The following is a 57,671-nucleotide window of genomic DNA, read 5'->3' as shown; positions in this document are numbered from 1 at the left end:
ACCAGGACGAGCTGGCCGTCGACGGGCTGGGCTACGTGCCCGCGGGCTCGGGCTGCTCGGCGCTGTGGTGCCCGCCGTCCGCCGCCACCGACGGCCACGGCAGGGTGGGCCGCAACTACGACTTCTTCACCACGACCACCAGCGAGATCATGGGCCAGGCCGCCCGGCCCGGCGAGCTGCCGATGTCGTCCAGGCCGTACGTCATCACCACGGTGCCCGACACCGGCCTGGCCTCCACCGTCATCACGATGTCCGAGCTCGACGGCTGCATGGACGGCGTCAACGAGGCCGGTCTGGTCGTCATGCTGCTCATCGCCGACTTCTCCACCGCCGAGCCGCCCGAGAACGTCTCGCCGCAGGTCGGGGTGGGCAGCACGCAGTTGCCCCGGTTCCTCGTCGACACCTGCGAGAACGTGGAGCAGGCCAAGCAGGCGCTCCTCGGCGCCAAGCAGTACGACCACGGCGTGCCGCTGCACTACCTCGTCGCCGACGCGCAGGGCCGGGCGTTCGTGTGGGAGCGCGGCGCGGACGGCGCGGAGCACATCATCGAGTTCGGCGACGCGCCGCTCTGCGTCACCAACCACCTCCTGCACCGCAATCCCGACCCGATGAACCTGCCCGAGGACACCGCGTCCAGCTTCCAGACGTACGGGCGGCTGCGTTCGCTGTACGAGCGGAGCAAGGGCGCGCTGATGTCGCCCGAGGACCTGCGCGCGAGCCTGCTGGCGGTGCGGCCGGACCCGGCGCTGCCGTTCCGCACGGTCTGGAGCACGGTCTTCGATCCGACCGACCGCACCCTGTCGACCCGGTTCTACCTGGGCGACGAGAAGGGGTACTCCGACGAGCTGGTCTTCACCGCGAGTCGAGGTACTCCCGCCTGACCTTGGACCGCGACAGCTTCCCCGTCGGCGTGCGGGGCAGCGCGTCCCGGTATTGGATCACCTTCGGGTGCTTGAACCGGGCGATGCGCGGCTCGCAGTGCCGCAGCAGCTCGGCGCTGAGCTCAGGATCGCCCGTGACGCCCGCCACTGGCTGGACGAGGGCGACCACGCTGTGCCCCCACTCCTCGTCGGGCACCCCGATGACGGCCACGTCCGCCACGAGGGGGTGCTCCAGCAGCGCGGCCTCGATCTCGGCCGGGTAGATGTTGACCCCGCCGGAGACGATCAGGTCGGTGCGCCGGTCGCACAGGAACAGGAAGCCGTCCTTGTCGAGGTAGCCGATGTCGCCGGGGGTGTACCACTCGCCGCGCATGCTGGCGGCCGTCTTCGCCGGGTCCTTGCGGTATTCGAAGGTGCCCAGGCTGGACTTGACGTAGATCATGCCGGGCTCGCCGGGCGGCAGCTCCTGACCGGCCTCGTCGAGGATCCTGACCTCGAACGTGGGCGCCGGCTTGCCCACGGTGCCGGGCCGGGCCAGCCAGTCGTGCGGCTTGACCGAGAAGGCGATCGTCGACTCGGTCGAGCCGTAGTACTCGTAGAGCACCGGCCCCCACCAGTCCATGATCCCCTGCTTGACCGCGACCGGGCAGGCCGCGCCGGTGTGGATGACCTGCCGCAGGCTCGACACGTCGTAGCGCGCTTTGACCTCCTCCGGCAGCCGCAGCATCCGGTGGAACATGGTCGGGACCATCATCGCGTTCGTCACCTGGTGGCGCTCGACCAGCTCCAGGATGTTCTCCGGCTCGAAGCGCGGCGTGATCACCACGGTGTGGCCGAGGTGCAGCGCGAACTGCGTGTGGGCGCACGGCGCCGAGTGGTACATCGGCGAGGTGACCAGGTGCACGGCCTCGCCGGGCACCAGGTCCACGATCTCGCCGAGGAACCAGACATAGAGCGGGACGACCGCCTCGGGCTCGGCTCCGGACAGCGGCCGCTGCACGCCCTTGGGGAAGCCGGTGGTGCCGGAGGTGTACCACATGACGGCCCCGCCGGCCCGCCCGCCGGGCGCCTCTCCCGGCTGCCCCTCGGCCAGTCCGGCCGTGCCGATCTCGCTCCCGGGTACGTGGCCGTCGGCGGTGACCACGATCTTCGCGTCGCAGTCCTCCAGGATGTAGGCCACCTCCGCCTCGGTGAGATGCCAGTTGATCGGCACGTAGTAGAGGCCGATCTGCCCGGTCGCCATGATCATGATCACCGCGTCGAGGCCGTTCGGCAGCACGCCGGCCACCACGTCCCGGTCGGTCAGCCCACGGGCGCGCAGGCCGTGCGACACCTGGTTGACCCGGGTGAGCAGCTCGCCGTACGTGGTCCGGGACCCGTCCACGTCGATGACCGCGAGCCGGTCCGGGTCGGCGGCGGCGATCGCGTAGAAGCCGGGCAGTCCGCTGATGTCCATCACAGCTCCAGCAGCTCGGCGAGGCGGGCCCGGTGGATTCGTGGCGGGCCGAGCAGCACTTCGTCGGCCTTGGCCCGTTTGTAGAACAGGTGCGCGTCGTGCTCCCAGGTGTAGCCGATGCCGCCGTACAGCAGCAGGTGGTCACGGGCCACCTCGAAGCAGGCCCGCCCCACGTACGCCTGGGCGAGCGCGGCGGCGGCGGGCAGCTCCTCCGGCGACTCGTCGGCGGCCCAGGCGGCGAAGCGGACGATGGACTCGGCCTGCTCCAGCTTGCAGTGCATGTCGGCGAGCTTGTGCTTGACCCCCTGGTAGGAGCCGATGTAGCGGCCGAAGGCGACCCTGATCTTGGCGTAGGCGACGATGGCGGCCAGCGCGGCCCGCAGCACGCCGAGCTGCTCGGCCGCCAGCGCCACGGCGAGCAGGTCGTCGACGCCGTCCGGCAGCGGGCCGAGCTCACGGCGGGGCACGCCGTCCAGCTCCACGCGGGCCTGGCCGCGGGTCAGGTCGAGCGTCTCCAGGGCGGTCCTGGTGACGCCGGGCGCGGTGAGGTCGACGGCCGTCAGGACCCCGCCGTCGCGCAGCAGGAGGACGTCGGCCTCCATCCCGTTGAGCACCCGGTCGAGCTGGCCGATGGCGAGCGTGGCGGTGATCCGGCCCTCGGCGATGGCGGTCAGCAGCTCCTTGTCCGGCACCCGGGTCAGCGCGATCGTGGCGAACGCCGTGGTGAGGAAGGGTCCGGGCAGCAGCGCGGCGCCCGTCTCCTCCAGTGCCACGGCCAGCTCCGCGAAGCCCGCGCCCGCCCCGCCGTACTCCTCCGGGATGATCAGCCCGGACAGGCCGAGCTCGCCGTTGAGCCGCGTGTACACCTCCCGGTCGTAGCCCTCGCGGACCTTAGTCAGCGGTGAGGCCGCGGCCAGGAACGAGCGGACGGCGGCGCGGAGCTCCTGCTGCTCCTGGCTGAGTACGAGCTTCACCCCTGCGTCCCCACCTTCAGGTCCTTGAACGGCACGGTCTTGTCCACCCGGGGCTCGGGCGGCAGGTTCAGCACGCGGTCGCCGATGATGTTGCGCATGATCTCGTTGGTGCCGCCGCCCAGCGACATGCCGGGTGCCATGGAGATCGCCTGCGCCAGCGGGTGGCCGCCGACGACCGCCTCGGGCCCGACGAGCCGGGTCGCGAGGTCGGCCTGGTACAGGTACAGCTCGGCCAGCAGCAGCTTGGCGGCGCTGCCGCGGGCACCGGGGAAGATCCCCGCCTTGGTCTCCTGGGAGAGGCGCTGGTTGAACAGGGCGAGCGCCCGCGAGCGGATGTGCAGCTCGACCAGCTCGTCCCTGACCAGCGGGTCGGCGGTGTCGACCACCTGGCGCAGCGCCGCCAGCGAGGTGGGGTCGTCCTTGCCCTGGCCCATGCCGACGCCCGCCGAGATCGACAGCCGCTCGTGCAGGAGCGTCGTGACGGCCACGCTCCAGCCGTCGTTGACCTCGCCGACGCGGTGCGCGTCGGGGATGGGGACGTCGTCGAAGAAGATCTCGTTGAAGTTGGCCCGGCCGGTCATGTCCTTGAGCGGCCGGATCGTGACGCCCGGATGGTGCATGTCGACCACGAACATGGTCAGGCCCTTGTGCTTGGGCACCTCGACGTCGGTGCGGGCCAGCAGCAGTCCCCAGTCGGCGTGGTGGGCGACCGAGGTCCAGACCTTCTGGCCGTTGACGATCCAGTCGTCGCCGTCGCGTACGGCCCTGGTCTGCAGGCTGGCCACGTCGCTGCCCGCGCCCGGCTCCGAGAAGAGCTGGCACCAGATCTCCTCGCCGCGCAGCAGCGGCCGGACGAAGCGTTCGCGCTGCTCGTCGGTGCCCCGGTCGACCAGCGTCGGGCCCGTCATGCCCAGGCCGATCGAGAAGACGTAGGTGGGCAAGGTGAAGTCGCGGGCCGCGGCGGCGAACGCGCGCTCCTCCGCCTGCGTCAGCCCCTGACCGCCCCAGCGGGCCGGCCAGGTGATGCCGGAGTATCCGGCGTCGTAGAGCCGGGCCATGAAGTCCTTGGCCCTGGCGACCGGGTCGGTCTCCGGGGAGTCACCGGCCGGAGCGTTTTCGAGGAGCCAGGCCCTGGCGGCATGCCGATACTCATCAAGGTTCACATCGTCTCCCTGACATCAGTGCTCACTTACTCTAACCAGCCGAATGCGGCACGCATAGAGCGCCGTTCGGTTGGCGTTTTATCCGGATTTGTCGCCGAATCTCCGTTAATTAGGATGGGGGCTACTAGGTGTGATCGGCTGATCGCCGGGGGGAAAGGCGTGGTCACACGGTTCGGGCGGTCCGTGCGTGCGCGGTTGACGCTGTTCGCGAGCGTCGCCATGGCGCTGCTGTGCGTCGTGGTCAGCGCGTTCGCGCTGCACGCGGTGCACACCACGGCGGTCGGGCGCCGCACCAACGAGGTGCTCACCGCCGCCCTGCGCGTCGTGCACCTGGTCAAGCGACATGAGCTGCCTCCGGTCATCAGCGGCGAGGTGGACGGGATCCAGGTCGTCGACTCTGCCGGACGGGTGGTGTCCGCGACGGCGAACCTGACCGGCCGCCCGCGCATGAGCGAGTGGACACCCGACGCCGACAACGCCAACCGCACCCGGGTCGTGTGCGACCTGCCCGGCTTCCCCGGCCGGTGCGAGATCCTGACGGTCCTGCGCGTCTATGAGCGGGGCGGCGACTGGCTCGTCTACGCGGCCGCGGCCATGGTGCCGCGCTACGTCCACCCGGCCGTGCTGGGGTTCCTGGGCGGCGACTCGCTCGCGCTGGTGGCGCTGACCTGGTTCGGCGTGTCCCGGGTGGTGGCCAGGACGCTCCGGCGGGTCGACCGGCTGGAGCACGCGGCCGAGCGGCAGCGCAGGTTCGTCGCCGACGTCTCGCACGACCTGCGCAGTCCGATCACCGCCATGCGCGCGGAGGTCGAAGAGGCCATGCTGTACCCCGGCGACGCCGACTGGCAGCGGACCGGGGTGGCGCTGCTGGGCAGCCTGGACCGCCTCCAGGCCATCGTCGGCGACCTGCTGACGCTGGCCCAGCTCGACGCGGGCGCCCCCGCCGTCCGCGAGCCCGTCGACCTGGCCGAACTGGTGGGCGCCGAGACGGCCGGGCGGCGGTCCAAGCCGGTGATCACCACGCTGGAGCCGGGCGTGACCGTCATGGGCGACCCGGTCCGGCTGGCCCGCCTGCTCACCAACCTGCTGGACAACGCGGAGCGCCATGCCGAGTCCCAGGTCACGGTGACCGTACGGGAGCACGATGGAGTGGCCGTGATCGAGGTCGTGGACGACGGCGCGGGCATCGCGCCGGACCAGCGGGAGGTGGTGTTCCAGCGCTTCACCCGGCTGAGCGCCGCGCGCGAGCGCGACGCCTGCGGCACCGGGCTGGGGCTGGCCATCGCCCGCGAGATCGCGCTGGCTCACGGCGGCACCCTGACCCTGGAGGACTCCGACCGCGGCGCACGTTTCGTGGTGCGGCTCCCTCGGCTCCCCAGTGTGGAAGGCTGAGCGGTGTTCGCCAGGTGGTCGGTGCGGCGCCGGATGACGGTGGCCGCCCTGCTGTCGACGCTGGTCGGCTACTTCGTCACCGCGGTGCTCATCACACCGCTCGCGCACAGCGTGCTGACCGGGTACCAGATTGAGCACGCGGCCGGCGCGGCTCGCCGGGTCGCGGTCGGCGTCCAGCGGTCCGCGCCGGAGCGAATGAGGCCCGTGGCGAGCACCGAGGACGTCGATCTCCTCCAGGTGATCGACGACCACGGCACGGTACGGCAGGCCAGCCCGAGACTGCTGGGCTATCCGCCGCTCATCAGGGACGCCTCCACCGGCGACGACAACCGCCTGGACGCCACGGTCTGCACCAACCGGGTGCCGGGCGTGAAATGCCTGATCGTCGTGGGGTACCGGGTGCCGGTCGGGTCGGCGTTCTGGACGGTCTGCGCCTACGTCCCGGCAGTCCCCTGGTACATCAGCCCGCTCTATGTGGCGGGCGTGCTGCTCGCCGTGCTGCTGCTCTCCGCGATCTCCGCGTACGTGGCCAGGACGACGGTGGTCAAGGCGCTGCAGCCCGTCACGGACATCAAGACCGAGCTGGCCGAGATCACCGCCACGGACCTGGGCCGCCGGGTGCCGCCCCTGCCGCACCGCGACGAGCTCGACGACCTCGCCCGGACCGTGAACCAGACCCTGGACCGGCTGGAGCACGCGGTCCAGCAGGAGCGCAGGTTCGCCGCCGACGCCTCGCACGACCTGCGTACCCCGCTCACCGCGATGCGCGCCCAGATAGAGGAGGCCATGCTCCATCCGGACGAGGCCGACTGGCCACGCACCGCCGTGGCCCTGCTGTCGAGCCTCGACCGGCTGCAGGCCATCGTCACCGACCTGCTGACGCTGGCCAAGCTCGACGCGGGCGCGCCCGGCCTGGGCGCCGACGTGAACCTGGCCGAGCTGGTCGAGGAGGAGCTGGCCCGCCGGCCGCCCGGCAAGCGCGTGGAGCTGGAGCTGCGGCCGGAGGTGGTGGTGACCGGTGACCCGCTGCGCCTGACCCGCCTGCTGGCGAACCTGCTCGACAACGCCGAGCGGCACGCCGAGTCCACGATCACCGTGACCGTCGACGAGCGGGACGACTGGGGCGTACTGGAGGTCCTGGACGACGGCGCGGGGATCGCGCCGGACCAGCGCGAGAACGTCTTCCGCCGCTTCACCCGGCTGGACGCCTCACGCAACCGCGACGCGGGGGGCACGGGGCTCGGGCTGCCCATCGCCCGCGAGATCGCCACGGCGCACGGTGGTACTCTCACGGTCGAAGATTCCGACATCGGTGCCCGGTTTGTCCTACAAATCCCCCGGGCTAGTAGTTAAAGTGGCCCGCTGTGACACGGGGTTTCAGCCGATTACGGCGCGAAGATTTACTGAAGACAGCCTGCGAAGTGATCGCCGAGCAGGGGTTCGGGCACACCAGGACGATCGACATAGCCAGAGCCGCCGGCGTGAGCCAGGCGCTGCTGTTCTACCACTTCGAGACCAAGGACGAGCTGTTCGCGCAGGCGTTCGCCTATGCCGCCCGGATGCATCTCGACACTCTGGACGCCATCGAGCGCTCGCCGGGCACGCCGCCCGAGCGGCTGCGTGCGCTGTTGCGCCGCTCCTCCCCCGCGGGCTCCTCCGATGGCTGGCGCCTGTGGATCGACGCCTGGTCGGAGTCCATGCGCAACAAGGAGCTCGAGCAGACCTCGCGACGGCTCGACCTGCGAGGCAGGACGCTGCTGCGCGGGATCATCGAGGCCGGCGTGGCGTCGGGCGACTTCGTCTGCCCCGATCCCGAGGAGTCCACCTGGCGGATCTTCGCGTTGCTCGACGGGCTGGCCATCCAGATCCACGTGCACCCCAAGGTCGTGTCGCGCCGCTGGGCCACCCGGCTGCTCCGTGCGACGGCCGCCGCCGAGGTCGGCCTGAACCCGGACGACCTGTGACTGGCGTCACTCTTCCCCTCTTATTGGATGCTTCGTACAATTACCGGGCGAGGAGAGGAGCAGGCGATGACACGCGCACCGAGCTCTACCACCGCCAGGGAGACCGACGAGCGGGTCGCCGACCGGAGCGCCTACGAGGCGGTCATCCAGCGCCTGTCGAAGGCGTCGGTCGACAAGCACTGGGAACCGTACAAGGACATCCCCTGGGAGGATCCGGAGTTCCTCGTCGACCAGACCGACCCTCGCTGGCAACTACCGCAGGTGGACAAGCTCGGCGCCCACCCGTGGTACCAAAGCCGCTCCCCCGAGACGCGGGCCAGGATCGGGCTGTGGCGGCTGGCCACGGCGATGAAGATCGGACTGCAGTTCGAGAACCTCCTCAAGCGCGGCCTGCTCAACTACGCCTACCGGCTGCCGAACGGGTCACCCGAATTCCGCTACGTCTACCACGAGACCATCGAAGAGGGACATCACGGGATGATGTTCCAGGAGTTCGTCAACCGGACGAAGCTCCCGGTGCGCGGCATGCCGGGGCCGCTCAGCCTCCTCGCCCAGGTCGCTCCCTGGATCCCACTGATCTCGACCGAGCTGTTCTTCGTGTTCGTGCTCGGCGGCGAGGACCCGATCGACCACGTCCAGCGCAAGGTGCTCAAGGACGACCGGGTCCACCACCCGCTCGAAGAGACGATCATGCGCATCCATATCGCGGAGGAGGCCAGGCACATCTCCTTCGCCCGGCACTACCTGCGCAACCGGGTGCCGAGGATGCCGCGCTACCGGCGCCTCATGCTGGGTGTCGCCTCGCCGATCATCCTGGGGATCATGGCCAGGATCATGCTGGCGCCACCGGGGCCGATGATCAGGCGGTTCGCCATCCCGCGTGACGTGGTGACCGAGGTGTACCTGCGCAATCCGGCGGCCAAGCGGGAGATCCGCGACTCGGTGGGCAAGACCCGCGAGCTGTGCACCGAGATCGGCCTGGTGAACGCTCTCACCCGGCCGATCTGGCAGGTCATGGGCATCTGGGCCTGAGGGGTTTTTAGGAACGGCGGGCGACCAGCACTTCGGTGATCGCCCGCTCTTCCCACACGCCCGACGGGTTGGCGGCCAGGAGCACCCGCCGGACCGCGTCGGTGAACTCCGTCACCCTGTCGCCGAGCCTGTCGGGAGTGGTGTACGAGTACGACAGCTGCAGCCCGATCACGGCGTCGACGTCCCAGGTCAGCCGCTTTTCGAACAGGCTCGACTCCAGCCGGTCGAACGGCGAGTCCGCGAGCACGTCGTCATGATGCTCCCCGCTGGCCTGGAAGGAGTTGGCCGCCGTGAACTCGTTCATCGCGAACTCGGCGCGCACCTCCCGCACGACCGGCTCCCACGCGTGCTCGCCTGGGTCGCGGGAGGGTCCGATCAGGGCCACCGCCCCGTCCGGCGGCAGCAGCAGGTCCAGCTCGGCCAGTACGGCCCTGCGGTCCATCCAGTGGAACGACCTGCCCATGACGACGTCGTCGAAGGGCGGCAAGGCGGTCAATGTCGTGGAGTCGCCGGACAGCCAGCGGATGTTCGGCGTACCGGCGGCGACGCGTCTGCCCTCGGCCAGCATGCCCGCGTCCGGGTCCACGGCGATCACCTGGCGCACGGCCCCCGCCAGCGGGATCGCCACCGTACCGGGGCCGCAACCGAGGTCCAGCACCCGGCTGCCGGGGCCGAACGCCCGGGCCAGGCAGCCGATCGCCTCCTCCCCGTATCCGGGCCGGTACTTGGCGTAGAAGGGGGCGGCGCCGCCGAACAGGTTCGTCATGGTGAGACGATATTCGGGTTTCTGTTGGCGTCCACTCTTATGACGAGGGTGATGAGGAGGTCGCGTTGAGCGGCACGGTTCACCGGCTCACCCGGCGACAAGACTTTGCGAGTAGAGACTTGACGAGTAGAGACTTGACGAGTTCGGTGCGGCGGCTGGTCGTGATCCTGCTGCTCGCCTTCGCCGGGGTGGGCGTCGCTCTCCCGGCGCGAGCGCACAACGTGCTGGTCGGCAGCGACCCCAAGGACGGCGCGACGCTGAGCGCCGCGCCCGGGCGGATCACGCTCGTGTTCGACCAGGCGGTACGCCAGGGATACGCGCAGGTGGGCGTGACCGGGGCCGACGGCACGGCGTGGGCCGACGGGACGGCCGAGGTCGCCGCTGAGAAGGTGTCGATCAAGGTCAAGCCGCTGCGGACGGCCGGGGCCTACGTGGTGGGCTACCGGATCCTGTCGGCCGACGGGCATCCGGTCACCGGCAAGATCAGTTTTACTCTCGCGGCGGGCGCCACGGCCGTACAGGAGGGCGCCGGGACGCAGGACGCCGTCAAGGGCGGCACCGGGGACGCCGGGGCCGAGGCCGCCGAGGCGGCGGCGAACGGCGGGGCGGGGATGGCCGTGGTGTGGATCGTGGGGGCGCTGCTGGTGCTGGCCGCCGGCACGGCCGTGTCGCTGCGCCGCGCCCGCACCCCTGCCCCAGCCGACAGCGAGAGGCGCGACAACGAAGGGGCGGGCGCGTGACGATCACCGCGCCCCCTGGGCAGCGCATCGGCGGGCGGTGGGTGGTCGGGGCGTTCGCGGTGTGCGCGATCGTCGCCGCCGTGGCGGCCAGCACGTTCACCGCCCAGGAGGCGGTGCCGGGCATCCCGATGCCGGGGCCGGTCGTGGCGTACGGGCTGCCGATCGTACGGGTGCTGCTCGATCTGGCGGCCGTGGCCGTGGTGGGGCTGAGCCTGGTGCCCAAGCTGCTCGGCTTCGACGCGCCGGAGCTGACCGAGCCGGTCCTGCGCAGGACGCGGCCGCTCACCGTCACCGCCGCGTGGGCGTGGGCGGTCTGCGCGCTGCTGACGATCGTGTTCCAGACGGCCGAGCTGAACCCGGGCGGCCTGCCCACGGTCGGCATGATCGCCGCCTACGTCGACGGCGTCGGCACCGGGCAGGGCCTGCTGTTCAGCGCCGCGTGCGCGCTGGTGGCGGCGGGCATCGGGCTGATGGCCGTGCGGTTCGGTGAGAAGGTGCCCGCCGAGCTGCGGATCATCGTGGCGCTGTTCGGCCTGCTGCCGATTCCGGTGACCGGTCACGCGGTCAACTCCGTCTGGCACGACCCCATCATGATCGCGATGGAGACGCACGTGATGGGCGCGGCGGCGTGGGCGGGCGGCCTGGTGGCGGTGGCGGTGTTCGTCGCGCCGCGGCCGTCGCTGCTGGCCGCCGCGCTGCCGCGCTTCTCCAGGATGGCGACCGTCTGCCTGCTGCTGGTCGGCCTGTCCGGGCTGATCACCGGGCTGGGCACGATGGCGCTGACGCCCGGCGTGGAGCTGCCGGGCGCCATCGTGACCAGCCACTACGGGGTGCTCGTGGTGGTGAAGCTGACGCTCACCGCGTTGCTGGTGCCGCTGGCTGGGCACATCAGGTTCCGGCTGCTGCCGTTGATCCGCCGGGCCGAGCCCACGGCCGTGGTCGGCTGGGTGGCCGCCGAGGTCGCCCTGATGGGGATGGCCTACGGCGTGGCGGTCGCGATCACCCGGGCCTCGATCGGCTGACGCCGCGTCGCGAGCCACTCGCAGACCAGCCAGGCGATCATCAGCCCCGCCCCGGCCCAGACGGCCGACGACGGGACCAGGGGCGGCGCGCCGAGCAGGCCGGTCTGCTCCTTCAGCGCGCCGTACACCGCTCCCATGATCGAGCTCTGCGCGGTGAGCGCGCCGTAGACGGCGGCCGTCGCCACGGTCGCCCCGATCACCGCGCGCACCGGCGCCAGACCCCGCATGGGCAGACGTACGGCGAACGCGAGATCCACGCAGATACCGGCGATCACCAGGAAGTACGGCAGCGCGGACGGCGGGAAATTGGTCAACGTCAGCAACGGCCAGGCCACCGTCCTGAAGGCCAGGTAGGAGCCGGCCACCAGCGTCGCCGCCCCGAACCTGCCGATCATCATCCGGGCCACGACCAGCACGGTCACGCCGACGACCACCGCGTACACCGGATAGAGGAAGTCCGGCACGGGAAGGGTGAAGTTGGTCATCATCACCCGGTCGACCGGACGGCCCATCTGGTCGGCGGCGAACCGCAGCAGGATGGGCTCGGCGTAGATGGCGTGGTTGTCCCAGGCGCCGATCGACAGGATGCCGTATTCCTGGTGCTGCTCAGGGAAGTGCACGTTCTCCAGGAAGAACGCGAAGAACGCGCCCAGCATGACCGTGCGCTCCCTGCCGGGCGGCGCACCCATGAACCAGCCGCGGATCACCCCGGCGATCATGAAGAACGAGCCCCCGTACAGCATGAGGTGGGACGGGCTCCACGAGGTGATGTCCAGGCCGTTGACCCGGTGGTTGATCAGGTCGAGCGGCACCGCGACGAGAAATATGCCGGTGCCCCACTGGATCAGCCGGAGCGCCGCCTTGTCCACGCCGAAGCCGGTGTAGCCGTGGATCACGGTCAGCGCGAGGGCCAGGGCCGTGCCGACGGAGTTGAGCAGGTGGGGCGGCGCCAGGTCGTCGCGCAGCCACTTGAAGTGCCAGGAGACGTCCCAGGTCGCGCCGAGCACCTTGAACGTGAACGCCACCAGCCAGCCGTAGTAGAGAACCCTGAACAGGTCGGGCGGCGTCTCGCGCCCCGCCTGCCCGCGGGTCCAGTGCGGCAGGGCCCACTCGGCGGCGGTCTTGATGATTGCGGGAGGCTTCACGGCGGAAATCTTACGATGCCTTCTTCCGGAGCAATACGTGCATGTCCCTCGTGCTGTTGTTCTGCCGTCGAAGGCATCGAGACCGGCGCTCATGGTCAGGCGGAGGTCGACGGCTTTCCTCGGTGACTCAGCCGTACGGGCAGGTGTTTGAGTCCGTTCTGGAAGTTGGACGTGAGGCGGACGGGCGCCCCCGCGAGCTCGACGTCCCAGGCGAGCAGCTCGGCGAAGACCGCCCGGAACTGCACGCGCGCCAGGTGGGCGCCGAGGCAGAAGTGCGGGCCGAAGCCGAAGCTGACGTGGTCGTTCGGGGTGCGGGCGATGTCGAACCGGTCGGGGTCGGTGAAGACGGACGGGTCGCGGTTGGCGGAGGCGTGGTAGACGACGACCTTCTCGCCCGCGCGGATGCTCCGGCCGCCGAGTGTGAGGTCGCGGGTGGCTGTACGGCGGAAGTCCATGACCGGCGGCCAGAACCGCAGCATCTCCTCCACCGCCGAGCCGAGCAGGGCGGGGTCGGCGCGCAGCCGGGCCAGCTGGGCGGGGTGGTCGAGGAGGGTGAGCAGGCCGCCGGGGATGCCGTTGCGCAGCGTCTCGTTGCCGGCGACGGCGAACAGGAAGAACATGTTCTCGAACTCCGCCTCGGTCAGGCCGCCGTCCCTCATGGCCGACATGACCGACTCGCCGTGGGTGGTCTTGGCCAGCGCGTGGGCGTACGCGAACATGTCCGCCAATGCCGCCCGGGAGCGGGGGTTCACCCCTGGCCCGAGCCGCGGACGGGAGGCGGTGGCGAGGCGGCCGATCGGGCTGAGCGACTCGGCGTCGGCCGTGGACAGCCCCGCGTAGTCGGCGTCCTGGTAGCCGATCACCCGGGACGCCCAGTCGTACAGCAGCCGCCTGTCCTCGTCCGGCACGCCCATGACGTGCGCGAGCGTCCAGACGGGCAGGTCGGCGGCGACCTCCACGAAGTCGCAACCGCCCGCGGCGAACAGCGACGCGGCCCGCTCGGCGATCGTCCGCTCCAGCGCCCGCACCGCGCGCGGCGTGAACGCGGCCGCCACGATCCTGCGCAGCCGGGAGTGGTCCGGCGGGTCCGTGTTCAGCATCATCGCCTGCACGAAGGCCAGGTCGGCGGGGGTGTCGGGGTCACGGATCTGCGTGGCGCCCAGGTGCGAGGAGAAGTCGTCGGCCGCGCGCAGCACGTGCTTGACGTCGGCGTGCCGGAACACGCCCCAGTATCCGGGCCCCTCGCGCCACGGGCCGACCGCCGGTTCGGGAATCCGGCAGACGGGGGCTTCCCGCCGCAACCGGTCGTAGAGGTCGTACGGGACGGCGTGCGCGTACGTGGCGGGCAGGAAGACCTCACTCACTGGCGGCTTTTCCACAGGCGGCGTCCGTGGCAGGAAGTTATCCACAGGCTCTCGCCGTGTCTCCTCGCTCATGCCTGCCAGCCTGCATGATGAGCGGGTGACTCCAGAAGACGGTGAGGCCATTCTGCGCGACTACTTCGCGCCTTGGATCCAGCAGCTCGGGCTGCGCGTGCGGGAGCTGGGTGAGCGCCACGCGGTGGTGTGCCTGCCCTGGTCCGACGCGCTGGCCAGAGAGGGCGGCGGCCTGTGTGGCCAGGCCATGATGGCCGCCGCCGACACGGCCACGGTCATCGCGATCTCCTCGGCCAGGGGCGGGTTCGTGCCGATGACCACGGTGCAGCAGTCGACGACGTTCCAGCGGCCGGTGACGGGCAAGGACGTGCTCATCGACGTACGCATCTCCAAACTCGGCCGGACGCTGGCCTTCTCCGACGTGACGCTGACGGCCGACGGGGCGGCCGAGCCGGCCGCGCGGGCGTCCACGGTCTACGCGATCTTGGGCTGATCCGCTGTCTCAGGGGTTTCTCAGGTGCGGAAAGTAGGCTCAACCACATGAAACGTGTGGCCGCGCTGGTCGCGGTACTCGCCCTCGTGGGGGTGGTGACGTGGCTGGTGTGGCCGTCCGCCCCCGAGGCGAAGGGCCTCGACCAGCGCATCTCCGTCGTCGACGGGCCAGCCGATGACCAGCGGGTCGAGCTCGACGCGACGTTCTTCCCGGCCGCGGGTGGCGGGAAGGCTCCGGTCGTGCTGCTCGCGCACGGGTTCGGCGGCAGCAAGCAGAGCGTGCGCCAGCAGGCTCAGCGACTGGCGCAGGACGGCTACGCGGTGCTGAGCTGGTCGGCCCGCGGCTTCGGCCGTTCGACCGGCGAGATCGCGCTCAACTCCGCCGACTACGAGGTCAAGGACGTCAAGCAGCTCATCGACTGGCTGGCCAAGCGGCCCGAGGTCCGGCTCGACGCACCCGGCGACCCGCGTGTGGGCATCGCGGGCGGCTCATACGGCGGAGCCATCGCGCTGATGACGGCCGCCTATGACAGCCGCGTGGACGCGATCGTGCCGCAGATCACCTGGGCCGACCTGGCCGACTCGCTGTTCCCCGACGGCGGCGGCCAGGGTCCGGCCAACGGCGTGTTCAAGCGCATGTGGGCGGGCTACTTCTTCGGCCGCGGCGCCCCGGTCCAGGGCGGCGGCGCGACTCAGGGGCTCGGCGCGACTCAGGGGCTGGGCGCGCTCAGTCAGCAGAGCGTGCCGCTGACGGCCGAGCAGGCCAGGTGCGGCAGGTTCCTGCCCGCGGTCTGCGAGATGTACCAGCAGGTCGCCAAGACCGGGCGGGCCACGCCGGAGGCCATCGAGCTGCTGCGCAAGTCCAGCCCGGTGACGGTGGCCGGCCGCATCAAGGCGCCGACGCTGCTCATCCAGGGGCAGCGCGACTCGCTGTTCCCGCTCGGCCAGGCCGACGCCAACGCCAAGGCGATCGCCGCCGCGGGCACGCCGGTGAGCCTGGCCTGGTTCGACGGCGGCCACGACGGCGGCAACGGCGAGGCCGACTGGCTCTACGACCAGACGGCCGGCTGGTTCGGCCACTACCTCAAGGGTGACGGCTCACCGGTCCCGGAGCGGTTCACCGTGACCCGTGACGGCGGCCGCGACCCCGGCACCCGCCAGCGCATCAGGCTCCACCCCGAGTCCGCCGCCTACCCCGGCCTCGGCGGCACCGCCACCACCGCGGTCACGCTCAAGGGCCCCGAGCAGAACATCGCCAACCCGCCCGGCGGCTCACCCGCCTCCATCTCCACAGTGCCCGGCACCGGCGGCCTGCTCGGCGGGAGCGGCGGCGCGACCAACCTCAGCGTCGGGCTCGACATGCCCGGCCAGGTGGCCGTCTTCGAGTCGGCGCCGCTCACCGCCCCGCTCCAGCTCACCGGCAGCCCTTCGGTCAAGCTGAAGGTCTACGGCAAGGGCCAGGTGACGCTGTTCGCCAAGGTCTATGACGTGGCCGACACCGTACAGCCGCCCAACCTGCCCGCCGGGCTGGTCTCGCCGCTGCGCGTGACGGTTCCGGAGGGCGCCGACAGCGTGGAGGCCACGGTCACGCTGCCCGCCGTCGACTACCGCTTCGCGGTGGGACACCGGCTGCGGCTGGCGGTGACGACGACCGACATGGGTTACGCGACACCCGCCGAACCGGCCTCCTACCGGGTCGGCCTGGCGGCGCCCGCCCTCGCCGTACCGACGGTGTCCGCGCTGGCCGCACCCACGACCGGGGTGGCGTGGTGGGTGTGGGCGATGCCGCTCGCCGCCATCGCGCTGGCCGCGCTCATCATGGCCACCGGCCGGACCCCGTCCCGCCGCCGGATCCTCGCTGCACGCGACCGCCGCCGGACCGCCACCGTCCAGAAGGACGGCAGCCCGTCCGACGTGCACGGCGAGGACGACGGCCATGCCATCACCGTCCGGGGCAACGGTCGATCCGGTGTCTTCGTGAAGGACGCCGATCCGTCCGGCGCGGGACGTGTACCCGGTGGAGCGGAACCCGTGCCCGATGGAACGGGACCCGTGCCTGGCGAAGAGGTGCCGTTGGAGATCAGGGGGCTCACCAAGGCGTACCGCAATGGTGAGCTGGCCGTGGACGACCTGTCGTTCCGGGTCGAGCGCGGTCAGGTGCTGGGCCTGCTCGGCCCCAACGGCGCGGGCAAAACGACCACGATGCGCATGATGATGGGCCTCATCCAGCCCGACGCCGGTGAGGTCCGCATCTTCGGCGACCGGGTGACACCCGGCGCGCCCGTACTGTCCAGGCTCGGGTCGTTCGTCGAGGGGCCCGGGTTCCTGCCGCACCTGTCCGGCCGCGACAACATCGAGCTCTACTGGGCCGCCACCGGCCGCCCCGCCGCCGACGCCCGGTTCGACGAAGCTCTGGAGATCGCGGATCTGGGCAAGGCGCTGGAGCGGGCCGTACGCACCTACTCGCAGGGCATGCGGCAACGGCTGGCGATCGCCCAGGCCATGCTCGGGCTGCCCGACCTGCTCGTCCTCGACGAACCCACCAACGGCCTCGACCCGCCCCAGATCAGGGAGATGCGCGAGGTGCTCAAGCGCTATGCCCGCGACGGCCGTACGGTGATCGTCTCCAGCCACCTCCTGGCGGAGGTCGAACAGACGTGCAGCCATGTGGTGGTCATGCACAGAGGCCGTCTGGTGTCGGCGGGTCCGGTGTCAGTGCTGCTCAGTGCCGCCACCTCCACCAACGGACATGGGCCGCGCCTCGAAGACGTGTTCCTCGACCTCATCGGAGAGAAGTCGTGACCCACGGCTCCACAAACGGCTCCACAAACGGGACCGCGACCTTGACCGGCTCAGGGACCGCGACAGGCTCCGCGCCAGGTTCCGCGACCGGGTCCACCGCCCGGTCGGCGACCGGCTACGCGCCCCGCCGGACGTTGCCGTTGCGGGTCGAGATCGTCAGGCAGTTCAAGCGGCGGCGCACGCTCGTCATGTTCGGGCTGCTGCTCGCGCTGCCGTGGATCCTGGTGATCGCCTTCCAGTTCGGCCCGCAGCCCAGCGGGCAGCAACAGTCGGCGCTGCGCATCTCGGACCTGGCGACGGCCGGCGGTCTCAACTTCGCGGCGTTCGCCCTGTCGGTGTCGGCCAACTTCCTGCTGGTCGTGGCCGTCGCCCTGTTCTGTGGCGACACCGTGGCGAGCGAGGCCAGCTGGTCGTCGCTGCGATACCTACTGGCCGCGCCGGTGCCGCGTGACCGGCTGCTGCGGCAGAAGATCATCGTGGCGCTCGGCTACTCGGCGGCGGCGGTGATCTGCCTGCCCCTGATGGCACTGCTCGCCGGCACACTCGCGTTCGGCTGGCACGACATTCAGGTGCCCGGCACGGGTGAGACGATCCCGGCGCTCGACGTGCTGCCGCGCTTCGGCATCGTGATCGGCTACGCCCTGGTGAGCCAGCTGGTGGTGGCGGCGCTGGCGTTCCTCATCTCCACGATGACCGACTCACCGCTCGGCGCGGTGGGCGGGGCGGTGGGCCTGTGGATCATCAGCACCATCCTGCAGGCCGTGGAGGCGCTGGGGTCGCTGCGGGAGTTTCTACCGACCTTCTGGAACACGGCCTGGCTGGACGCCATCGCACCGGAGCTCGACTGGAGCGGCATGGCCAAGGGCGCGTCGGTGTCGGTGACGTACGCGGCCATCCTGATCGCGGTGGCCTTCCGCCGCTTCCGCCGCAAGGACGTGGTCAGCTGAGACGCCCGCCGCTGCAGGAAGATCCGCCACCGCCGCCGGGGCCGCCCGCCTTCGGTGGCGCAGGCCCCTCAGCGGCACGGTGGCGGACGTCTGCGCCGGCCGGTGACGTACTTCTGGCGGAGTAGCAAGGCGGCCTGCCGCGGGACGGTCTCCGTACCTGGCCTGCCTGCCTTACCAGCGCCCAAGGCGCGCCTCACGGACGGTCACCCCCAGTGAGGTGGCTTGTCGTCCAGGTAGAAGGAGTCCGGGTCGGTGTCCTGGGAGTCGCGCCAGTCGCCCCAGCCGAGGTCCGTATCGTCGCCCGTCTGCTCCGGGAGGAATTCACTCACGGTATACATGCTACTCAGAGGGACAAACCCATTCCCGGCCCGCGCGGCTTATCCCGTGCGGCGAAGGGCCCCAAGGGTACGATGCCAAAGCAGGTGTCGCCTATCCCCCGTGAGGTCGCCCATGGCCACCCCGACCGGCTGGCGGCGAGAAGGCAATCTGCCGTCGGAGCTGACCAGCTTCGTGGGGCGGACGCGCTTGCTCGCCAACCTCAAGCGACATCTCGCCGAGTCGCGGCTGGTGACGGTCACGGGCATCGGCGGTGTCGGTAAGTCCCGCACGGTGCTCCGGCTGGCGCACCAGATCCGCTCCCAGTACGAGGACGGCGTCTGGTTCGCCGACCTGGCCCGGTTGCAGGACGCCGGGATGGTCAAGCACACCATCGCGTCGGCGCTGGGCATCGCCGACCAGTCGTCGCGGACCGAGTCCGAGTCGCTGTCGGAGTGGGTCGGCGAGCGCGACATGCTGCTCATCATCGACACCTGCGAGCATTTGGTGCAGGGCTGCGCCGAGCTGGTCGAGGAGCTGCTGGAGCGCGCTCCCAACCTGAAGGTGCTGGCCACCAGCCGCCAGTCGCTGCACCTGCCCTACGAGCACGTGGTGCCCGTGCCGCCGCTGCAGGTTCCGGGCGACGACCCGACCGAGAGCCTGTTCACGAATGAGTCGGTGCAGCTGTTCGGGGCTCGGGCCGGCGCGGTGATGCCCGATTTCGTGCTCGACGAGCAGAGCATCGGGGCGGTGGCCGAGCTGTGCCGCCGGCTCGACGGCATTCCGCTGGCGATCGAGCTGGCGGCCGTACGCCTGCGGGCGCTGTCGGTCGATCAGATCCTGGGGTTGCTGGCCGACCGGTTCAGCCTGCTGGCGGGAGCCAGTCGTACGGCACTACCGCGCCATCAGACGCTGCGCGCGGCGATCGGATGGAGCCACGAGTTGTGCGAACCGGCGGAGAGACTGCTGTGGGCGCGGCTGTCGGTGTTCGCGGGCGATTTCGAGCTCGACGCGGCCAGGTTCGTGTGCTCCGACGACCGGCTGCCGTCCGAGGACATCACCGACCTGGTCACCGGGCTGGTGGAGAAGTCGATCCTGCTGATCAGGAGCAATCACGCCGGGGTCCGCTACAAGCTCATCGACACGCTGGCGGAGTACGGCGAGGAGTGGCTGGACAAGCTCGGCCAGACCGAGCAGATGCGGCACCGGCATCTGGAGTACTACCTGAGCCTGGCGCAGCGCAGCGAGGACGCCTGGTCGGGGCCGAGGCAGATCTACTGGTTCGTCCGCATGCGCCAGGAGCACGACAACGTGCGGGTGGCCCTTGAGCACGCGCTGCGGTCGCCAGGGGAATCCATTCTGGCGCTGACCCTGCTGTCGTCGCTGTGGTTCATGTGGGTCTGCTGCGGATTCGTACGCGAAGGCCGGCTCTACCTGGAACGCGCTCTGCAGGCCAACCCGGGAGTGAGCAAGCAGCGGTGCAAGGCTCTCTGGGTGCTGTCCTACGTACGCAGCGGTCAGGGCGACAGCGCCGGCGCGCTGGCGGCGGCCGAGCAGTGCAGCACCGAGGCGGTCAGGGTCGGCGACTCCAAGGCGGTCATCCTCGCCTCCAAGATGCAGGGGACGGCGGCCCTGCTGCAGGGTGACCTGCAGAAGGCCAGCGCGCTGCTGGGTGTGGCGATCGAGTTCAACACCGACAACAAGGAGCTCAACCCGGGTCTGCTACCGGCCATCGTGGAGCTGTCGCTGGTGCTGTCCGCGCAAGGTGAGCTGTATGAGGCCGAGTCCCTGCTGCAGGACTGCCTGCAGGTGTGCCGCGAACGCGGCGAGCTGTGGCTGAGCTCGTACGCGCAGTGGTCGCTGTCCATCACCCGGCTGGCGACGGGCCGGGCCGAGGACGCGCTGCAGAGTGCGCGTGAGGGACTGCGGATCAAGCGCCACTTCCACGACACGCTCGGCACGCTGCTGGTGCTGGAGACCACGGCCCGGATCTTCGCCGTCATGGAGCAGGCGCCGCTCGCCGCGCGGCTGCTCGGCGCGCTCCATCAGAACTGGAAGACGGCCGGCCTGCCCATGCTCGGCGCGCCGTTCCTCACCAGCGACCACGAGCAGTGCGTCAAGGAGTGCCAGAAGGTGATGGGCGACGACTCCTACAAGAACGCCTTCGATGAGGGCACGCGGCTCGATCTCGATGAGGCGTCCGCGCTCGCGCTCGGCGAGCTGGACGCCCCAGGAGATCTCGACTAGACGGCCTGCGGCCAGCACGTGCCGGTCGGCCAGGCCTGGACGTAGCGGGCGCTGCCGAGCGAGAACGCGATGTGCCCGCGCACCCAGTGTTCGAGGCCGCGTACATACTTGTGCACCGGTAACGAGGCCCAGTGGTCGAGCGCCGCGCGCCGGTCGAGGAAGGCGGCGATGGCTTCGTTGTGCATGTTCGCCACTTCTTGCAGCGCCTCTTGCAGCGTGAGGGTCTTGTGCGTGGCCAGCACCGTGACGAGGTTGTGCCGGGCCTTGTCGTTGCCGCGCTCCTTGGCGTACGACAGCAGGTCATTGTCCCAGCCGATGAGGTCGCAGGCGAGGTCGGAGAGCGCGCGCACGTCCGGATGGTGCCATTCCTCCGCTTCCAGCCGGTAGCCGCCGCACGCGTCGATGAGCGCGAGGCAGGTGTACGTGGCCCCGGTGATGCGGCGCATGAGCACGTAGTCCTCGGGCGTGGGGATCAGGTCGACCTCGCGGTTGGCCGCCTCCCAGATCTGGGCGAATAGGTACTCCTTTACCGTGATGCGCCATCTGTCCACTTGAGCGGGCGTGGCGGTGTCCGAGATTCGGTGGAGCAGCTCGCTCAGGGCGAGCCCGAACGGGTCGGTGGCATCCGGCTCCTTGCGGCCGTCGAGGATCTCGAGGAGCGGCGGAAGGGCGCGGGCCAGCGCAGAGGCCCGGTGTCCCATCAGCTCGCCCTCGCAGAACGCGTCGTCGAACGCGAAGAGCCAGTTGTACCAGTCGTTGATCAGCCTGAGACTGTCCCGCGGCACGGTGGGGTTGGTACGTGCGGCGAGCAGGCCGATCTTTGAGCGCCGGAAGTGCTCGATCGTGTCGGCTCCGGCGAGCATGTGCGAGGCGGCCAGCCATGCGTGGCTTTCCGAGTCGATCTCTGTGGCGTGCACGTTGATCTCGTTCGGGAACGGGCATGGCAATGGAGGGATGCGAAGCGGTCGCCTACTGAAGGAGTGCGCAGAAGTAACCACCTTCCCAGCATGACGATGGACTGTTCGAAAGGCCACACTCGATAACTTCCCGGACATTTCGCCATATTTCACGCTATGTGCTGATTTGCCGGAACCATTCAAGGAACTGGTCGTTCGCGAACATCCGCGCCGTGTCCACCGCCGAGGGGGCTCCGGCCGCCGGATCCGCGCCCGCGTCGAGCAACGCTCTGACCACGGCAGACTCCTTCTTGAACACGGCACCCGCCAGAGGTGTCTGGCCACGGTCGTTCGCTCTTCCCGGGTCGGCGCCCAGCTCGGCGAGCATCCGGACGGTCGCGGCGTGACCGTGATAAGCCGCAAGCATCAGCAAAGTGTCACCTTTGCTATTGGTGAGATTTGCCGGAACCCCGGCGTCCACGTAGGCGCGCAACGTCTCCGTGTCGCCCGCCCTGGCCAGGTCGAACATCCGTGTCGCGAACTCTTCGAGCTCCGGATCCTCGTCCATGTCCACCATTCTCCCTCGATAGGGTGCCTTGCACGGAATCGTTGCGGCTCGTCGTAGGTTCTGGAGAGAGTACCTAGGGAAAGGCTGTCCAACCGTGTTCGACCCGACGGATCTCTACAAGCTCGCAGAAGATGCGCCCGAGCTGGCCGATCCCGTGCTCTTGTACCACTTCGACGGCTTCGTCGACGCCGGTGGTGCCGGGCGCCTCGCGCTGGGCCACCTGCTGGCTGAGCTGGAGCACCGGACCGTGGCGACGTTCGATGTGGATCGCCTCCTCGACTATCGCTCGCGGCGGCCCATCATGACCTTCGACACCGACAGATGGGTCGAGTGCGAGAGCCCCGAACTGGCCGTCTACGCCGCGAAGGACGCCACCGGCACCCCCTTCCTGGTGATGAACGGACCCGAGCCGGACCGTGAGTGGGAGCTGTTCACCCGGGCGGTCGGCGCCCTCATCGACCAGCTGAAGATCAGCAAGATTGTCACGCTGCACGGCATCCCGATGGCGGTCCCGCACACCCGGCCACTCGGCATCACCATGCACGCCAGCCGTCCCGAGCTGATCAACGCCCAGACCAGCTCCTTCGGCCGGGTACAGGTGCCGGCCAGCGTGGCCGCCCTGATCGAGTTCCGGCTCGGGTCCCAGGGGCACGACGCGCTGGGGTACGCGGTCCACGTGCCGCACTACCTGTCGCAGGCCGAATACCCGCACGCCGCGGTCGCCGCCCTGGAGGCGGTCACCCGGGGCACCGGCCTGCTCTTCCCGCTGGACGCGCTGCGCGAGGCGGCCCAGCGCACCACGACCGAGATCGAGGAGCAGATCCAGGCCTCGACCGAGCTGTCGACGGCCATCAGCGGTCTTGAGCAGCAGTACGACGCGTTCGCGGGCGGCACCGACCGCGAGAACCTGATCGCCGAGGCCACCCCGATGCCCACGGGCGACGAACTCGCCGCCCAGTTCGAACGCTTCCTGGCCGAACGCGACGACGAGTAGTAGCGGCGGCGGCAGCCCACGGGGCGCTCCCGCCGCACGCCAGGCTGAAGACGGGAGCGACCCCCCAACCGCACGCTGGACCGACGACGGCGACCAACCTCCGCCACACGCCGGACCCACCACGTGTGAGTCCCCACCGCACGCCGGACCCACCACGCGAGAGAGTCCACCGCACGCCTGACCGCGCATGGCGAGAGACCCCCGCCGCGACGGCGGGCCGCGTGGCGAGAGACCCCCGCCGCACGCCTGACCGCGCATGGCGGGAGATCCCACCGCGCTGGGAGAGGGCGGTGGGGGCTCGCGTTACGCTGGGCCGATGAGCGAGATCGAGGTCGGTCTGGTCGGGTACGGCACGGCGGGCGCGTACTTCCACGCGCCCCTGATCCATGCCACGCCCGGCCTGCGGCTGTCCGCCGTCGTCACCGGAAACCCGGCGCGAGCCGACGAGGTGGCCGCCCGTTACGGCGCGGTCCCCGTGCCCGAATTGGCCGGGCTGTGGAACCGCTGCGACCTCGTGGTCGTCGCCTCACCGAACAAGACCCACGTGTCGGTGGCCACCGAAACGCTCACCCGCGGCAAGCCGGTCGTGGTCGACAAGCCTCTGGCCCGTACCGCCGAGGAGGCCCGCGAGCTCGTACGACTGGCGGCCGAGCGCGACCTGATGCTGACCGTCTTCCAGAACCGGCGCTGGGACGGCGACTTCCGCACCCTGAGTCGGCTCACCGGAGAGGGCCGCTTCGGTGAGGTCCTGCGCCTGGAGTCCCGGTTCGAGCGCTGGCGGCCGGTACCTAAGGGCGGCTGGCGTGAGGCCGGCGGCCCCGAGGAGGTCGGCGGCCTGCTCTACGACCTGGGCAGCCACCTGGTGGACCAGGCGCTGCAACTGCTCGGCCCGGTGCGCGACGTCTACGCGGAGAGTGACATCCGGCGCGAGGGGGTGGCGGCCGACGACGACACGTTCATCGCGCTGTCCCACGTCAGTGGCGCCCGGTCACACCTGTGGGCGGGTGCGCTGGCCGCTCAGGGCGGGCCGCGGTTCCGGGTGCTCGGGTCGCGGGGGGCGTACGTCAAGTACGGGATGGACGTGCAGGAGGAACGGCTGCGCGCCGGGATCTCGCCCGACTCGCCGGGGTTCGGCGAGGAGAGCGAGACGATGTGGGGGCTTGTCGGGACAGAAGACGACAAAACTGCGGTCCGCACTGAGGCTGGGGCGTATCTCGACTTCTACCGCGGCGTCGAGTCCTGCCTGCGCGCGGGCACGCCGCCGCCGGTGAGCCCCGGCAGCGTGATCGACGCGCTGACCGTCATCGAGGCGGCCCGCCGGTCGGCGGGCGAGCGCGTTGTCGTGCGGCTGCGGCAGGGTGCGGCTGAAAGAACCTGATGCGTCGTCACACGACCGTCTCGGTCCCCGGTGACGGTCTGTGGTGGCTGAGGTCCTTTTGGAGGGATACCCCCTCCGGGGGAGCGAAAGAAACCGACCTGTAGTGGCTGAGGTCCCAGGAAGGGAACCCCCTCCGGAGGGGCGGACGACAACGGTCCGTGGTGGCTGGGGTCCTTGGAGGGACGCCCCCTCCGGGGGGAGCGGGAGCAGACGGCTCATCGCGGCAGGCGTCCCAAGGAAGGACGGCCGGAGGGCCTACTCGCGTAGGCGGGCCCGCATCATCTCCGTGTCGGCCTCCGTCCACCCGTGTGACTCCAGCCACGCCGCCGGCCCGCCGAACCGTTCGTCCAGCACCGACAGGAACTGCTCCATGTACCGCGCCCGCGGCATGTGGTCGTCTGCGGGCCGTGAGTCGAGGTCGTCGCGGTACGTGGCGCTGCCCCGCAGCCGCCGCAGCACCTGCTCCAGCCGCTCCCCGGTGGCCACGTAGTCGGCGATGATCCCCTCCCGGGTGACGCCCGTCACCTCCAGGGCCAACGCCGACAGCACCCCGGTGCGGTCCTTGCCGGCCGCGCAGTGCACCACGGCCGCGCCGTCGTTCAGCGCCATCGCCCGCAGCGCGGCCACCACCGCGTCGGGCCGGTCCCGCAGGTAGCCGTAGTAGAAACCGGTCATCCGCAGGTCCTCGTCCAGCTGACGCTCCTGCCAGGGCAGCACCCGGTCGCCGTCGATGGTGTCGGCCTCGACGTCGGTGTGCCTGCCTCCCTCGGCGAACAGGGTCAGATGGTGATGCGTCACCTCGGGCATCCGGGTCAGCGGGCCGGGGCCCTCCAGCGCGACCTCGGCGTTGGAGCGGAGGTCCACGACGTGGCGCAGTTTGAGCTCGCCGACCAGCCGGGACACGTCCTTGTCGGTGAGCCCTTGGAGATTGTCCGCCCGAAAAATCCGTCCGTAGCGGGTGACGCCGCCGTCATGGGTGGTGAGTCCACCCAGGTCGCGCACGTTGACGGCGCCTTCCAGATCGATCCATCGCGTCATCTCGTTCATTGATTAGACCCTATATGTCGCTTAAAAATGAGCGGATTCGAGGTTCATAACGCAGCATGAACGGTATGGATCCGCGTGCTCTGCCCCCGAGGCTGGTGATCGACCCATCCCTGCCTCCGGACATCTCCATCCAGCTGCGATCCAGCCCGCACCTTCTCCGCATGGCCAGAACCGGCCGGCAGATGGGCTCCTCTTTCAATCCCGTCCTGCTCCTCGTCCTTCCGGCGCTCCTGATGATGATCTGGGCCGTGACCGACACGAGCGGTGCGATCGTGGCCGCGCTCGGGATGAGCCTGATCGCGCTGCTGCGGTGGATGGCTGTGGACTCGACGAACCGGGCGGCCAAGAAGCGTCTCCGGCTCGCCTCCGAGTACGCCGCCCACTACGTCCTACCCGAAGATCTCGACTATCCCTGCCAGATGCTGCTTCGCCGCGCCCAGGACGCCGTGGACGCGATCCTGAACTCCCAGGTGAACAGGGCAGGGCTGATCGACACCATCGACAATCGGGTGACGTTGCCGGAGGAGGTGTGGCAGATCGCCCAGCGGCTGGCCAAGCTGTCGTCCATGCACGCCGAGCACGGCCGGCTCATCCCCCGCGACCTGCCCACCGGCATGGAGGACGCCTTCAAGCCGTACACCACCGCGCTGGACGCGGCCTGGACGTCGCTGTCGCGGCGGGTGCGCCACCTGGAGAAGTACGCCAAGCAGGTGGTCAAGGCGGACAAGGTCTTCCACGCGCACCGGCGGCTGGAGGCGCTGGCCGCGCGGACGCCGGACTACCAGCAGCTGATCGCCGAGACCGTCCACGACGAGCAGGCTCGTACGCACATCAGGGAGCTGTCCGACCAGGCCGCGCATGTGCGCAAGCTGTTCGAGGAGAGCATCTTCCAGGCCCGGCAGGCCGCCGGTGAACTGATCAGAGCTCCGCTCCCCTGATCAGGACTCCACCTTCCTCAGCAGCTCCAGCGTCCTGCGCATGCCGGCCTCGTTGCCGAGGCTGCGGTAGATGTCCCTGGCCTGGGTCAGGGGCTCGACGGCCGCGCGCGGCCCGCCCGAGTCGAGGTGCGCCTCGCCGAGGTAGCGCAGGCTGAGCGCCATCCACCACCGGTCGTCGAGCTCCTCGAAGGCATGTACGGCCCGGCGTAGCTCACGCTCCGACTCCTCGATCCGGCCCAGCCTGGCCAGCGCCCGCCCGGCCGAAAGCGCCGTGCGCGCCACTCCCCAGGAGTCGCCGAGGGCCACCAGGATCTCCTCCGCCCGCCGGACGAAGTCGAGCTCGCGAAGCCCGTTGGACGGGTCGCCGACCTCACCGGCGGCGCGCAGGCAACGGGCCTCCTCCCACAGCTCGCCCCGCTGGCGGAACATCTCGGCGGCGCGGTCGAGGCTGAAGCCGGCCTTGGTGAAGCCCTCCAGAGCCGCCCGGTGCTCGCCTTCGCGGTGCCGGCCGCGGGCCTGCGCGGCGAGCACCTCGCCGTAGGCACGGAGCGTCTGGGCCTCGGAGTAGCGGTTGCCCGCGTGCTTGAACACCTCAAGGGCGTCTTCGAGCAGCTCCCTGGCCTCCTCGGGCCGTCGTTCGGCCAGCCGCATCTCGGCGAGGTTGCGCTGGGTGCGGGCCATCCACCAGACGTCCTCTTCGCCCTTGAAGGAGGTGATGGCCCCGATCAGGTAGGACTGCGCGCGGTCGAGGTGGCCGTCGTTGAACAGGGCCATGCCGATCGCCCGCATCGCCCGGGCCGCCCACCACGTCTCGCCCAGGTCGGTGAAGATCTCCAGCGCCTGCTCGGCGCCCGCCCGGCCCTGCTCGTGCCCGCCGAGACCGCCCTGCACGGCCGCGCGGTCGAGCAGCGCGATGCCCAGGGCGCGCCGGTCGCCGGTGCGCCGCGCGGCCTCGCAGCCCGCCTCGGCCACGGCGTGCCAGTCGGTCCAGTAGGCGCGCAGCGAGTGGCACAGCGAGCAGAACGCCCTGGCCAGCCCCGAGGTCAGCTCCCACAGCTCCAAGCTCCTGGCCAGGTTGATCATGGCGAGCAACGAGAGCCGCTCGGCGTTGAGCCAGTCGCCCGCGTGCGTCTGCCCCTCGATGCCGGAGCGGCGCCCGCCGCGGCTCCAGTCCTGCGGCCAGCGTTCCTGGGCCGCCTCCTCCGCGCGGCGGCGGTAGCCGTACAGCACCCGCTCGATCGCGGCCCGGCGCCGGCCCTGGTCGTCATCCTCGGCCAGCTCGGTGGCGAACAGCCGGACCAGGTCGTGCAGGCGGTAGCGCATGGCGCCGGTCTGGTCGACGCCCGAGCTCTCGGCGAGCTGCGCGTCGATCAGCGCCTCCAGCTGGTCGGCGCCGTCGAGCCCGGAGATGTCGAGCAGCTCGCCGGCCACCCAACCGGGCACGTCGGGCGAGGTGAGCGCGGACAGCAGACGCAGCAGGCGGCGCTGCATGCCGGTGCAGTCGTCGTAGCTGAGCTGCACGGAGGCGCGCACGCTCTTGTCGACGGTCTGCGCGAGTTCGAGCTGGTCGAGGCGGCGGCGCTCGTCGGCCAGGCGGTCGGCCATCTCGCGCAGCGTCCAGTGCTCGCGGGTGGCCAGCCGGCCGCCGCAGATGTTGATCGCCAGCGGCAGGTAGTCGCAGATCCGGACGATCTCCTTGGCCGAGGCGAGGTCGTCGACCACCCGGTCGCCGCCGGCCAGCCTGGCCAGCAGCTCCACGCCGTGGGCCTCGCTGAAGACGCCCAGCTGGGTGTCGTAGGTGCCGTTGAGGAACAGCGGCTGGCGCGAGCTGACCAGCACGGCGCAGCCCGGCTCGGCCGGGATCAGCGGCTTGACCTGGTCGGCGCCGTGCGCGTTGTCGAGGCCGATGAGGATCCTGCGGTCCTTGGTCCAGGTCAGCCAGAGCTTGCGCAGCTCGTCGAGGCCGCCGGGATCGGTGGTCAGCCGGACGCCCAGCGCGCGCAGGAACCCGATCAGCACCTCCTCCGGGCGCACCGGGGCGTCGACGCCGCCCCGCAGGTCCGCGTAGAGGCGCCCGTCGGGGAACGCCCCGGCGACCTCCTGCCCGAACCTGGCCGTCAGCGCCGACTTGCCGACGCCGCCCCGGCCGTACACGGAGACGACCAGCGGCGGCGAGACATCGCCGGCCTTGGACTTGCGCCGCTCGCCGAAGACCGTCCGCAGCTCGGCGAGCGACTCGACGCGCCCGGTGAAGTGCTCGGGCACGGGCGGCCACTGGTCCGGGGGACGCGAGGACGGCTCGGCCGCTGCCTCGCGCTTGGGCCGCGCCTCGGTCGTGGCCCAAGTGGTCAGGCCGACGAGGAGCGCCGCCGTCATCGTCACGCCCACCTTTGCCATGGGCGGGATGTCCCACTCGACGGAGGCGGCCAGGATGCTGGCCGCCGCGGCCGCGAGGCCCGCCGAGATCGGCGCGGCCAGTGGCATCTTCCTACGCCCCGAACGCCGCTTCTCCGGCAGCTGCCCTGTCAAGGACCACCTCCGGGGGTGATTCAAGCGGATGGGGTACGGCCCGCGCCAGCCGTACCCCGTCCTTAAGCTAGAGGCCGATCACCGGACAGGTGGCCGTCACCGTCTTGGCCGGGTCGCTCTCCGACGTCGCGGTGAGCTTGACCTTGGCGAGCCGGTCACCACCCGAGGCGCGCACGGCGTTGACCGTGACCGCCTCCTGCTTGCCGAAGTCGACGGCGGCCAGGGCGTTGGGCAGCTGGGCGGTCCAGCCCTTGCCCTGCACCTCGGCCTTGAGCCGGTAGACGTCGGAGTTGAGGAAGGCGCTGACGTCCTCGGGGTGCTGCCCCTGCGCCGGGGCCGCCTTACCGGTGTTGAACAGCGGGAACTTGCAGGTCGTCACGCCCTTGCCGGCCGGGATCCCGGCCGCGGGCAGCAGCTTGACGCCGCGCTTCTGCGGGCCCGCGCCGTCGAGGGAGCGGATCGCGACCGTGTACGACAGCGTGCCCTTGCGGTCGCGCTTCAGGTCGGTCACGTAGAAGTGCAGGCGGTTGGCCTGGTCGACGTACTCGTACTGGCTGCCGGAGCCGGTGCCCGCGTGGAAGAGGGCGTCCGACAGCTGGCGGTAGTCGCCGATCGTGATCGGCACCTTGGTCCCGTCGGGCATGACGTAGTCGGTCATCCCGATGTCCTGCGGGTTGGCGTCGATCACCCACTCGAACGGCGAGCGGTCCTGGTTCTTGGTCTTGGCCACGAGCACGCCGGAGTCGGGGGTGAAGGAGTCGGTGCCGACCCGGTCGACGACCTCGACCGTGTAGTTCTCGTAGCCGCCGCCGTCGCAGAGCGGGTTGGTCTGCGTGCTGCAGGCCGGGCTCTTGTCACCGGTGTCGAAGGAGATGTTGACGCCCGACAGCTCGTTCTGGCCCGGCTGCACCTCGCGGGCGATGACCCTGGCCTTGACCAGGCCCGACTCGTCGAGGGCCTCACGGGACAGGCGCAGCACGTTCTGCTCGTCGACCATCGCCAGCTTGATCTTGTTGCGCAGCATGTGCTGGGCGCCCATGGACGCGCCGGAGGTCGGCGGGATCAGCCAGCGGGAGTGCGGGCCGCCGGGGCCGTTGAAGCTGCCCCGGCTGAGCATCTCCCAGATGCCGGTGTAGGCGCGGCGGGGCGGGACGCCGTACGGGTTGTTGTAGTTGTCCAGTACGCCGAGGATGTGGCTGAACTCGTGGGCGTAGACGGCCATGCCGGAGCTCTCGGCCTGGACGGAGTCGACGCCGATGTTGGCGTTGGGCCAGAAGTTGGAGCCGGCCTGCCAGGAGGTCCAGTCGACGTAGCGGGTCTGGGCCCAGTTCGGCAGGGCGGGGTCGGGCGGACCCCACTCGTCGGTCACGTCCTCCTTGGTGGGAAATTTCATCATCCCGAACTCCTGCCAGGTGGACGACTCGTCCTGGCCGGCGCTCACGTAGAAGATGAAGTCGAACTGCTTGGCCGCCTCTTCGCCGATCGCGCCGACGAACGCGGCGTGACCGTCGGTACGCAGGTTCTTGTCGCACGAGTCGCCCGCCGGGCAGGCGGTGCCGCCCTGGAACTCCATGGCGTACTCGTGATCCTTGCCCGGCATGGTGTACGGCCCGAAGCCGGTCAGCTCGACCCCGTAACGCCCACCGGAGTCCTCCATCCAGTACTCGTGGATGGTGTGACCCTTGTTGAGGTCGTTCGGGGTGTTGAGGAAGTCCTGGTAGAACTTCGCCACCTGGTCACGCGGGATGTCGTGGGCCTCGGCGCTCGGGTTGCGGTAGATCGTCGAGTTCTTGGGCTGGGTGACCACGAACGGCTGGTTCGGGTAGTCCAGGAGCACCAGCGCGCCCTTGAAGGTGCGCTTGGAGCCTTTGACGGCCGGGTCGTTCCAGCGGGTGCCCGGCACCTTCTTGTAGTCCGCCCACGTCATGTGGTCGGGGTTCTCCCAGTTCTGCGGGTCGATGGGCTCGATGCCGCCCACCGAGCGGCTGCGCAGCGACTGGGCGTCCGAAGGCGCGTCCTGTTGCCAGGGCTGGGTCTGCGGCCAGTGGTTCTGCCGCCAGGGGTACTCGGGATCGTCTGTGGGGGGTGCTGCGGAAGCCGGGGTCGCCACAAGGCTCATCGGAATCAGCACGAGGGCCGCCAGCAGACCTTTCAGCAGCTTCTTGGGGGCAATCACGGATCGACGTTATAGACGAAGTTGACGGAGATCACCGATCAGTTGTAGGGAAGACTTGTGGCGTGTCCTCCGACAAATGACGAAATATCCAGGTGACGTGGTGGCGGATCTCCAGCGGACCGTGGACGAGCTGGCCGCTCGCCTTGACAGACCGCTGTTGCTGGAGGACCGCGTGCAACGCGTCGTCGCCTACAGCGAGCAGAACGGCGCGATGGACGACGTCCGCCGCGACTCGATCCTGCGCAGGCACTCCACGCCCGAGGTACGCCAGTGGGTACGCTCCGCCGGGATCCACGAAGCCACCGGGCCGTTACGCATCCCGGGCGCGTCGCACCTGGGCCTGCTCCCCCGGGTCTGCGTTCCGGTACGGCACGAGGCCGGGCTGCTGGGCTTCCTCTGGTTCATCGACGCCGGCCCGGCCATGTCCGGCGCGCGGATCGCCGAGGCCGCCGCGGCGGCGCCCGCCCTTGCCCTGACGCTCTACCACGAGAGCCTGGCCACGGGGCTGGCCTCGCACCGGGAGTTGGAGGCGGTCACCGGCCTGCTGCTCGGCGAGCGGGACTCGGCCCGGCAGCTGATCGAGGCCGGCGCCTTCCCGCAGGCCCAGCCGGTGACCGTACTGGTGGCCAGGCCGCTGTCGGACGAGCCGGACGAGGCGCTGCGGCTCGCGCTGGAGCAGGGCCTGCTCGCGCTGCGGCGGCGGCTGAGCGGGCACCACCCGCTGCACCTGGTCCGCTACGACCACGCCGTGCTGCTGACCGCGGGCGGCGCGATGGCGGCCGACGAACTGCACGCGGCGATGTCGATCCCGGTGGTGGTCGGGATCGGGCGGGCCAGGCCGGCACTCGCCGAGGCCGCCGAGTCGTACACGGAGGCGCGGCACGCGGCCGAGGTGGCCGCCCGGGTGCCCGATCTCGGGCGATCGGTGGAGTGGGCCCGGCTCGGCGTCTACCGGATGCTCACTCATCTTCCGCACCACGAGCTGCATCCGGGGCTGGCGGAGCTGCTCGCCGACGATCAGTACCTGCCGCTGCTGGAGACGCTGGAGACGTACCTGGATCTGGCGGGCAGCGCGGTGGCCACGTCGCGGGCGCTGCGCCTGCACCGCACCTCCCTGTACTACCGGCTGCAGCGGCTGGAGGAGCTGGCCCGCACCGACCTGAAGGACGGCGGCGAGCGGCTGGCCCTGCATCTCAGCCTCAAGCTCGCCCGGCTCTCCGGCAGCTACCGGCCCAGGGAAGCTCGGCCCGGCACGTGATTGCATGCCTGGCCCAGCTCACGTTTAATGCCCAGGAAGGAAAGTCCAGCAGGTAAAGACCAGAAGGTCTAAGCCCAGCGGGTAAATCCAGCAGGTCATCCGACGGGAGGTCCTCTTGCCGTCCGCGAAGCGTGCCGCATCTGGCCGAGCGCCGAAACTCGGCAGGCGCACGCCCGCGCCCATCGTCCTCCACTCCGCCCCGCTGGTGCTGCCGATCGGCGCCGACCCGCTGCGCGGCGCCGCGGTCGCGGTCCGAGGCGAACGCGTCCTTCAGGTGGGGCTCCGGGAGGAACTGCTCGCCTACTTCCCCGTCACCCGGGAGCAACGCTGGCCGGGGATGATCGTGGCGGGGCTGGTGGACGCCTGCGCCACGGCGGCCGTGCCGCCGCCCGGGGTGACCGCGCGGGCCGGCGTCGCCGCCGACCCGGCCGAGCCGGCCCGGCTGCCCGGCGTCTCCTATGTCGAGGTGTCGTACGAGTCCGAGCAGGTATGGGAGGAGACCGGGCGCGACGCGGTCATCACCGCGATCCGCGAGGTCGATCGGCCGCGTACGGTGGGCATCGCCGCGTACACGCCCGACCCGCAGGTGCTGGAGGACGTGGCGGTGCTGGCCAGGACCTTCGGCCTGCGACTGCTGGCAGACCTGGACCGCCACTCGCCCGCGGCACTCGACGAGGCGGGCATCCTGGGGCCGCACTGCCATGTGGCCTGCGACCGGCCGCTGGATCCCGGCGAGCGCAAGCTGCTGCGGCTGCGCAAGAGCGTGGTCGCCCTCTGCCCGTCGCCGCCCGACGACCTGCCGGCGCTCCTGGACGAGGGCAACCGCGTCGCCTTCGGCACCCGCGCCCCCGCCTCGGCCGGCCCGGTGGCCGATCTGCTCGCGCTAGCCAGGTCCATCAGGCAGTACGCCAAGGGGCGCGGGCAGCGGTCTCCGGGACTTGACCGCAGGCTGGTCGAGGCCGCCACGCTGGGTGGGGCGCGGGCGCTCGGCATGTCGAGCGGGGCGGGCCGGATCGGGGCGCTGGGGCCGGGCAGCCGGGCCGACTTCGCGGTGTTCGACGCCCGCGGCCGTTACCCGTACGCCGCCCTGCTGAGCGGGGCGCCCTGCCTCGCCACGGTCGTCGGCGGCGCGGTCATCGGTGGCGCAGTCGTCGGTGGCACGGTCGAAGGCGGCGCGGTCGTCGAGAGCTGAGTGGTGCCTAGCGTGGCTGGCCGTCGACCACCCCGAGCAGCTCCTTGAGTTGGTCGCGCTGGTCCTCGGACAGGACCGCGAACAGGTCCTGACCCGCCTGCCTGCGCGCCTCTCGCGACCGCTCGTGCGTCTCGCGGCCCGCCGGCGTGATCACAACCAGCGTGGAGCGCCGGTTGGCCGGGTCGACCTCCCTGCGCACCAGGCCCGCCTGCTCCAGGGTGTCGATGACCGGCGTGACCGAGCGCGGCACGATCCTCAGCTCGTCGGCGAGCTGCACCATCCTGAGCGGCCGGTCGGCGTCGGCGAGCGCGCGCAGCGCCCGCGCCTGCCCGGGGTTCACGCCGAGCGGCGCGAGGCGATGCGCGTAACCGTGCCGCAGGCGGCGGCTGACCCGGTGCAGGAGCTCCGACAGCTCCACGTCCTCCATGCCGGATAGCTTAGCCGGAATAAGTATGAGTTAACCTCTGTTTGAGGGAGCATCTGATTAGGAGGCCTACTTGGCCGAGGAACCACGCGCGCCCTTGCGGCGCATCATCAAACTCTTCCGCGCCTACCGGGGCCGGCTGGCCGTGGTCGGCGCCCTCATCCTGCTGTCGTCACTGGTCTCGCTGGCCTCGCCGTTCCTGCTGCGCGAGGTGCTGGACGTGGCGATCCCCACCCGCGACGCCATGCTGCTCGCGCTGCTGGCCCTGGGCATGATCCTGGTCGCGGTGATAACCAGCGTGTTCGACGTCCTGCAGACGCTGGTGTCCACCACGGTCGGCCAGCGGGTCATGCACGACCTGCGCACCGCCGTCTACGGCCACCTGCAGCGCATGTCGCTGGCCTTCTTCACCCGCACCAAGACCGGTGAGGTCCAGTCGCGCATCGCCAACGACATCGGCGGCATGCAGTCGGTGGTCACCTCCACCGCCACCTCGCTCATCTCGAACCTGACCACCGTGATCGCCACGGTCGTGGCCATGCTGGCGCTCGACTGGCGGCTGACCGTGATCTCGCTCCTGCTGCTGCCGGTGTTCGTGGGGATCAGCCGCAAGGTCGGCGAGGAGCGCCGCCGCATCACCACGGAGCGGCAGCGGAAGCTGGCCGTGATCTCGTCGATGGTGCAGGAGTCACTGTCGATCAGCGGCATCCTGCTCGGCCGTACGATGGGCCGCTCGCCCGCGCTGACCGAGCGCTTCGCCGACGCCTCCGACGAATTGGCCGAGCTGGGCGTGCGGTCCAGCATGGCGGGGCGCTGGCGGCAGTCGTCGATCCAGATCGTCATGGCCGCGATGCCCGCGCTGGTCTACTGGGCGGTCGGTTACACCGGCGTGGTCTCCGTCGGCACGCTGGTGGCGTTCACGACGTTGCAGGTCAGCCTGTTCAGGCCGGCGGTGTCGCTGCTGCGGCTCGGGGTCGAGGTGCAGAGCTCGCTCGCGCTGTTCGGCCGCATCTTCGAGTATCTGGACCTGTCCATCGACATCCACCCGGGCACGCGTACGCTGAGCGACGTCCGCGGCGAGGTCCGCTACGAGCGGGTCGACTTCTCCTACGACGAGGAGCCCACACTCAGCGACGTGGACATCACCGTGCCGCCGGGCTCCAGCCTGGCCGTCGTCGGCGAGACCGGCTCCGGGAAGACGACGCTCAGCTATCTGCTGCCCCGGCTCTACGACGTGACCGGCGGCCGGGTGACCATCGACGGGGTGGACGTCCGCGACCTCACCTTCGAGACGCTGGCCGAGACGGTCGGCGTGGTCTCCCAGGAGACGTACCTGTTCCACGCCACGATCGCCGAGAACCTGCGCTTCGCCCGGCCGTCGGCCACGGACGAGGAGCTGGCGGAGGCGGCCAGGGCGGCGCGCATCCACGACCACATCGCCTCGCTGCCCGACGGCTACGAGACGCTGGTGGGCGAGCGCGGCTACCGGTTCTCCGGGGGTGAGAAGCAGCGGCTGGCCATCGCCCGCACCCTGCTGCGCAACCCTCCGGTGCTCGTGCTCGACGAGGCGACCAGCGCCCTCGACACGCAGACGGAGCGGGCCGTACAGGAGGCGCTGGACACGCTCGCCGAAGGCCGTACCACGATCATGATCGCGCATCGCCTCTCCACGGTCCGCGACGCGGACCAGATCGTGGTCCTGGAGGGCGGCCGGGTCGTCGAGCGCGGCACGCACGACACGCTGATGTCGCTGGAGGGCCACTACGCGGCCCTGGTGGACCGGGACCGCCCGCTCGAACCGGTCTGACCTGCCCGTGAGCCGCCTCACATTTCGGTCAGGCCGGAATCCGCTTCTCGGAGCAGCGTGTTAGAAACCTGTCGCCCTTCAAAGAGAAAGACAAGTTTTGCCCACGCGTTCCCCCACGATGTTCCGTGCCCTCCGCCACCACAACTACCGGCTGTGGGCCGGTGCGGACCTGGTCTCCATCACCGGTACCTGGATGCAGGTGCTCGGCGTCAACTGGCTCATCCTCTCCCTCACCGGCTCGGCCACCAGCGTCGGGCTCAGCCTGGTCATGCAGGCGCTGCCCACGCTGCTGCTCGGCATGTGGGGCGGCGCGCTGGCCGACCGGTTGCCCACCCGTCCCGTCGTGATCGCCGCCCAGATCGCCCAGGCCGGGCTGGCCGCCGTGCTCGCGGCGCTGGCGCTGAGCGGCAACGCCTCCGTCTGGCCGCTGTACGCGGTGGCGCTGGCCGGCGGGGTGGTCTCCGCGCTGCACGGGCCCGCCCTTGGCCGCTTCGGCGCCGAGGTGGTCCCGCCGCAGGACCTGCCGAACGCGATGGCGCTCGGCTCGATCGTCAACTCCGCGGGCCGCATCCTGGGCATGAGCCTGGCCGGGGTGCTGCTGCCGTTCACCGGGAACGGCGGCCTGTTCCTGGTCAACACCGCCACCTTCTTCGTGGTGATAGGCGCCGTCCTGGCCATGCGCCGCGAGGAGTTCCACCCGTTGGCCGCCGCCGAGCGGCAGCCCGGCGCCGTCGCCGAGGGCCTGCGGTACGTCCTGCGCACCCCCTGGCTGCTGGTCGTCCTCGCGCTCTCCTTCGTGCTGGGCAGTGTCGGGCGCAACTACCAGGTCACGATGGCCGCCATGAGCGCTGGACCGCTGGCCGCCGGGGGCGGTGGCTACGGCCTGCTGTCCACGGTCTTCGCGATCGGCACCGTGATCGGCGGCGTGCTCGCCGCCGCCCGGCCCCGGCTGACGCTGCGGCTGCTGCTGGTCACCGCGTTCCTCACGGGCGTTCTCCAGGCGCTGAGCGGGCTGATGCCGGGGCTGGCGACGTTCGCCGCGGCCATGCTGCCCATCGCGGCCGGGGCCGTGATCATCGACACCACGGTCGCGGCCCGGGTACAGATCGACAGCCCCGACGAGATGCGCGGCCGGGTCATCGCGGCGCTCGGCATGGTCGGGGCCGGCGCGGGCGCGCTGGGCGGTCCGGTGCTGGGCTGGCTGAGCGACTCGCTCGGGCCCCGGGCGGCCCTGGAGATCGGCGGCGTGTCGTGCGTGGCGGTCACGTTGCTCACGGCCGTCGGACTGGCCCGGCTCTCGGGCCGGACGGTCAGGCAGGCGGCCCTCCGGCGTCCGTCCCTGGAGAACGCCTGACGGCACACCGGCATCCGTCCCTGGAGCACGCCGTGATCTCGCCCAGGCATCCGTCCCTGGAGCACGCCGGACAGCACGCCGTAATCTCGGACAGGTGCACACCACCAGATACGCCCCCAACGGCATGGTGTCCAGCGTCGACCATCTCGCCTCCTCCGCCGGGGTAACGGCGCTGGAGCGCGGCGGGTCGGCCGCCGACGCGGCCATCGCCGCCAACGCCGTCCTGGCCGTCACGGCGCCGCACATGTGCGGGCTCGGCGGCGACCTGTTCGCCCTGATCCACGATGGCTCGGGATCGGTCGGTCCTGGGCAGGCAGGCGCGGTGAACGCGCTCTCGGTCAACCCCGGTCAGACGGGCGCCGTCGACCCCGGGAAGGCGGGCGCGGTGAGTGCGCTCAACGCGTCCGGGAGGGCCGGCTCGGGCGCCGACCCGGACCGGCTGCGCGCCGAGGGACACCGGCGCATGCCGCACCAGCACGACATCCGCTCCGTACCGGTGCCCGGCTGCGTGGACGGCTGGCTCGCGCTGCACGCCAGGCACGGCCGTCTGCCGCTCGCCGACCTGCTCGAACCGGCGATCCGCCTGGCCCGCGACGGCTTCCCCGCCTCCCCGCTGATGCTCGCGGGCGCGCGCGTGGCGTCCCAGAGCCCCGGCAGTGGCGACTTCGCGACCGTACGCAGGGCGGGCGACCGCGTGTCGCGACCCGGCGTCGCCCGTACGCTCGAGGCCATCGCCGCGTCGGGACGCGAGGGCTTCTACAGCGGCGAGTTCGGCGCGGGCCTGCTCGAAGTCGGCGGCGGCGAGTACGCGGAGTCCGATCTGTCCAGCCCGCTCGCCGACTGGGTCGAGCCGCTGAAGATGCGCGCCTTCGGCCACGACGTCTGGTCGGTGCCGCCGAACTCCCAGGGCTACCTCCTCCTGATGTCGCTCGGCATCGTCGAAGGGCTGAGCCTGCCGGTCTCACCGGGCCATGCCGCCTGGGCCCATCTGCTGGCCGAGGCCGCGCGCATCGCCGGGCACGACCGTCTCGACGTACTCCATGAGAGCGCGAAGGACCTGCTCACCTCCGGCGAGATCGCCCGCCGGCGCTCACTGATCGACCCGGCGGCGCCGCTGAGCGTGCGGGCCCCGAGCGCTGACGGCGACACGACCTATCTGTGCGCCGTGGACGGCGACGGCATGGGCGTGTCCTTGATCCAGTCGAACGCGGCCGGGTTCGGCAGCCTGCTGTTCGAGCCGCGTACCGGGATCAACCTCCACAACCGGGGCATCGGCTTCTCGCTCACGCCCGGTCACCCCGCCGAGTACGCGCCCGGCCGCCGACCGCCCCACACCCTCGCGCCCGCGCTGATCACCCGCCCGGACGGCTCGCTCCGCTCGGTCGTCGGGACGATGGGCGGCGACGCGCAGCCGCAGATCCTGCTCCAGGTGATCACCCGGCTGCTCAGGTACGGGGAGACGCCCGGTCAGGCCGTCTCCGCGCCCAGATGGCGGCTGAGCCCCGGCGACACCGGCTTCGACACCTGGGCCGCCCCGGCCGACCCGGTCATCGACCTGGAGGAGGGCGCCACCTGGGCGGACGGCCTGTCGGCGCTCGGACATGAGGTGTCCGCCCGGCCGTACGGGAGCCTGTTCGGGCACGCGCACGTCATCGACGTACGCCCGGACGGGATGCTGGCCGGGGCGGCCGATCCACGCTCACTCATCGGCGCCGCGCTCGGCCGGTAACGGTGGGGGCAGGGTTCGGGGCGTGGCGCTGGGTAGGAGAACGCGTATGACCGAACAACCTCCGGACAGGTACGGCTTGAGCGACGAGCAGCGGATCGAGGTCGACGAATGGACCGACGACCTCGGCCTCAGCCATGACATAGAAGAGGACGACCCCGCGCACGAGGACACGCTCGACGAGCGACTGCGGCGCGAGGCGCCCGACCGGGAACGCGCCCCCCGCCCCTCGCACCGGCTCACCCAGCCCGACGAGGGGCTGGCGCCCGACACGGAGAGCGAGGAGTGGGGCGAGGATTGGGGGCAGGACGACGGCGACCTCTCCGCCGAGGAACGCGCGGTCCGCATCGACCCCGATGACGAACTGAGGTGAGCCGCTCCATCGCGGGCGGCAGACCGTCGTGACGAACTCAGGCGAGCCGTTCCAGCGCGGGCAGTAGGGCGGGCAGATCGTCGACGATCATGTCGGCGGCCCGCGCCTGCGGCCGCTCGGCGTGCAGATATCCCCAGGGGCCGCGGCGCAGCAGCGCGGTGCGCATGCCCGCCCGAGAAGCGGGGAGCACGTCGTTGTCCAGCCGGTCGCCCACATAGAGGATCTCGGCGGGCTCCCGCCCGGCGATGGCCGCCACCTTGGCGAAGAACTCGGGAGCGGGCTTGGACACCCCCCAACCCTCAGAGGTGTGCACCGAGTCCACGGGTAGGTCCATGGCGACCAGCGCGTCATAGGCCCTGGCCGGCTGGTTGCCCGCGACGATCACCTGGTATCCCGCCCCACGCAGGGCCTTGAAGGCCTCGCGGACGTCGGGGTAGAGGTCGTCGGCGTCGAAGTGGTTGCGCAGGCTGTGGGGTTCGTCCCGCTCCCAGGCCGCGATCTCGGCCTCGATGTCGAGGCCGGGCCGTACGAGCTGGAACGCCTCGCTGTGGGAGCGGTCGAGCGCGGCCATTCCGCCGAGCGCGCCCATCAGCACAAAACTGCTCACACCGAGCCGGTCGGCCCAGCGGGACCAGATGCGGGTCTCGTCGATGAGCGTCTCACCGACATCGAACACCACTGCCTTGATCATCAAGCCTCCTGGATAGTCCCCCCAACTGTACGGATTCCTCATCGATCTCCAGCAAGGGGACATGTCATCCGTTAAACGGGCGGCGCCTAGGACCGGCGTGTCCTAGGAGCACCGCGCGCCGAATGACAACCTGCCAATGAGGGACATCTCGGGACGGGCGGCTTGAGCTTCCTGGGTTTTGGAGTGTGTTCGACTCGGACACGTGGAATACTTAGCGTGCCCGTTCGAATACGAAGGGACAGATTTACATGGTCGCCATGACAATACGTCACGAAGAGACTACCGATCAGGAGGCCCAAGAGCCTCAGGAGCAGACCTGCACGAGGGAGCTACCACGCACCGCTCGGGAGCTGTTCGATGCCCTCCCCGAACTCCCCGGCTTCCGAGCCGAAGTAATCGAAGGAAACCTGATCGTGAGCCCAGTCGGCACCCCCGAGCACGCCGATCACGCCGTAGCTCTCCTCCTGGCGCTCCTGCCCGTCATTAACGAACATGGCTGGCGGGGACGGCCCGGCAGCGTGGATGTGTGCATCGAGGGGCCACGAGACCCGGTCGCGCCTGACTTCGTCCTGGCCCCAGCCGATTGCCCCCGCTGGGGCGAACGCGAACTGCTGTCCTCAGGCCTGATCATGGTCGCCGAGGTCGTCTCCACCAGCAGCGCCCGAAGAGACCGCGAAGACAAGCCCCCGCTCTACGCAACCGGCGGCGTACCGATCTACCTCCTGATCGACACCATCGCCAAACCACCGTCCGTCACCGTCTACAGCGGCATCGACGACGGCGTCTACCGGACCACGGCCACCGTGCCCGTCGGGACCCCGCTCCGGCTGCCCGCCCCGATCGACTTCGAGCTCGACACCTCCATTTTCAAGGCGTGAGCCGCTCCATCCATCTCAAGGCGTGAGCTTCCTCAAGGCGCGAGCTTCTCCATCGCCTTGGCGATGCGCTTCTCCGACACCGGCGTGGGCGTGCCCAGCGTCTGGGCGAAGAAGCTGACCCTGAGCTCCTCGATCATCCAGCGGATCTCCAGCACGTCCGGATCCGAGCGTCGCGCCGGGTGGAGCCGGGCCAGCAGGTCCTCGTAGGCGTCCTCCACCTTGTGCACCCGGTCCATCCACTCCTCGTCCCGCCACGGCTCCTCGGGGAGCTTGGTCAGGCGGCGTTCGATGGCTCGGATATAGCGGAGTATGTCGGGTAGGCGGCGGTAGCCCGTCGCGGTGATGAAGCCCGCGAAGACGAGCTTGCCCAGTTGGTCGCGGACGTCCGAGGTGGAGGCGCTCTGCCGCAGGGCGTCGAGGCGGGTGCCGATCGCGTGCCACACGGTCAAGATCTGCTCCGTGCGCCCCAGTACCTCGGCCGAGGTCTCGTACACGTGCGCGCGTACGTGCTGATAGAGCCGGTCGAACGAGACCGGGTCCCAGGCGGGGCCGCCCAGGTCGAGCATGAGCTTGTCGATCGCCGCGTTGACCACGTCGTCGAAGAGCGCCACCGCGCCCCCGTGCGGGCTGCGCGACAGGGCCAGCTTGGCCTGGTTGGACAGGCCGCCCAGCAGTGACTTGGCCGGGTTGGTGACGTTGAGCAGGAGCAGGCGGCGGGTGCCGGGCCAATGGGAGCGGCGCTGTTCGGCCTCCGTCTCGAAGATCTTGATCGACACGGAGTCGCCGTCGTCCACCAGTGCCGGGTAGCCCTTCATGCGGCCCTGCTCGAAGACCTTGGGCAGGGTGCCGAAACTCCAGGTGTGCAGGCCCGACTGCTCAAGGTCGTCGGCGGCGGCCGAGAGCGTCTTGCGCAGGCGCGGCGCCAGGCGCCGCTTGAGGGCGTCGAGGTCCTTGTCCTCGGCGATCGTGCGCTTGCGCTCGTCGATCACCCGGTAGGTGATGCGCAGGTGGTCGGGGACCTGGTCGAGCTGCCAGGCGTCGTGCGGCACGCGTACGCCGGTCAGCCGTAGCAGCTCTCGCTCCACGGCCTCCAGCAGGGGTTCGCCGCCCTGGCGTACGCCTTGGAGCACCTGCTTGGCGTAGTTGGGGGCGGGGACGAAGTTGCGGCGCAGGTGTTTGGGCAGCGACCTGATCAGGGCGGTGATCAGCTCGTCGCGCAGGCCGGGGATCTGCCAGTCGAACCCGTCGGAGCTGACCTGGTTGAGCACCTGCAGCGGCACGTGCACCGTGACGCCGTCGGCGTCGGCGCCGGGCTCGAACTGGTAGGTCAGCTTCATCCGCTGGCCGAGCTGCCGCCAGGCGTCGGGGTAGTCGTGGGCGCTGACGTCGGCGCCCTCGTTGACCAGCATCTCGGGCGAGTACGTCAGCAGGTCGGGCTCGGTGGTCCTGACCTTCTTCCACCAGGAGTCGAAGTGGCGCGCGGACACGACGTCGGCGGGGACGCGCTGGTCGTAGAAGTCGAACAGCGCCTCGTCGTCGACCATGATGTCGCGCCGGCGGGCCCGGTTCTCCAGTTCCTCGACCTCTTCGAGCAGCTTCCGGTTGTCCTGGAGGAAGCGGTGGTGGCTGTCCCAGTCGCCTTCGACGAGCGCGTGCCTGATGAACAGCTCGCGTGACAGGTCGGGGTCGATGCGGCCGTAGTTGACCTTCCGCCCGGCCACCAGCGGTACGCCGTACAGGGTGACCTTCTCCAGCGCGATCACCGCGCCCTGGTTCTTCTCCCAGTGCGGCTCGGAGTAGGTACGTTTGACCAGGTGCTGGGCCAGCGGCTCGACCCAGTCGGGCTCGATCTTGGCGTTGACCCTGGCCCACAGCCGGGAGGTCTCGACGAGCTCGGCCGACATCACCCACTGGGGCTGTTTCTTGGCCAGCGCGGAGCCGGGGAAGATGGCGAAGCGGGCGTTGCGGGCGCCGATGTACTCCTGGATCGGGCGGCGCCCGTCGGGGGCCCGCTTCTCCATGACGTCCTTGACGCCGATGTGCGACAGGAGGCCCACCAGCAGCGCGGCGTGCACCTGCTGCGGGTCGGCCTGCTGGCTCCCCGGCTGGGCGCCGAGGGATTGGCGGATCTGGCTGTAGATGTCCTGCCACTCGCGTACGCGCAGGTAGTTGAGGAACTCCGACTTGCACAGGCGGCGGAAGGCGCTGGAGGACAGCTCCCGCTGTTTGTCCCGCAGGTGGTTCCACAGGTTGAGGTAGGACAGGAAGTCGGACTCCGGGTCGGCGAAGCGGCGGTGCTTCTCGTCGGCCTGCTGCTGCTTGTCGACGGGCCGCTCGCGCGGGTCCTGGATGGACAGCGCGGCGGCGATGACCATGACCTCGCGCAGGCAGCCGTTCTTCTCGGCCTCCAGGACCATCCGGCCCAGGCGCGGGTCGACGGGCAGCCCGGCCAGCTTGCGCCCGATGCTCGTGATGCCGCCCTGACCGTCGAAGGCGCCCAGCTCGTGCAGCAGGCTCACGCCGTCGCGTACCTGGCGGCGGTCCGGCGGCTCGACGAACGGGAACGCCTCGATGTCGCCCAGCCCGATCGAGGTCATCTGCAGGATGACCGAGGCCAGGTTGGTGCGCAGGATCTCGGGGTCGGTGAACTCCGGCCGCTTGAGGAAGTCCTCCTCCTCGTAGAGCCGGATGCAGACGCCGTCGGAGGTACGGCCCGAGCGGCCCTTGCGCTGGTTGGCGCTCGCCTGCGAGATGGCCTCGATCGGCAGGCGCTGCACCTTGGTGCGATGGCTGTAGCGGGAGATGCGCGCGTAGCCCGGGTCGACGACGTATTTGATGCCCGGGACGGTCAGCGACGTCTCGGCCACGTTGGTGGCCAGGACGATGCGGCGGCCGGTGTGGCGCTGGAACACGCGGTGCTGCTCGGCGGCGCTGAGCCGGGCGTACAGCGGCAGCACCTCGGTGTTGCGGAAGTCGGCCTTGTCCAGCGCGTCGGCGGCGTCGCGGATCTCCCGCTCGCCCGACAGGAACACCAGGATGTCGCCGGGGCCCTCGGTGACCAGCTCGCGGCAGGCGTCGACGATGCCCTGCGTCTGGTCGTCGTCCTCGTCGAGCGGCCGGTAGCGCACCTCGACGGGGTAGGTGCGGCCCGAGACCTCGACGATCGGGGCGTCGTCGAAGTGGCGGGAGAACCGCTCCGGGTCGATCGTGGCGCTGGTGATGATCAGCTTGAGGTCGGGACGCTTGGGCAGCAGCTGCTTGAGGTAGCCGAGGATGAAGTCGATGTTGAGGCTGCGCTCGTGCGCCTCGTCGATGATCAGCGTGTCGTACTGCTCCAGCAGCCGGTCGTTCTGCAGCTCGGCCAGCAGGATGCCGTCGGTCATCAGCTTGACCAGGGTGCGGTCGCTGGCCTGGTCGGTGAAGCGCACCTTGTAGCCGACCGCCTGGCCCAGCTCGGTGCCCAGCTCTTCGGCGATGCGCTCGGCCACCGTACGGGCGGCGATGCGGCGCGGCTGGGTGTGGCCGACCAGGCCCCTGACACCGCGGCCCAGCTCCAGGCAGATCTTCGGGATCTGGGTGGTCTTGCCGGATCCGGTCTCCCCGGCGATGATCACGACCTGGTGGTCGCGGATGGCCGCGAGGATGTCGTCCTTGCGCTGGGATACGGGGAGATTTTCCGGATAGCTGACTTCTGGTACGGCTTCGCGGCGCCGGGCAAGGCGGCGCTCGGCGCGTTCCACGTCGGCGAGGATCTCCGCGGTGATCTTGTCCCGGGCCTCGCGGGAGCGTACCCGGCGCACGCCGTCGAGCCTGCGCCGCAATCGCCGCTGGTCGCGCGGCATCAACTCGGGCAGGCGGGACTGGAGCTCGGTGAGTGGAGAGGACAACGCAGAGGTTCCCATACTGCTATCAGGATATTTGAGCTCCGCGTCCCCGGAGCCAACCCACCATGCTGCCCCACGGCGCCGGGGTCCGCATCCGAATATCCGTCGACGGGGATCGCCCAGGTAGGGCCCGCGCTCTCCGGTTGACCGTGATCGCCCAAGACGGGCCCACTCTCCCCAGAGTTGTCGCCTTGGACGACCACGGTCACTAATGAGACTCCCGAGAAGCCCATCAGGTTGCGTTCCGGGCCAACCTTTCTTGATCACCCAGGTCGGAGGCTCGCGAAACAGGCGACCCCGCCGCCTCGCCCCCCTCAATCGCGAGAGCCTCCCCCGGACGGACGCCGCCGGTGGGACTCAGCGAGCCGCAAACGTGATCATTTGACGGCTAGGGCGGCGCCGATGATGCCCGCTTCGTTGCGCAGGCGCGCGGGGACGACGGCGGTGTCCACGTGGACGTACGGAAGGAACTTGTCCGCCTTCTTGCTCACCCCGCCGCCGATGACGAACAGCGACGGCGAGAAGAGCATCTCCACGTGCCGCAGGTACTCCTCCACCCGCCCGGCCCACTTCTCCCACCCGAGGTCGTGCTCCTCACGGGCGTGATCGGAGGCGCGGCGCTCGGCGTCCTTGCCGTGGAGCTCCAGATGCCCCAGCTCGGTGTTGGGTACCAGGACGCCGTCGACGAACACCGCGCTGCCGATGCCCGTCCCGAACGTCAGCATGATGACGGTCCCCATCCGGTCCCGGCCCTCGCCGAACCTCATCTCCGCGACGCCGGCCGCGTCGGCGTCGTTGAGGACGGTCGCGCCGTCGAAGAGCTTTCTCGCGTCGACGCCGATCCAGGAGTGGTCGACGTTCGCGGCCGTCATGATCACGCCGTCCACGACCACGCCGGGGAACGTGACGCCGACCTGTCCCGTCCAGTCGAAATGCTTGACGATCTCCACCACGACCTCGGCCACCTCGCGCGGCTTGGCCGGCTGCGGCGTGGGGATGCGCAGGCGCTCCTCTGTCAGCCGCCCCGACGCGGTGTCCACGGGGGCGCCCTTGATCCCGGATCCGCCGATGTCAATGCCCAAAACTTCCATGTACCTCAACTCCCCAGGAAAACGCCCGATTGACGTCCGAGGCCAATATTTCTGACCGTTACTGAACCGCACTTGCGTCCCCCACGTATCTCCGGCCACAAGCGCTAACAAGGAGGCACGGATGCGGCTCCGCATCATCACACTCTGCGCTGGTGCGGTCGTCTTGAGCACGACCCTCACCGCCCCCGCACAGGCAGCGACGAATACCAAGTTTGACGTCGTGAATCTCATTTCCGACATCCAGGGGAAGGCAGCAGTCCACGATCCTAAACTGGTCAACCCGTGGGGACTGGCCATGGGCAAGACCCTGTGGGTCTCCGACACGGGCACCGGCACCGCGACCGTCTACTCAGGAGCGGGCAGGAAGGAGGCGACCGAGGTGGCCATTCCCGGTGGCGCTCCGACCGGCCAGGTGTTCAACTCGGGCGAGGGCTTCACCGTCAAGGGCAAGCCCGCCACGTTCATCTTCGCCAGCCCGAGTGGCGCGATCACCGGCTGGAACGCCGAGGTGGACCCGAAGAACGCGATCATCGCGGCCTTCACCCGGGGCGCCGACTACAAGGGCCTCGCGCTGGTGAACACCGACGATGGCGACTTCCTGCTGGCCGCCGACTTCGCCAACGGGCGCCTCGCCGCGTGGAACTCGGAGTTCGAGAAGATCAACCTGTCCCGCAGGGCGTTCAGGGACCCCTCGGTCCCCTCCAATTACCACCCGTACAACGTGACGTTCAGCGGCGGCAGCGTATGGGTCGCCTATGCCCTGCGTGACTCGCAGACCGGCAAGTCCATCGCGGGCGCCGGCAAGGGTTTCGTCAGCCGCTTCAACGTGAACGGACGCCTGGTCGGACGCATCGCGCGCACCGGGCTCAACGCCCCTTGGGCCGTGACCGCCGCGCCGAAGCAGTTCGGCGCGTTCGCCGGATCGGTCCTGGTCGGCAACTTCGGCGACGGGACGATCCACGCCTACCGCGGCAACCGCCACCTGGGCGCGCTGCGCGATGGCAACGGCAAGACGATCTGGCTGCCGGGCCTGTGGGACCTCGAGCCGGGCACCGCCGCCACCGGCGGCGAGAACGCCCTGTGGTTCTCCGCGGGCATCGACAAGGCCCAGCACGGCCTGGTGGGCGTGCTCCGGCCCGCCGGCACGGGATCGCAGGTGAGCACGCCTTCGTCGAGCCCCACGCCGACTAACCACTCGTCGCACAAGCCGTCGACGACGTCCAGTCAGTCTCCGTACGGGAGTTACTGACCGGACCCGCTGAACGTTTCCGGCACGGCAGGCGCGAGCCGTGCCGGAAACAAGCTCTTGTTTCTGGTACGCGTTATGTACGTCTTTTATGAGGCTTGGACGGGATAACACGCATCCCGTGCAAGTCCGTATGCATTTGTGATCGTTCTTCCCAACGGACCGTCCCCTTCCACTCGCCCGAAGGGAGTATCCCTCCAAGGGGACATCAGCCACAACGGACCGTCTTCTTCCTCTCCCCCCAAGGACCCCAGCAACCACGGACCGGCACAGGGGTCGAGAGGGTCTCGTGACGAACCCGCGGGGAACCTCGGTCGCTAGTCGAAGAGCCCGGTGAGCGCGGGAGTCAGGTCGGCGATGCTCCGGTAGTGCACGCCGGTCATCCCCACGGCCGTGGCGCCCGCCACGTTCTCCAGCCGATCGTCGACGAACAGGCAGCGCTCCGGCGCGACGCCCGCCAGCTCGGCCGCGAGTTCGTAGATCCGCCGATCGGGCTTGGCCACGCCCACCCGGGCACTGCTGACCACCGCGTCGGCGAAGTAGGCCAGCCCGAGCCGCTCCAGGTGCTCCTCCAGCGTGTCCATGGCATTGGTGACCAGCACCACGGGCACCCGCCCCTGCGCCCGCGCCAGCAGCCCCCTGACCTCCTCGTCCACCCAGAACGGCACCTCCGCGAACTCGGCGGCGGCCTGGCGGGCGCGCTCGTCGCCGCCCAGCGCCACGGCTATGGACTCGACCCACTGGGCCTCGGTGATGTGACCGAGCGTGGCGGGGCCGATCAGGTCCGGGTCGAAGGCGGTCTTGCTCAGGGGCAGGCCGTAGCGGGCCTCGATGTCGGCCTGAACCGCGTGGTCGAAATGGCGGAGCACTCCATCGAGATCACAGAGAACCGCGTCAAAGGGGGTCACAGCCACCCATTGTGCCGTGCCAGCTGGGCGGCCTCGATCCTGTTGCGGGTGTTCGTCTTGCCGATGGCGGACGACAGGTGGTTGCGTACCGTGCTCTCCGAGAGGTGCAGCCGCGCCGCCACGTCCGCGATCGTGGAGCCGTCGAGCGCCGCGGCCAGCACGTCGCGCTCGCGGTCCGTGAGCGGGCTGGGCCCGGCGTTCAGCGCGGCGGCGGCCAGGGCCGGATCGAGGATCCGCTCCCCCGCCACCGCCCGCCGGATCGCCGCGGCCAGCTCCTCCACCGGCCCGTCCTTGACCAGGAAGCCCGCCGCACCCGCCTCCATCGCCCGCCGCAGGTAGCCCGGCCTGGCGAACGTCGTCAGAATCAGCACCACGCACTCCGGCAGCGCGGCACGCAGTACGGGCAGCACGTCGAGCCCGCTGCGGCCGGGCAGCTCGATGTCGAGCAGCGCCACGTCGGGACGGTGCTCCGTGGCGGCCGGCACGATCGCGTCGCCGGAGGACACCTGGGCGACGATCTCCAGGTCGTCCTCCAGCCCGAGCAGCAGCGCCAGGGCGTCGCGCATCATCCCCTGGTCCTCGGCGATCATGACCCTGATCACGACGCCTCCCCTCGCGCTACGTCTACTTACAGAAGGCTCTACTTGCAGAAGGCTCTACTTCCAGAAGGCCAGCTGGTGCTCGGCAGCGTAGTCGACCGGCCGGACGGCCCCCGGAGCCAGGGACAGGGTGCCGGACGAGACTCGCGGCCAGGCGGGCAGCCCGCGGCCGTTCGGGTCGCCGGTGCGGGCGAAGTTCGTCCAGTAGTTCATCATCTGCCCGGACAGCTGCTCCTGGGCGGGCGACAGCTTGGCCTTGGTCTCCGGGAAGATGTACGGCAGGTCGCCGGCGTGGTAGGCGCCCCAGTCGAAGTCCGCCTCCAGCGGCAGGAACATCGGCGCCTTCCGGTCGGCGAACTCGTAGCCGTAGACCGGCGCCTTCTTGGCCAGCAGGGCGTTCTGCTCATGGGTGGACCGGGCCCACATACGATCGGTCAAGACGGTAGCCCAAGCGATACTCGGCGACTTATAGCGATTTACCGGATATTTCCGGGCAATTCTCTCGGCCTTCGCTCCGAACGCATCTTTTAGCAATTTCCGGTAATCCGGAGATGTGCCCTGGACGTCGTAATTCATCCCGACAAAGATCCGGTGTTCGTCCTTCGTCGTCCCGGCCAGGACCGGCATCGGGCTGGTGTGCCCCTTCCGCATCGCGTCGGCCGGCGACTCGGGCAGGACCTCGTTGCCGTACGCGTACGACTGGAAGGCGTTCATGATCTGCGGGACCTCGAGGATCTTCTTGACCGGCAGCGCGCGCAGGCACGCCAGGTCCGAGCAGCCCAGCTGCTTGGCGTACACCTCTCCTATGGCGCTCACCTGTGCGGCGGGCCGCCACGCGAAGGACGGCAGGGCGGGCACGCCCGGCACCATGCTGTTGGCGGGCATGTCCATCAGGGTCTCGCCGCTCTGCATGATCGCCCGCTGGAACAGGCCCTTGGCGCCCGGCGAGGCGAGCTGGCCGCCGATCGACAGCGCGCCGTAGGAGACGCCGAAGGCGGTCACGTTGCCCGGGTCGCCGCCGAAGGCCGCCGCGTTCCGCTTGACCCAGCGCAGCGCCTCCTGCTGGTCCTGCAGGCCGTACGTGCCCGAGTCGCGCAGCCCCGGATAGCCGAACCCGCTGAACACGCCGAGCCGGTAGTTGATCGTCACGACCACCACGCCCTTGGCGACCAGCTTCCGCGCGTCGGAGAAGTGGCCCGCGCCCACCGCGCCGTCGCCGTGGATCCACACCATGACCGGCCGGCCCTTCCCGGGGACGGCGGGTGTGGTGACGTTCAGGAACAGGCAGTCCTCGTTGTCGCTGCTGGTCGGCGCGTAGACGGTGCCGACCTGCGGGCACATGGCGCCCGGCTTGGTGGCCTCCCGTACTCCCTGCCACGCGGGCGCGGGCTTCGGCGCCTCCCAGCGCGCCGCCGTGGCGTATTTGATGCCCTGGAACAGGCGGTTCGTCGCGGTCACCGTGCCGCGCACGGCTCCCGACGCGGTCTCGACGACCGCCGGATCCGCGACAGGCCCCGGTTTGCCGGCGGACGGTTGGGCGCACCCCGTGAGGAGTACGGCCAGCGCTAGCAGAATCTTCATGCCTCCACGGTCTCGGAGGCGGGGCGTCGGCAGAAGATTCGCCTGTACGGGATCGCCCAGGACAAAAGTCCTGACGCAACGGTCGGCATTACCATCTCCGAGACAGGATTCGGTACTGAAACGGTGGGCATGAACGATCACCAGCTGCCACGTGAGGTGTGCCAGCTGTTCGCCGACGGCGGCAGAGGGCGGCTCCTGCCGGTCGATCTGCCCGAGGGCGACGTCGTGTGGCCCGATCCCGGCTACACGCACCAGGGCCAGGCGTCCAGGCCCGCGTTCTGGATGAGCGACGAGGCCGTGGCGGGCGACGACTGGGCTCGGTTCCGGGCCGCCCACGCGCGCAGCGGTCTGTGGCCTGTTCTGCTGGACGAGTCCGCGCAGCCCTGGTCGATCGGGCAGATCGTGCCGGACGAGGCGCTGATGATAGATCACTTCACGGCCGAGGGGTTCATGGCCGAGGTGTGGCAGGAGTGGGTCTCCCAGATGCCGCCGGACGCCCTGGCGGAGCTGGAGCCGTTCGGCGCGCTCTGTCCGGGTCCTGCCCCGCCGGGGGTGCTGAGAGCCGATCCGGGGGCCGTCGCCGACTGGTACGCCCGTGAGCTGTCATCCAGGGGCCTGCCGCTCGGCCTGGTCGCCGCGCATCGGGGTGCCGACGCGCTGGCCGTGATGGGCTGGCAGGGGGCTTTGCACCATAACGAGTGGATGGTGCCGATGGCGGCGGTGGTACGCAGCTGGGAGGACCGGTTCGGGATCCGGGTGGTGGGGGTCGGCTTCAACACGCTGGAGCTGAGTGTCGCCGCGCCGCCGGTCGAGCCTGAGCACGCGCTGCATGTGGCGGCTGAGCATTGGACGTTCTGCCCGGACAACGTCGTCCAGGGGCCGGGGGATCTCCAGAGTTACGCGGAGCAGATCATCGGGCGGCATTACTGGTCGTTCTGGTGGGATTAAGGGGACCGCTCTGGGGGTCCGTGACACGACCGTCGCGATTTCTGTGACGGTCCGTGGTGGCTGGGGTCCTTGGGAGGGACACCCCCTCCGGGGGAGCGAAAGGAAACGGTCCGTCGTGGCCGGCGTCACTAGCGAGGGGCGAGGAAGAAGGCGGTCCGAGGGTCCGGCCGGTTTGGTGGGCCGGACCCTTGGGTGCGGGCGTCTGTGTGACGGCCGCGCGGGCGCCGTGGCCGGTGGGTCAGGGAAGGCGGGCCACGGCGCCGTAATTGCCCGACGAGCTCGGCTGGTCCGTGCACACGGAGTCGCCGTCGGGCCGCCATTGCGGGACCCACACCAGGCCCGGTTCCAGCAGCTCGAGCCCGTCCAGGAAGGTCGCCACCTCCGCACGTGAGCGGATCACGTGTCCCGGCAGCGTCATCGCGAGCAGGTCGTTGATAGCGGGCAGCAGTTCGGCGGGGATTCCGTCGAAGGTGGTCTGCAGGATCGCGAGGTAGCTGCCGTCCACGACGGCGTGGCACAGGCGTTTGATCACGAAGGAGGCAAGCTCGTCGTCGGTGAGGCTGTGGGTCGACAGAAGCAGCACCCCCACGGGCCGCTCCCAGTCGATGAACCGGGCCACGACCTCGTCGGCGAGCATGTCGTCGATCTGTCGTATGTCGCCCTCCACCACCCGTACGAGGTCGTTGAGGGGCTCGATGGTGACGCGGGCACTGGCCAGTATCAAAGGGTCGTTCTCGACATAGACGACGCGCACATCGGACGCGGCGGACGCGCCACGGGCGACGTCGTGTAACTGACGTCCGGGCGGCAGCGCGCTGGGCACGCCACTGCCGATGATCAGGAACTGGTCGATGCCGGAACCGGCCAGGTGGGCGACCACCCGCGCCAGGTAAAGCAGAACTGCTCGCGCGGCGGAGCCGGTGACCGGAACCGCCTCGTCGTAACGGCGCACCGCATCACTGTCAACCTCGAAGTGGTTCTTCCCTCCCGCGGCGGCGTCGAGTATTCGGGTGACACTCGCGCGGGTGGTGTCAAGGTTGGTCAGATTTCGGATGGCACGCTGACGCATTTGAGTGTTGCCCCTTTCCCCTCGCCGTATCTCACGGGAAAGTCGGTCCCACTGACCCCACTCAATTTGGCCCAACAATACCAATGATCCATCAACCTCAGGATCTGACAATACGAAGAACAATATTTGTTGGGAAATATCCATTTCCCGTTTTTCGTGCTAGGGAGTGTCAGATCACCGGTGGCTCAGACGGTCACGGTGCGCATACAGCAGCTCGTGCGTCTCGTCGCCCATGGTGGTGGAGACCGACAACTTGGTGAACGCCTGGTGGTAGGCCTCTACCGCGGCCGCGTCGGTGATCACTTCGTCCGATTCGATGGCGTGGGCACAGGCCACATCGGGCTCGAAGGCCTCCGGGAAGCGCCACATCGTGAACGGACCGCAACGGGGCAGGAAGATCGGATCGTCGATCGGCACGACGTGCAAGGAGATGTTGGGCCGCTTCGCGTACTCGATCAGCCGGTCGAGCTGAGCGGCCTGCGTCTCGGGGTCGGCGATCGAGCGCAGCAGGACGCTCTCGTCGATCACCGCCCACAGCACGGGTCCGTCGCCGTGGTTCAGCAGGGCCTGGCGGGATCGCATCAGGCGCACCGCCGCGTCGGCCGACGTCTGGCCGAGCCCGGCGCTGCCCGACACCTCGATGGCGGCCCGCGCGTAGGCCTCGGTCTGCAGCAGCGGGGGGACGATCTGGGTCTGGTACGTGCGGATCAGCGACGCCCGCTGCTCCAGGGCGTAGGTGGCGGCCATCCAGACGGGCACGGAGCCGGCGTCGTACCAGGAGGGCGGGCGTTCGCCGCGGGCCAGCGACAGGACGTATTCGCGGGTGGGCAGGGCGGTCACGCCGTAGAGGGTGAGCAGGCGCTCGACCGTGACGGGCGCGGGCGCGACGCGGCCCTCCTCTATCGCGCCGATGGCGGCGGCCCCTCTGCCCAGCGAGGTCTCGACCTCCTCCGGCGACATGCGCGCGATCAGCCGCAGGTTGCGCAGGCGGTCGCCGAGCGCCTCACGTTGCGGCGCGGTCAGCGGCGCCGCCGCCTCGGGGATCTCGGTGGTGGCGGGGGGCTGGTCGGGCAGCCCCTCGGCCGCGCGCGCGAGCTCGATCACGCCGCGCAGTACGGTCAGCGACCCGTCGGACAGCCCGGAGACCGACGCGCCGATGGCGGCGGCCCGCAACTGGAGCTCCTCGGCCGCGCCCGAGTCCGTGGCGTCCTCGCCCAGCAGCCAGCCCACGCTCACCTGTAGGCAGGCGGCCAGGGCGCGCAGCACCTGGAGGGTCGGGTTGGTCTGCTTGCCCGTGCGCAACTGGCTGACGTAGGCGCGGGTGATCGGGATGCCGGCTTCGGTGAGGGCCGCGGCGAGTTGCGCCCCCGTGAACCCGCGCTTGCTCATAGCGAGACCGAGTCGCTCGGCGAAGTTCGCCACTCGTACCTCCCAGCCGCCAGAAGCCTCCAGCGTAAAGGAAGCCTGGCTCGCCGTCCCCTGCCCTGCGGGGCGCGAAACTCCGCAGGGGGAGGTCAACATATACGAAAACTGTCAGTTGACACAACGAGCCGGGTACACCCACTATCGTACTGATCGTGGTAAGTGAGACTTGACAGCCGGAGGGTTCTGGAGAGTCTCCGGCGAGGAGGTGGCCGGACGTGACCGTCGATTCCGTCGATTCCAAGGTCCGTTCCTGGTTCTCGAAGAATCCGGCTCCCCCCGCGCAGGCCAGCGTGATCAGACGCGTCTGCGCTCGGGCGGCCCCTGAAAGGAACGTGATCCATGTAGCAGAGCTGCCACTCGGCGGCGTACAGGTCTGGGTGGAGGACACCCCTGACCGCTGGAGCGTGCAACACCGGATGGCCCGCGAGCTGAGGCTCGCCGGATGGCACACGGAGGCGAGTGCCGATCGCCTGCTGGTGCTCGGTTGGAGCGCCGACTGCCTGCATCACCGCGCCCGCATGCTGGCCTCGGCGCTGCGGGGCCGGTTGGCCGACTTCGACCAGACCGCGGTCATGGCGGTCATGATCGCCAACCCGCTGAAGGACCGGGTCCTGTCCATCGACGAGATCGTTCTCGAGGTGGAGGAGCAGCTCAGCAGGTCGCTGCGCTGGCCCGACCGGCTCGCCGATCTCGATGGCCTGGAACGCACCGCGACCGTGGAGTCGCTGCGGCTCCGGCTGGCGCAGATCGCCGGTCTGGAGGCCAAGGTGGCCCGCCGCTGTGCCGAGCACCTGAGCCTGGCCACGCAGGTCGCCCTCACGCTGGCCGGCGGCGAGGTACCGACCAGGATCCGCGAGAACAGCCGGGACATCGGCCTGTCCGAGCGGGTCGTCGCCGCGAGCGTGCCGAACAACAGCCCGGCGCCGGTTCCCGCCGAACCCGCCCCGGCCCCCGTCGAGCCCGAACTCAGCTACGCGGAGTCGACGCGATGACCCTGACGCCCATCCGCGAGGGCGTCGCCGGTCCCACGATGGTGCCCGCGATGCCGACGGCTCGCCGGTTCCGGGGGCGATTCGCCGTACTGCGGCTGGTCGCCTCCGGGGTGGTGGTCGCGATCATGGCGGACAGCACCGCGACGACGCTGGCGATCCCCGTGCTCAGCCGCGACCCGCTGGCGGCCGCCCTGCCGCTGTCCGAGATCACCTGGGTGAGCACGGTCAACTTCGCCGCCGTCGCCGCACTGCTCGCCACCGCCGGACGCTTCGCCGACCTGCTGGGCAGGCGCAGCGTGCTCGCGCTCGGCCTGGCCCTGTACGGGCTGGGCGCGACGACGGTCATCGCCGCCCCCTCCTGGACCCTGCTCCTGGCCGGACGGGTGGCGCAGGGAGTGGGCGCGGCGCTGATGTTCCCCGCCTCGCTGGCGCTGCTGCTCGGCGAGCTGCCCGCCAACCGCCGTGCCGGCGCCATCGCGCTGTGGAGCGCGTCGTCCGGCATCGGGGCCCTGGCCCTGCAGGCGGGCGGTGGCTGGCTGCTGACCGAGTACGGCTGGCGGGGCCTGTACCTGCCCGGCGCGGGACTCGCGGCGGCACTGCTGATGCTCACCCCGGCGCTCCCCCGCAACCGCGGCACCAGACAGGGCGTACCCGACCTGTTCGGCGCGGTCCTGCTGATCGGCGCGGTCGCGGGAGCGGTGCTGGCCATCTCCCAGGGCAGCCTTTGGGGCTGGACCTCCGTACGCACGCTGGCGTGCGCGGGAGGCGGCGGGCTGCTGCTGGCCCTGGCCATCGCGATCTCCTGGCGGCATCGCGCCGGAGCGATCGACATGAGCCTGTGGCGGCGTCCCGGCTTCCTGTGGGCCGGTGCCACCTCCTGCATGTACGGAGCCGCGTCCTTCGTCGTACTGGCCATGGGGCCGCTCTACCTGCGCAACGCCGAGTTCGACGCCAGCACCATCGGCCTCTGGCTCACCCCGATCTCCATCGCCATGATCGTGTCGAGCCCGATGGCCGCGCCCATCAGCCGGCGCATCGGCGTCAACGCCGTCATCTACAGCGGTGCCCTCGTCCTCGGCACCGGCTGCGCGCTGATGCTGGCCCAGCCGTCCCCGAACCTGTGGTGCCTGCTGGGCGCCGTCATGCTGGGCACCGGGTTCGGCTTCCTGTCCACCGGAACGTTCATGGTCGGCTCGATGGCCGCCGACCCCAGCCAGTACGCCTCGGCGGTCGGCGCGATCAACACCGCGCGCATGCTCGGCGGAGCCATCGGCGTGGCCGGCGCCTCGGTGCTGGTCGACCATCCCATGCTGGCCGGACCGATGCCGGGCTTCTCCACGGTGCTGGTGGCCTGCCTGGCGGTGGCGGTGCTGCTCGGCGTCGCGGCGCTGATCCGCGTAGCCCTCGCGGCCACCAGCAGCCGGCCACGCCGTCCCTCGCTGCGCGAAGCGGAGGCGGAGCTGGTCGTGCTGCGCGGCCTGCTCGCCGAGCTCCGCGACAGCTTCGTCCAGGTCCGCAGCGAGGCCGAGCACGAGCTGGCCCGCTTCGGTGTCCGCGACCCGTCCGAGTTCCGGGCCCTTGACCAGCGCTGACAGGAGTGATCATGCTCGCGAACGAGACCCGCAGGCCGTACCCGCACCCCTATGAAGTGCGTTCGCCCAGGCAGGTACTGCCGTCCAGTGCGACGCCCGATACGGACGACACACAGCCCGCGAGGATTCCACGCCAGAGCATCCCAGCACAGGCGATCCCTCGACAGACCATTCCTACCCAGGCCATACCCACCCAGGCGGCCTCCGTGCCGCCGCAGACCCCGCCCGAGTTGACGGCCCGCACCGTCCACCGTCTCCGCCACATACGGCAGGTGTCGGACCAGGCGATCAGCGTGATCGACCAGGTTCTTCACCACGTGCCCTGAACCCCCCAGGCTCCTTCGCAGGAGGAACTCATGCTCACCATCCAGGTCGAATCCCCAGCAGGACTGGCAGTCGACAGACAACGGGAGTTCGCCGATACCGTGATCGGGGCAGCGGTGGATCTCCTAGGCGTGGAGCGCGGCGAGATACAGCTCGTCCTCACCGACTGGGACGAGGCACGGGCGCGTCGAGAGGCGGCTTTCTGGGCCGCGGCTTGGTCGGGTTGCTGATGACGGCCACCCTGACCCGCCGGACGACCGCCAGCGAGGGCGGAAACGTTCTGGGGGTGTCGTTCCGCTGCCCTTACGGTTCCAGAAGGGTCCCCACGGTGCCGGTGCCGCCTACCGTCCCCGTCGTACAAGCACTGAAGCGCAAGGCGAACGCCGTAGCGGACGCCGAACTCGGCCGGCTGGCCTCCCGTGCCCCCAGCCTGGACGCCGCCGCCCGCGCCGAGATCAGGGACGCCGTCCAGCGAGTGGTCGACGCCTTCCTGTACGAGCCGATCAACCGGGTGACCAACTACGCCGACTCCCCCCTGGGAGAGAGCTACGCGGACGCCTTACGTGAGCTGTTCTCCCTGGAATTACCCGCCTTCGGTCCGGCCGGGAGCGCGGGATGAGCCGGGGCCGGGTCGGCGTGTTCGTACCGCCGGCGAACCCATCGGTGGAGCCCGAACTGGCGCGCCTGTTCGGGTCCCGGGCCGACATGTACGTCAGCCGCTTCCCGGTACGCCCCGGCCTCACCCTGGCGGAGCGGCTGGAGAGCTACAACGAGGTCCTGCCCGCGATGATCTGCTCGTTCGGCGACCTGCCGCTCGACGCACTGGTCATGGCCTGCAGCGGCTCGCGATATCTGTTCGCACCCGAGGAAGATCGCGCGAGGTGCGACAAGCTGAGCGGTGAGGCGGGCATCCCGTTCGCCTCGGCGACCCTGGCGACGCGGGAGGCGCTGGAGCACATCGGGGCGCAGGAGTTCGTGCTCGTCTCGCCGTATCAGCCCTGGCTCACCGAACTCGCCGAACGCTTCTGGGCCGCGGCCGGTCTGCACGTCTCCCGCGTGATACCGGTCA

Annotated in this window: 50 protein-coding genes (2 of these 50 running past the window's edge); 29 read left to right on the top strand and 21 right to left on the bottom strand. The window is 70.2% G+C overall.

Annotated features, from left to right (window positions below):
- A protein-coding gene (locus ACGFJ2_RS38910; protein ID WP_393477101.1) for a C45 family autoproteolytic acyltransferase/hydolase crosses the window boundary here: on the top strand, nt 1–881 show its 3' portion. The gene continues 244 nt to the left of window position 1, outside the view; only the last 881 of its 1,125 coding nucleotides appear in the window; its start codon lies beyond the left edge, outside the window; it ends in the stop codon at nt 879–881.
- Here ACGFJ2_RS38910 and ACGFJ2_RS38905 read toward each other — a convergent pair.
- From ACGFJ2_RS38905 to ACGFJ2_RS38895, 3 genes are read right to left on the bottom strand one after another with little or no spacing between them, the layout of a single operon-like run.
- Nucleotides 853–2,337 carry an AMP-binding protein gene (locus tag ACGFJ2_RS38905; RefSeq protein WP_393477098.1) on the bottom strand — a complete coding sequence of 495 codons (1,485 nt, stop codon included), beginning with the start codon at nt 2,335–2,337 and terminating at the stop codon, nt 853–855. The genes ACGFJ2_RS38910 and ACGFJ2_RS38905 overlap by 29 nt on opposite strands.
- Nucleotides 2,337–3,311: an acyl-CoA dehydrogenase family protein gene (locus ACGFJ2_RS38900; RefSeq protein WP_393477095.1), complete on the bottom strand. Its 975-nt coding sequence runs from the start codon at nt 3,309–3,311 to the stop codon at nt 2,337–2,339. The genes ACGFJ2_RS38905 and ACGFJ2_RS38900 overlap by 1 nt, the downstream gene beginning before the upstream one ends.
- The gene (locus ACGFJ2_RS38895) at nt 3,308–4,474 is read right to left on the bottom strand and encodes an acyl-CoA dehydrogenase family protein (protein WP_357940656.1); all 1,167 of its coding nucleotides are present in this window, start codon (nt 4,472–4,474) and stop codon (nt 3,308–3,310) included. Before ACGFJ2_RS38895 ends, ACGFJ2_RS38900 begins: the two co-directional genes overlap by 4 nt.
- Before the next feature lie 159 nt (nt 4,475–4,633).
- Between ACGFJ2_RS38895 and ACGFJ2_RS38890 the strand changes: the two genes are divergently transcribed.
- From ACGFJ2_RS38890 to ACGFJ2_RS38875, 4 genes are all read left to right on the top strand, one after another.
- Nucleotides 4,634–5,866: a HAMP domain-containing sensor histidine kinase gene (locus ACGFJ2_RS38890; protein WP_357940654.1), complete on the top strand. Its 1,233-nt coding sequence runs from the start codon at nt 4,634–4,636 to the stop codon at nt 5,864–5,866.
- Between the two features lie 3 nt (nt 5,867–5,869).
- Entirely contained in the window at nt 5,870–7,219 is a 1,350-nt protein-coding gene (locus ACGFJ2_RS38885) for a HAMP domain-containing sensor histidine kinase (protein ID WP_357940652.1), read from the top strand.
- An 11-nt stretch (nt 7,220–7,230) separates the two neighbouring features.
- Nucleotides 7,231–7,830: a TetR/AcrR family transcriptional regulator gene (locus ACGFJ2_RS38880; protein WP_357940650.1), complete on the top strand. Its 600-nt coding sequence runs from the start codon at nt 7,231–7,233 to the stop codon at nt 7,828–7,830.
- Between the two features lie 66 nt (nt 7,831–7,896).
- Complete coding sequence (locus ACGFJ2_RS38875; protein WP_393477090.1) at nt 7,897–8,862, top strand: diiron oxygenase; 966 nt, start codon at nt 7,897–7,899, stop codon at nt 8,860–8,862.
- A 7-nt stretch (nt 8,863–8,869) separates the two neighbouring features.
- On the opposite strand, the gene ACGFJ2_RS38870 is transcribed toward ACGFJ2_RS38875, so the two are convergent.
- Entirely contained in the window at nt 8,870–9,628 is a 759-nt protein-coding gene (locus tag ACGFJ2_RS38870; RefSeq protein ID WP_357940646.1) for a class I SAM-dependent methyltransferase, read from the bottom strand.
- A 134-nt stretch (nt 9,629–9,762) separates the two neighbouring features.
- Here ACGFJ2_RS38870 and ACGFJ2_RS38865 point away from each other — a divergent pair, with 134 nt between their 5' ends.
- Both ACGFJ2_RS38865 and ACGFJ2_RS38860 read left to right on the top strand, forming a co-directional pair.
- Nucleotides 9,763–10,368, top strand: coding sequence for a copper resistance CopC family protein (locus tag ACGFJ2_RS38865; RefSeq protein WP_357940644.1), 606 nt, complete (start codon nt 9,763–9,765; stop codon nt 10,366–10,368).
- Nucleotides 10,365–11,390 carry a CopD family protein gene (locus ACGFJ2_RS38860; protein WP_357940642.1) on the top strand — a complete coding sequence of 342 codons (1,026 nt, stop codon included), beginning with the start codon at nt 10,365–10,367 and terminating at the stop codon, nt 11,388–11,390. The genes ACGFJ2_RS38865 and ACGFJ2_RS38860 overlap by 4 nt, the downstream gene beginning before the upstream one ends.
- On the opposite strand, the gene ACGFJ2_RS38855 is transcribed toward ACGFJ2_RS38860, so the two are convergent.
- Both ACGFJ2_RS38855 and ACGFJ2_RS38850 read right to left on the bottom strand, forming a co-directional pair.
- A complete protein-coding gene (locus ACGFJ2_RS38855; RefSeq protein ID WP_393477085.1) occupies nt 11,348–12,535 on the bottom strand; it encodes a hypothetical protein in 1,188 nt (395 codons plus the stop codon). The genes ACGFJ2_RS38860 and ACGFJ2_RS38855 overlap by 43 nt on opposite strands.
- Before the next feature lie 95 nt (nt 12,536–12,630).
- Nucleotides 12,631–13,899, bottom strand: a complete 1,269-nt coding sequence (locus ACGFJ2_RS38850; protein WP_357940638.1) for a cytochrome P450 — start codon at nt 13,897–13,899, stop codon at nt 12,631–12,633.
- A gap of 97 nt (nt 13,900–13,996) precedes the next feature.
- Here ACGFJ2_RS38850 and ACGFJ2_RS38845 point away from each other — a divergent pair, with 97 nt between their 5' ends.
- The 3 genes from ACGFJ2_RS38845 to ACGFJ2_RS38835 are packed head-to-tail and all read left to right on the top strand — an operon-like array spanning nt 13,997 to nt 18,152.
- Nucleotides 13,997–14,404, top strand: a complete 408-nt coding sequence (locus tag ACGFJ2_RS38845; protein WP_225289115.1) for a PaaI family thioesterase — start codon at nt 13,997–13,999, stop codon at nt 14,402–14,404.
- Between the two features lie 47 nt (nt 14,405–14,451).
- Nucleotides 14,452–17,205, top strand: coding sequence for a CocE/NonD family hydrolase (locus tag ACGFJ2_RS38840; protein ID WP_393477081.1), 2,754 nt, complete (start codon nt 14,452–14,454; stop codon nt 17,203–17,205).
- A gap of 41 nt (nt 17,206–17,246) precedes the next feature.
- Complete coding sequence (locus tag ACGFJ2_RS38835) at nt 17,247–18,152, top strand: ABC transporter permease subunit (RefSeq protein WP_358175011.1); 906 nt, start codon at nt 17,247–17,249, stop codon at nt 18,150–18,152.
- A 203-nt stretch (nt 18,153–18,355) separates the two neighbouring features.
- Here ACGFJ2_RS38835 and ACGFJ2_RS38830 read toward each other — a convergent pair whose 3' ends face one another.
- The gene (locus ACGFJ2_RS38830) at nt 18,356–18,481 is read right to left on the bottom strand and encodes a hypothetical protein (RefSeq protein WP_284734980.1); all 126 of its coding nucleotides are present in this window, start codon (nt 18,479–18,481) and stop codon (nt 18,356–18,358) included.
- 109 nt (nt 18,482–18,590) lie between these two features.
- Between ACGFJ2_RS38830 and ACGFJ2_RS38825 the strand changes: the two genes are divergently transcribed.
- On the top strand, nt 18,591–20,714 hold the full coding sequence (locus tag ACGFJ2_RS38825; protein ID WP_393477078.1) for an ATP-binding protein: 2,124 nt from the start codon (nt 18,591–18,593) through the stop codon (nt 20,712–20,714).
- Here the strand turns inward: ACGFJ2_RS38825 and ACGFJ2_RS38820 are convergent.
- Nucleotides 20,711–21,631 (bottom strand): hypothetical protein, encoded by a 921-nt coding sequence (locus tag ACGFJ2_RS38820; RefSeq protein WP_393477075.1) that lies wholly within the window; start codon nt 21,629–21,631, stop codon nt 20,711–20,713. The two genes, ACGFJ2_RS38825 and ACGFJ2_RS38820, sit on opposite strands and share 4 nt — an antisense overlap.
- A gap of 154 nt (nt 21,632–21,785) precedes the next feature.
- Complete coding sequence (locus ACGFJ2_RS38815) at nt 21,786–22,187, bottom strand: ankyrin repeat domain-containing protein (RefSeq protein WP_357940627.1); 402 nt, start codon at nt 22,185–22,187, stop codon at nt 21,786–21,788.
- An 85-nt stretch (nt 22,188–22,272) separates the two neighbouring features.
- Here ACGFJ2_RS38815 and ACGFJ2_RS38810 point away from each other — a divergent pair, with 85 nt between their 5' ends.
- Nucleotides 22,273–23,172 (top strand): proteasome assembly chaperone family protein, encoded by a 900-nt coding sequence (locus ACGFJ2_RS38810; protein WP_393477072.1) that lies wholly within the window; start codon nt 22,273–22,275, stop codon nt 23,170–23,172.
- A 316-nt stretch (nt 23,173–23,488) separates the two neighbouring features.
- Nucleotides 23,489–24,550 (top strand): Gfo/Idh/MocA family oxidoreductase, encoded by a 1,062-nt coding sequence (locus ACGFJ2_RS38805; protein WP_393477069.1) that lies wholly within the window; start codon nt 23,489–23,491, stop codon nt 24,548–24,550.
- 255 nt (nt 24,551–24,805) lie between these two features.
- Here the strand turns inward: ACGFJ2_RS38805 and ACGFJ2_RS38800 are convergent, their stop codons facing one another.
- Nucleotides 24,806–25,597: a tyrosine-protein phosphatase gene (locus tag ACGFJ2_RS38800; protein WP_357940621.1), complete on the bottom strand. Its 792-nt coding sequence runs from the start codon at nt 25,595–25,597 to the stop codon at nt 24,806–24,808.
- A gap of 65 nt (nt 25,598–25,662) precedes the next feature.
- On the opposite strand from ACGFJ2_RS38800, the gene ACGFJ2_RS38795 reads away from it, so the two are divergent.
- Nucleotides 25,663–26,535: a hypothetical protein gene (locus ACGFJ2_RS38795; RefSeq protein WP_357940619.1), complete on the top strand. Its 873-nt coding sequence runs from the start codon at nt 25,663–25,665 to the stop codon at nt 26,533–26,535.
- Here the strand turns inward: ACGFJ2_RS38795 and ACGFJ2_RS38790 are convergent, their stop codons facing one another.
- The gene (locus tag ACGFJ2_RS38790) at nt 26,536–29,064 is read right to left on the bottom strand and encodes a tetratricopeptide repeat protein (protein ID WP_358175002.1); all 2,529 of its coding nucleotides are present in this window, start codon (nt 29,062–29,064) and stop codon (nt 26,536–26,538) included.
- 67 nt (nt 29,065–29,131) lie between these two features.
- Entirely contained in the window at nt 29,132–31,240 is a 2,109-nt protein-coding gene (locus tag ACGFJ2_RS38785; RefSeq protein WP_357940615.1) for a M6 family metalloprotease domain-containing protein, read from the bottom strand.
- 76 nt (nt 31,241–31,316) lie between these two features.
- On the opposite strand from ACGFJ2_RS38785, the gene ACGFJ2_RS38780 reads away from it, so the two are divergent.
- On the top strand, nt 31,317–32,498 hold the full coding sequence (locus ACGFJ2_RS38780; protein WP_393477063.1) for a PucR family transcriptional regulator: 1,182 nt from the start codon (nt 31,317–31,319) through the stop codon (nt 32,496–32,498).
- A 115-nt stretch (nt 32,499–32,613) separates the two neighbouring features.
- Nucleotides 32,614–33,690, top strand: coding sequence for an amidohydrolase family protein (locus ACGFJ2_RS38775; protein ID WP_393477060.1), 1,077 nt, complete (start codon nt 32,614–32,616; stop codon nt 33,688–33,690).
- Between the two features lie 7 nt (nt 33,691–33,697).
- Here the strand turns inward: ACGFJ2_RS38775 and ACGFJ2_RS38770 are convergent, their stop codons facing one another.
- The gene (locus ACGFJ2_RS38770; protein ID WP_357940610.1) at nt 33,698–34,117 is read right to left on the bottom strand and encodes a MarR family transcriptional regulator; all 420 of its coding nucleotides are present in this window, start codon (nt 34,115–34,117) and stop codon (nt 33,698–33,700) included.
- A gap of 70 nt (nt 34,118–34,187) precedes the next feature.
- Between ACGFJ2_RS38770 and ACGFJ2_RS38765 the strand changes: the two genes are divergently transcribed.
- The 4 genes from ACGFJ2_RS38765 (at nt 34,188) to ACGFJ2_RS38750 (ending at nt 39,374) form a co-directional block, all read left to right on the top strand.
- On the top strand, nt 34,188–35,921 hold the full coding sequence (locus ACGFJ2_RS38765; RefSeq protein WP_393477056.1) for an ABC transporter ATP-binding protein: 1,734 nt from the start codon (nt 34,188–34,190) through the stop codon (nt 35,919–35,921).
- Between the two features lie 97 nt (nt 35,922–36,018).
- Nucleotides 36,019–37,275 carry an MFS transporter gene (locus ACGFJ2_RS38760; protein WP_393477053.1) on the top strand — a complete coding sequence of 419 codons (1,257 nt, stop codon included), beginning with the start codon at nt 36,019–36,021 and terminating at the stop codon, nt 37,273–37,275.
- A gap of 94 nt (nt 37,276–37,369) precedes the next feature.
- Entirely contained in the window at nt 37,370–39,004 is a 1,635-nt protein-coding gene (locus ACGFJ2_RS38755; RefSeq protein ID WP_393477050.1) for a gamma-glutamyltransferase family protein, read from the top strand.
- 46 nt (nt 39,005–39,050) lie between these two features.
- A complete protein-coding gene (locus ACGFJ2_RS38750) occupies nt 39,051–39,374 on the top strand; it encodes a DUF5709 domain-containing protein (protein WP_357940602.1) in 324 nt (107 codons plus the stop codon).
- A gap of 37 nt (nt 39,375–39,411) precedes the next feature.
- Here the strand turns inward: ACGFJ2_RS38750 and ACGFJ2_RS38745 are convergent, their stop codons facing one another.
- Complete coding sequence (locus ACGFJ2_RS38745; RefSeq protein ID WP_357940600.1) at nt 39,412–40,065, bottom strand: HAD family hydrolase; 654 nt, start codon at nt 40,063–40,065, stop codon at nt 39,412–39,414.
- A gap of 248 nt (nt 40,066–40,313) precedes the next feature.
- Between ACGFJ2_RS38745 and ACGFJ2_RS38740 the strand changes: the two genes are divergently transcribed.
- A complete protein-coding gene (locus ACGFJ2_RS38740) occupies nt 40,314–40,943 on the top strand; it encodes a Uma2 family endonuclease (protein WP_393477045.1) in 630 nt (209 codons plus the stop codon).
- A gap of 32 nt (nt 40,944–40,975) precedes the next feature.
- Here ACGFJ2_RS38740 and hrpA read toward each other — a convergent pair whose 3' ends face one another.
- Nucleotides 40,976–44,845: an ATP-dependent RNA helicase HrpA gene (hrpA, locus tag ACGFJ2_RS38735; protein WP_393477042.1), complete on the bottom strand. Its 3,870-nt coding sequence runs from the start codon at nt 44,843–44,845 to the stop codon at nt 40,976–40,978.
- Between the two features lie 359 nt (nt 44,846–45,204).
- Nucleotides 45,205–45,918 carry a polyphosphate--glucose phosphotransferase gene (gene ppgK, locus ACGFJ2_RS38730; RefSeq protein ID WP_357940592.1) on the bottom strand — a complete coding sequence of 238 codons (714 nt, stop codon included), beginning with the start codon at nt 45,916–45,918 and terminating at the stop codon, nt 45,205–45,207.
- A 220-nt stretch (nt 45,919–46,138) separates the two neighbouring features.
- Here ppgK and ACGFJ2_RS38725 point away from each other — a divergent pair, with 220 nt between their 5' ends.
- Nucleotides 46,139–47,167 (top strand): TIGR03118 family protein, encoded by a 1,029-nt coding sequence (locus ACGFJ2_RS38725; protein ID WP_357940590.1) that lies wholly within the window; start codon nt 46,139–46,141, stop codon nt 47,165–47,167.
- Nucleotides 47,168–47,481: 314 nt separating this feature from the next.
- On the opposite strand, the gene ACGFJ2_RS38720 is transcribed toward ACGFJ2_RS38725, so the two are convergent.
- From ACGFJ2_RS38720 to ACGFJ2_RS38710, 3 genes are read right to left on the bottom strand one after another with little or no spacing between them, the layout of a single operon-like run.
- Nucleotides 47,482–48,072 carry an HAD family hydrolase gene (locus ACGFJ2_RS38720; protein ID WP_358174968.1) on the bottom strand — a complete coding sequence of 197 codons (591 nt, stop codon included), beginning with the start codon at nt 48,070–48,072 and terminating at the stop codon, nt 47,482–47,484.
- A complete protein-coding gene (locus tag ACGFJ2_RS38715; protein ID WP_358174966.1) occupies nt 48,069–48,674 on the bottom strand; it encodes a response regulator transcription factor in 606 nt (201 codons plus the stop codon). The genes ACGFJ2_RS38720 and ACGFJ2_RS38715 overlap by 4 nt, the downstream gene beginning before the upstream one ends.
- A gap of 54 nt (nt 48,675–48,728) precedes the next feature.
- Entirely contained in the window at nt 48,729–50,252 is a 1,524-nt protein-coding gene (locus ACGFJ2_RS38710; protein ID WP_393477037.1) for a carboxylesterase/lipase family protein, read from the bottom strand.
- A 129-nt stretch (nt 50,253–50,381) separates the two neighbouring features.
- Between ACGFJ2_RS38710 and ACGFJ2_RS38705 the strand changes: the two genes are divergently transcribed.
- On the top strand, nt 50,382–51,200 hold the full coding sequence (locus ACGFJ2_RS38705) for a DUF4253 domain-containing protein (protein ID WP_357940583.1): 819 nt from the start codon (nt 50,382–50,384) through the stop codon (nt 51,198–51,200).
- A 238-nt stretch (nt 51,201–51,438) separates the two neighbouring features.
- Here ACGFJ2_RS38705 and ACGFJ2_RS38700 read toward each other — a convergent pair whose 3' ends face one another.
- Together ACGFJ2_RS38700 and ACGFJ2_RS38695 are read right to left on the bottom strand one after the other, a co-directional pair.
- Nucleotides 51,439–52,269: an SAM-dependent methyltransferase gene (locus tag ACGFJ2_RS38700; protein ID WP_393477033.1), complete on the bottom strand. Its 831-nt coding sequence runs from the start codon at nt 52,267–52,269 to the stop codon at nt 51,439–51,441.
- A 174-nt stretch (nt 52,270–52,443) separates the two neighbouring features.
- Nucleotides 52,444–53,691: a Scr1 family TA system antitoxin-like transcriptional regulator gene (locus tag ACGFJ2_RS38695; protein ID WP_357940579.1), complete on the bottom strand. Its 1,248-nt coding sequence runs from the start codon at nt 53,689–53,691 to the stop codon at nt 52,444–52,446.
- 335 nt (nt 53,692–54,026) lie between these two features.
- On the opposite strand from ACGFJ2_RS38695, the gene ACGFJ2_RS38690 reads away from it, so the two are divergent.
- The 6 genes in view from ACGFJ2_RS38690 to ACGFJ2_RS38665 are tightly spaced (at most 30 nt apart) and all read left to right on the top strand, a layout consistent with a single transcriptional unit that may run on beyond the window.
- A complete protein-coding gene (locus ACGFJ2_RS38690) occupies nt 54,027–54,686 on the top strand; it encodes a hypothetical protein (RefSeq protein WP_393477029.1) in 660 nt (219 codons plus the stop codon).
- A complete protein-coding gene (locus ACGFJ2_RS38685) occupies nt 54,683–56,278 on the top strand; it encodes an MFS transporter (protein WP_357940575.1) in 1,596 nt (531 codons plus the stop codon). Before ACGFJ2_RS38690 ends, ACGFJ2_RS38685 begins: the two co-directional genes overlap by 4 nt.
- An 11-nt stretch (nt 56,279–56,289) precedes the next feature.
- Nucleotides 56,290–56,604, top strand: coding sequence for a hypothetical protein (locus ACGFJ2_RS38680; protein WP_357940573.1), 315 nt, complete (start codon nt 56,290–56,292; stop codon nt 56,602–56,604).
- Nucleotides 56,605–56,634: 30 nt separating this feature from the next.
- Nucleotides 56,635–56,832 (top strand): hypothetical protein, encoded by a 198-nt coding sequence (locus ACGFJ2_RS38675; RefSeq protein WP_357940570.1) that lies wholly within the window; start codon nt 56,635–56,637, stop codon nt 56,830–56,832.
- Nucleotides 56,832–57,221: a hypothetical protein gene (locus tag ACGFJ2_RS38670; RefSeq protein WP_393477025.1), complete on the top strand. Its 390-nt coding sequence runs from the start codon at nt 56,832–56,834 to the stop codon at nt 57,219–57,221. Before ACGFJ2_RS38675 ends, ACGFJ2_RS38670 begins: the two co-directional genes overlap by 1 nt.
- Nucleotides 57,218–57,671: the 5' portion of a hypothetical protein gene (locus ACGFJ2_RS38665; protein ID WP_357940565.1), read on the top strand. 275 nt of this gene lie beyond the right edge of the window; only the first 454 of its 729 coding nucleotides appear in the window; its start codon is at nt 57,218–57,220; its stop codon lies off the right edge, out of view. The genes ACGFJ2_RS38670 and ACGFJ2_RS38665 overlap by 4 nt, the downstream gene beginning before the upstream one ends.

This window comes from Nonomuraea sp. NPDC049028 (assembly GCF_043197735.1).
Lineage (GTDB): Bacteria > Actinomycetota > Actinomycetes > Streptosporangiales > Streptosporangiaceae > Nonomuraea.
This window is presented reverse-complemented; position numbering and strand designations above follow the sequence as displayed.

Excerpts from the sequence above, each read along its gene's own strand:
- ACGFJ2_RS38670 (WP_393477025.1), top strand. The coding sequence starts at position 56,832 with ATGACGGCCACCCTGACCCGCCGGACGACCGCCAGCGAGGGCGGAAAC.
- ACGFJ2_RS38740 (WP_393477045.1), top strand. The coding sequence starts at position 40,314 with ATGGTCGCCATGACAATACGTCACGAAGAGACTACCGATCAGGAGGCC.
- ACGFJ2_RS38795 (WP_357940619.1), top strand. The coding sequence starts at position 25,663 with ATGGATCCGCGTGCTCTGCCCCCGAGGCTGGTGATCGACCCATCCCTG.
- ppgK (WP_357940592.1), bottom strand. The coding sequence starts at position 45,918 with ATGGAAGTTTTGGGCATTGACATCGGCGGATCCGGGATCAAGGGCGCC.
- ACGFJ2_RS38705 (WP_357940583.1), top strand. The coding sequence starts at position 50,382 with ATGAACGATCACCAGCTGCCACGTGAGGTGTGCCAGCTGTTCGCCGAC.
- ACGFJ2_RS38815 (WP_357940627.1), bottom strand. The coding sequence starts at position 22,187 with ATGGTGGACATGGACGAGGATCCGGAGCTCGAAGAGTTCGCGACACGG.
- ACGFJ2_RS38685 (WP_357940575.1), top strand. The coding sequence starts at position 54,683 with ATGACCCTGACGCCCATCCGCGAGGGCGTCGCCGGTCCCACGATGGTG.
- ACGFJ2_RS38905 (WP_393477098.1), bottom strand. The coding sequence starts at position 2,337 with ATGGACATCAGCGGACTGCCCGGCTTCTACGCGATCGCCGCCGCCGAC.
- ACGFJ2_RS38840 (WP_393477081.1), top strand. The coding sequence starts at position 14,452 with ATGAAACGTGTGGCCGCGCTGGTCGCGGTACTCGCCCTCGTGGGGGTG.
- ACGFJ2_RS38800 (WP_357940621.1), bottom strand. The coding sequence starts at position 25,597 with ATGAACGAGATGACGCGATGGATCGATCTGGAAGGCGCCGTCAACGTG.
- ACGFJ2_RS38680 (WP_357940573.1), top strand. The coding sequence starts at position 56,290 with ATGCTCGCGAACGAGACCCGCAGGCCGTACCCGCACCCCTATGAAGTG.
- ACGFJ2_RS38780 (WP_393477063.1), top strand. The coding sequence starts at position 31,317 with ATGACGAAATATCCAGGTGACGTGGTGGCGGATCTCCAGCGGACCGTG.
- ACGFJ2_RS38700 (WP_393477033.1), bottom strand. The coding sequence starts at position 52,269 with ATGCGTCAGCGTGCCATCCGAAATCTGACCAACCTTGACACCACCCGC.
- ACGFJ2_RS38875 (WP_393477090.1), top strand. The coding sequence starts at position 7,897 with ATGACACGCGCACCGAGCTCTACCACCGCCAGGGAGACCGACGAGCGG.
- ACGFJ2_RS38710 (WP_393477037.1), bottom strand. The coding sequence starts at position 50,252 with ATGAAGATTCTGCTAGCGCTGGCCGTACTCCTCACGGGGTGCGCCCAA.
- ACGFJ2_RS38770 (WP_357940610.1), bottom strand. The coding sequence starts at position 34,117 with ATGGAGGACGTGGAGCTGTCGGAGCTCCTGCACCGGGTCAGCCGCCGC.
- ACGFJ2_RS38745 (WP_357940600.1), bottom strand. The coding sequence starts at position 40,065 with ATGATCAAGGCAGTGGTGTTCGATGTCGGTGAGACGCTCATCGACGAG.
- ACGFJ2_RS38675 (WP_357940570.1), top strand. The coding sequence starts at position 56,635 with ATGCTCACCATCCAGGTCGAATCCCCAGCAGGACTGGCAGTCGACAGA.
- ACGFJ2_RS38750 (WP_357940602.1), top strand. The coding sequence starts at position 39,051 with ATGACCGAACAACCTCCGGACAGGTACGGCTTGAGCGACGAGCAGCGG.
- ACGFJ2_RS38805 (WP_393477069.1), top strand. The coding sequence starts at position 23,489 with ATGAGCGAGATCGAGGTCGGTCTGGTCGGGTACGGCACGGCGGGCGCG.
- ACGFJ2_RS38870 (WP_357940646.1), bottom strand. The coding sequence starts at position 9,628 with ATGACGAACCTGTTCGGCGGCGCCGCCCCCTTCTACGCCAAGTACCGG.
- hrpA (WP_393477042.1), bottom strand. The coding sequence starts at position 44,845 with ATGGGAACCTCTGCGTTGTCCTCTCCACTCACCGAGCTCCAGTCCCGC.